Source organism: Streptomyces sp. NPDC006624, assembly GCF_040611555.1.
In the GTDB taxonomy this organism is placed as follows: Bacteria; Actinomycetota; Actinomycetes; order Streptomycetales; family Streptomycetaceae; genus Streptomyces.
On record NZ_JBEXOM010000006.1, the window covers coordinates 325,917 to 379,911 of the forward strand.

59 protein-coding genes and 1 tRNA gene (2 of these 60 only partly in view) are annotated in these 53,995 nt (G+C 72.0%); 34 read left to right on the top strand and 26 right to left on the bottom strand.

All coding sequences use genetic code 11. The annotated features are described in order from the left end of the window. Nucleotides 1–39: the start of an XRE family transcriptional regulator gene (locus ABZY20_RS14445; RefSeq protein ID WP_356441462.1), read on the bottom strand. Its footprint begins 720 nt before the window's first position; only the first 39 of its 759 coding nucleotides appear in the window; the start codon lies at nt 37–39; the stop codon falls past the left edge of the window. 650 nt (nt 40–689) lie between these two features. Between ABZY20_RS14445 and ABZY20_RS14450 the strand changes: the two genes are divergently transcribed. The 14 genes from ABZY20_RS14450 to ABZY20_RS14515 all read left to right on the top strand — a co-directional run bounded on the left by ABZY20_RS14450 (nt 690) and on the right by ABZY20_RS14515 (nt 12,622). Beyond that, nucleotides 690–872, top strand: a complete 183-nt coding sequence (locus tag ABZY20_RS14450) for a hypothetical protein (protein WP_356441464.1) — start codon at nt 690–692, stop codon at nt 870–872. Nucleotides 873–965: 93 nt separating this feature from the next. After that, nucleotides 966–1,235 carry a DUF6284 family protein gene (locus ABZY20_RS14455; RefSeq protein WP_356441466.1) on the top strand — a complete coding sequence of 90 codons (270 nt, stop codon included), beginning with the start codon at nt 966–968 and terminating at the stop codon, nt 1,233–1,235. Further along, nucleotides 1,232–1,546 (top strand): hypothetical protein, encoded by a 315-nt coding sequence (locus ABZY20_RS14460; protein ID WP_356441468.1) that lies wholly within the window; start codon nt 1,232–1,234, stop codon nt 1,544–1,546. The genes ABZY20_RS14455 and ABZY20_RS14460 overlap by 4 nt, the downstream gene beginning before the upstream one ends. Continuing rightward, nucleotides 1,543–2,073, top strand: coding sequence for a hypothetical protein (locus tag ABZY20_RS14465; RefSeq protein ID WP_356441469.1), 531 nt, complete (start codon nt 1,543–1,545; stop codon nt 2,071–2,073). The genes ABZY20_RS14460 and ABZY20_RS14465 overlap by 4 nt, the downstream gene beginning before the upstream one ends. Next, the gene (locus tag ABZY20_RS14470) at nt 2,070–3,077 is read left to right on the top strand and encodes a DUF2637 domain-containing protein (protein ID WP_356441471.1); all 1,008 of its coding nucleotides are present in this window, start codon (nt 2,070–2,072) and stop codon (nt 3,075–3,077) included. The genes ABZY20_RS14465 and ABZY20_RS14470 overlap by 4 nt, the downstream gene beginning before the upstream one ends. Continuing rightward, nucleotides 3,077–3,415, top strand: a complete 339-nt coding sequence (locus ABZY20_RS14475) for an RRQRL motif-containing zinc-binding protein (protein ID WP_356441472.1) — start codon at nt 3,077–3,079, stop codon at nt 3,413–3,415. The genes ABZY20_RS14470 and ABZY20_RS14475 overlap by 1 nt, the downstream gene beginning before the upstream one ends. Before the next feature lie 78 nt (nt 3,416–3,493). After that, nucleotides 3,494–5,104 carry a hypothetical protein gene (locus ABZY20_RS14480; protein WP_356441474.1) on the top strand — a complete coding sequence of 537 codons (1,611 nt, stop codon included), beginning with the start codon at nt 3,494–3,496 and terminating at the stop codon, nt 5,102–5,104. A gap of 2 nt (nt 5,105–5,106) precedes the next feature. Continuing rightward, nucleotides 5,107–7,227, top strand: coding sequence for a hypothetical protein (locus ABZY20_RS14485; RefSeq protein WP_356441476.1), 2,121 nt, complete (start codon nt 5,107–5,109; stop codon nt 7,225–7,227). A gap of 221 nt (nt 7,228–7,448) precedes the next feature. Next, entirely contained in the window at nt 7,449–7,757 is a 309-nt protein-coding gene (locus tag ABZY20_RS14490) for a hypothetical protein (protein WP_356441478.1), read from the top strand. Nucleotides 7,758–7,774: 17 nt separating this feature from the next. Then, complete coding sequence (locus tag ABZY20_RS14495) at nt 7,775–8,053, top strand: hypothetical protein (RefSeq protein ID WP_356441480.1); 279 nt, start codon at nt 7,775–7,777, stop codon at nt 8,051–8,053. A 90-nt stretch (nt 8,054–8,143) separates the two neighbouring features. After that, nucleotides 8,144–9,004, top strand: a complete 861-nt coding sequence (locus ABZY20_RS14500) for a DNA primase (protein ID WP_356441482.1) — start codon at nt 8,144–8,146, stop codon at nt 9,002–9,004. 2 nt (nt 9,005–9,006) lie between these two features. After that, a complete protein-coding gene (locus ABZY20_RS14505) occupies nt 9,007–10,482 on the top strand; it encodes an ATP-binding protein (protein ID WP_356441728.1) in 1,476 nt (491 codons plus the stop codon). Nucleotides 10,483–10,952: 470 nt separating this feature from the next. Continuing rightward, nucleotides 10,953–11,156, top strand: a complete 204-nt coding sequence (locus ABZY20_RS14510) for a helix-turn-helix domain-containing protein (protein ID WP_248510453.1) — start codon at nt 10,953–10,955, stop codon at nt 11,154–11,156. Nucleotides 11,157–11,224: 68 nt separating this feature from the next. Then, nucleotides 11,225–12,622, top strand: a complete 1,398-nt coding sequence (locus ABZY20_RS14515; RefSeq protein WP_356441484.1) for a site-specific integrase — start codon at nt 11,225–11,227, stop codon at nt 12,620–12,622. 46 nt (nt 12,623–12,668) lie between these two features. Here the strand turns inward: ABZY20_RS14515 and ABZY20_RS14520 are convergent. Together ABZY20_RS14520 and ABZY20_RS14525 are read right to left on the bottom strand one after the other, a co-directional pair. Further along, a tRNA-Thr gene (locus tag ABZY20_RS14520) sits at nt 12,669–12,742 on the bottom strand. A gap of 95 nt (nt 12,743–12,837) precedes the next feature. Next, complete coding sequence (locus tag ABZY20_RS14525) at nt 12,838–13,254, bottom strand: DUF3224 domain-containing protein (RefSeq protein WP_356441486.1); 417 nt, start codon at nt 13,252–13,254, stop codon at nt 12,838–12,840. Between the two features lie 118 nt (nt 13,255–13,372). Here ABZY20_RS14525 and ABZY20_RS14530 point away from each other — a divergent pair, with 118 nt between their 5' ends. The 4 genes from ABZY20_RS14530 (at nt 13,373) to ABZY20_RS14545 (ending at nt 17,144) form a co-directional block, all read left to right on the top strand. After that, the gene (locus ABZY20_RS14530; protein WP_356441488.1) at nt 13,373–14,341 is read left to right on the top strand and encodes a WYL domain-containing protein; all 969 of its coding nucleotides are present in this window, start codon (nt 13,373–13,375) and stop codon (nt 14,339–14,341) included. 184 nt (nt 14,342–14,525) lie between these two features. Beyond that, the gene (ugpC, locus tag ABZY20_RS14535; RefSeq protein WP_356441490.1) at nt 14,526–15,614 is read left to right on the top strand and encodes a sn-glycerol-3-phosphate ABC transporter ATP-binding protein UgpC; all 1,089 of its coding nucleotides are present in this window, start codon (nt 14,526–14,528) and stop codon (nt 15,612–15,614) included. A 227-nt stretch (nt 15,615–15,841) separates the two neighbouring features. Continuing rightward, nucleotides 15,842–16,297, top strand: coding sequence for a hypothetical protein (locus ABZY20_RS14540; protein WP_356441492.1), 456 nt, complete (start codon nt 15,842–15,844; stop codon nt 16,295–16,297). Between the two features lie 115 nt (nt 16,298–16,412). Then, complete coding sequence (locus ABZY20_RS14545; RefSeq protein ID WP_356441494.1) at nt 16,413–17,144, top strand: nucleotidyltransferase family protein; 732 nt, start codon at nt 16,413–16,415, stop codon at nt 17,142–17,144. Between the two features lie 157 nt (nt 17,145–17,301). Here ABZY20_RS14545 and ABZY20_RS14550 read toward each other — a convergent pair whose 3' ends face one another. From ABZY20_RS14550 to ABZY20_RS14575, 6 genes are all read right to left on the bottom strand, one after another. Then, entirely contained in the window at nt 17,302–19,026 is a 1,725-nt protein-coding gene (locus ABZY20_RS14550; RefSeq protein WP_356441495.1) for a DoxX family protein, read from the bottom strand. Nucleotides 19,027–19,155: 129 nt separating this feature from the next. Next, complete coding sequence (rlmB, locus tag ABZY20_RS14555) at nt 19,156–20,091, bottom strand: 23S rRNA (guanosine(2251)-2'-O)-methyltransferase RlmB (RefSeq protein WP_356441497.1); 936 nt, start codon at nt 20,089–20,091, stop codon at nt 19,156–19,158. Nucleotides 20,092–20,185: 94 nt separating this feature from the next. Continuing rightward, complete coding sequence (gene cysS / locus ABZY20_RS14560) at nt 20,186–21,586, bottom strand: cysteine--tRNA ligase (protein WP_356441499.1); 1,401 nt, start codon at nt 21,584–21,586, stop codon at nt 20,186–20,188. 86 nt (nt 21,587–21,672) lie between these two features. Next, nucleotides 21,673–22,179: a 2-C-methyl-D-erythritol 2,4-cyclodiphosphate synthase gene (gene ispF / locus ABZY20_RS14565; RefSeq protein WP_356441501.1), complete on the bottom strand. Its 507-nt coding sequence runs from the start codon at nt 22,177–22,179 to the stop codon at nt 21,673–21,675. Continuing rightward, complete coding sequence (ispD, locus tag ABZY20_RS14570; protein ID WP_356441502.1) at nt 22,169–22,933, bottom strand: 2-C-methyl-D-erythritol 4-phosphate cytidylyltransferase; 765 nt, start codon at nt 22,931–22,933, stop codon at nt 22,169–22,171. Before ispD ends, ispF begins: the two co-directional genes overlap by 11 nt. Before the next feature lie 286 nt (nt 22,934–23,219). Then, nucleotides 23,220–23,702: a CarD family transcriptional regulator gene (locus ABZY20_RS14575; protein ID WP_003953493.1), complete on the bottom strand. Its 483-nt coding sequence runs from the start codon at nt 23,700–23,702 to the stop codon at nt 23,220–23,222. A 600-nt stretch (nt 23,703–24,302) separates the two neighbouring features. Between ABZY20_RS14575 and ABZY20_RS14580 the strand changes: the two genes are divergently transcribed. Further along, on the top strand, nt 24,303–24,980 hold the full coding sequence (locus tag ABZY20_RS14580) for a DUF461 domain-containing protein (RefSeq protein ID WP_356441504.1): 678 nt from the start codon (nt 24,303–24,305) through the stop codon (nt 24,978–24,980). 89 nt (nt 24,981–25,069) lie between these two features. Here the strand turns inward: ABZY20_RS14580 and ABZY20_RS14585 are convergent, their stop codons facing one another. Together ABZY20_RS14585 and ABZY20_RS14590 are read right to left on the bottom strand one after the other, a co-directional pair. Continuing rightward, complete coding sequence (locus tag ABZY20_RS14585; protein ID WP_030243122.1) at nt 25,070–25,750, bottom strand: response regulator transcription factor; 681 nt, start codon at nt 25,748–25,750, stop codon at nt 25,070–25,072. Continuing rightward, the gene (locus tag ABZY20_RS14590; protein WP_356441506.1) at nt 25,747–27,039 is read right to left on the bottom strand and encodes an ATP-binding protein; all 1,293 of its coding nucleotides are present in this window, start codon (nt 27,037–27,039) and stop codon (nt 25,747–25,749) included. Before ABZY20_RS14590 ends, ABZY20_RS14585 begins: the two co-directional genes overlap by 4 nt. A gap of 243 nt (nt 27,040–27,282) precedes the next feature. Between ABZY20_RS14590 and phoU the strand changes: the two genes are divergently transcribed. From phoU to ABZY20_RS14605, 3 genes are all read left to right on the top strand, one after another. Beyond that, a complete protein-coding gene (phoU, locus tag ABZY20_RS14595; RefSeq protein WP_356441508.1) occupies nt 27,283–27,984 on the top strand; it encodes a phosphate signaling complex protein PhoU in 702 nt (233 codons plus the stop codon). A gap of 93 nt (nt 27,985–28,077) precedes the next feature. Beyond that, on the top strand, nt 28,078–28,233 hold the full coding sequence (locus tag ABZY20_RS14600) for a hypothetical protein (RefSeq protein WP_356441510.1): 156 nt from the start codon (nt 28,078–28,080) through the stop codon (nt 28,231–28,233). A 152-nt stretch (nt 28,234–28,385) separates the two neighbouring features. Continuing rightward, nucleotides 28,386–28,637, top strand: a complete 252-nt coding sequence (locus tag ABZY20_RS14605; protein ID WP_356441512.1) for an SCO4226 family nickel-binding protein — start codon at nt 28,386–28,388, stop codon at nt 28,635–28,637. Nucleotides 28,638–28,650: 13 nt separating this feature from the next. Here the strand turns inward: ABZY20_RS14605 and ABZY20_RS14610 are convergent, their stop codons facing one another. From ABZY20_RS14610 to ABZY20_RS14635, 6 genes are all read right to left on the bottom strand, one after another. Then, nucleotides 28,651–30,333 (bottom strand): SulP family inorganic anion transporter, encoded by a 1,683-nt coding sequence (locus tag ABZY20_RS14610; protein ID WP_356441514.1) that lies wholly within the window; start codon nt 30,331–30,333, stop codon nt 28,651–28,653. A gap of 16 nt (nt 30,334–30,349) precedes the next feature. Continuing rightward, nucleotides 30,350–31,027, bottom strand: coding sequence for a GAP family protein (locus tag ABZY20_RS14615; RefSeq protein WP_356441516.1), 678 nt, complete (start codon nt 31,025–31,027; stop codon nt 30,350–30,352). Nucleotides 31,028–31,037: 10 nt separating this feature from the next. Then, entirely contained in the window at nt 31,038–32,471 is a 1,434-nt protein-coding gene (locus ABZY20_RS14620) for a DUF1254 domain-containing protein (RefSeq protein WP_356441517.1), read from the bottom strand. Nucleotides 32,472–32,493: 22 nt separating this feature from the next. After that, complete coding sequence (locus ABZY20_RS14625) at nt 32,494–33,399, bottom strand: HAD family hydrolase (RefSeq protein WP_356441519.1); 906 nt, start codon at nt 33,397–33,399, stop codon at nt 32,494–32,496. Nucleotides 33,400–33,461: 62 nt separating this feature from the next. Then, nucleotides 33,462–35,054 carry a DUF1254 domain-containing protein gene (locus ABZY20_RS14630; protein ID WP_356441520.1) on the bottom strand — a complete coding sequence of 531 codons (1,593 nt, stop codon included), beginning with the start codon at nt 35,052–35,054 and terminating at the stop codon, nt 33,462–33,464. Nucleotides 35,055–35,183: 129 nt separating this feature from the next. Then, nucleotides 35,184–36,476 (bottom strand): MFS transporter, encoded by a 1,293-nt coding sequence (locus ABZY20_RS14635; RefSeq protein WP_356441522.1) that lies wholly within the window; start codon nt 36,474–36,476, stop codon nt 35,184–35,186. A 146-nt stretch (nt 36,477–36,622) separates the two neighbouring features. Here ABZY20_RS14635 and ABZY20_RS14640 point away from each other — a divergent pair, with 146 nt between their 5' ends. Then, on the top strand, nt 36,623–37,384 hold the full coding sequence (locus ABZY20_RS14640; protein ID WP_356441524.1) for a phosphoglyceromutase: 762 nt from the start codon (nt 36,623–36,625) through the stop codon (nt 37,382–37,384). 304 nt (nt 37,385–37,688) lie between these two features. Beyond that, nucleotides 37,689–37,943 carry a hypothetical protein gene (locus tag ABZY20_RS14645; protein WP_356441526.1) on the top strand — a complete coding sequence of 85 codons (255 nt, stop codon included), beginning with the start codon at nt 37,689–37,691 and terminating at the stop codon, nt 37,941–37,943. Nucleotides 37,944–38,004: 61 nt separating this feature from the next. Here the strand turns inward: ABZY20_RS14645 and ABZY20_RS14650 are convergent, their stop codons facing one another. Next, nucleotides 38,005–38,166: a hypothetical protein gene (locus ABZY20_RS14650; protein WP_356441527.1), complete on the bottom strand. Its 162-nt coding sequence runs from the start codon at nt 38,164–38,166 to the stop codon at nt 38,005–38,007. Between the two features lie 1,029 nt (nt 38,167–39,195). Between ABZY20_RS14650 and ABZY20_RS14655 the strand changes: the two genes are divergently transcribed. Continuing rightward, complete coding sequence (locus tag ABZY20_RS14655) at nt 39,196–39,882, top strand: YeeE/YedE thiosulfate transporter family protein (protein ID WP_356441528.1); 687 nt, start codon at nt 39,196–39,198, stop codon at nt 39,880–39,882. Continuing rightward, complete coding sequence (locus tag ABZY20_RS14660) at nt 39,882–40,298, top strand: YeeE/YedE thiosulfate transporter family protein (RefSeq protein ID WP_356441529.1); 417 nt, start codon at nt 39,882–39,884, stop codon at nt 40,296–40,298. Before ABZY20_RS14655 ends, ABZY20_RS14660 begins: the two co-directional genes overlap by 1 nt. On the opposite strand, the gene ABZY20_RS14665 is transcribed toward ABZY20_RS14660, so the two are convergent. Together ABZY20_RS14665 and ABZY20_RS14670 are read right to left on the bottom strand one after the other, a co-directional pair. Next, a complete protein-coding gene (locus ABZY20_RS14665; protein WP_356441531.1) occupies nt 40,299–40,721 on the bottom strand; it encodes an amphi-Trp domain-containing protein in 423 nt (140 codons plus the stop codon). Between the two features lie 139 nt (nt 40,722–40,860). Beyond that, nucleotides 40,861–41,187, bottom strand: coding sequence for a carboxymuconolactone decarboxylase family protein (locus ABZY20_RS14670; protein ID WP_356441533.1), 327 nt, complete (start codon nt 41,185–41,187; stop codon nt 40,861–40,863). Nucleotides 41,188–41,555: 368 nt separating this feature from the next. Here ABZY20_RS14670 and ABZY20_RS14675 point away from each other — a divergent pair, with 368 nt between their 5' ends. Together ABZY20_RS14675 and ABZY20_RS14680 are read left to right on the top strand one after the other, a co-directional pair. Continuing rightward, nucleotides 41,556–42,098: a DinB family protein gene (locus ABZY20_RS14675; RefSeq protein WP_356441730.1), complete on the top strand. Its 543-nt coding sequence runs from the start codon at nt 41,556–41,558 to the stop codon at nt 42,096–42,098. 72 nt (nt 42,099–42,170) lie between these two features. Next, nucleotides 42,171–42,584: a nuclear transport factor 2 family protein gene (locus ABZY20_RS14680; RefSeq protein ID WP_356441534.1), complete on the top strand. Its 414-nt coding sequence runs from the start codon at nt 42,171–42,173 to the stop codon at nt 42,582–42,584. 245 nt (nt 42,585–42,829) lie between these two features. On the opposite strand, the gene ABZY20_RS14685 is transcribed toward ABZY20_RS14680, so the two are convergent. Then, nucleotides 42,830–43,309: a DUF2000 domain-containing protein gene (locus ABZY20_RS14685; protein WP_356441536.1), complete on the bottom strand. Its 480-nt coding sequence runs from the start codon at nt 43,307–43,309 to the stop codon at nt 42,830–42,832. Between the two features lie 49 nt (nt 43,310–43,358). On the opposite strand from ABZY20_RS14685, the gene ABZY20_RS14690 reads away from it, so the two are divergent. After that, on the top strand, nt 43,359–44,153 hold the full coding sequence (locus ABZY20_RS14690; RefSeq protein WP_356441538.1) for an AraC family transcriptional regulator: 795 nt from the start codon (nt 43,359–43,361) through the stop codon (nt 44,151–44,153). Between the two features lie 41 nt (nt 44,154–44,194). On the opposite strand, the gene ABZY20_RS14695 is transcribed toward ABZY20_RS14690, so the two are convergent. Both ABZY20_RS14695 and mshA read right to left on the bottom strand, forming a co-directional pair. Continuing rightward, complete coding sequence (locus tag ABZY20_RS14695; RefSeq protein ID WP_356441540.1) at nt 44,195–44,704, bottom strand: YbjN domain-containing protein; 510 nt, start codon at nt 44,702–44,704, stop codon at nt 44,195–44,197. Continuing rightward, complete coding sequence (mshA, locus tag ABZY20_RS14700; RefSeq protein WP_356441542.1) at nt 44,697–46,034, bottom strand: D-inositol-3-phosphate glycosyltransferase; 1,338 nt, start codon at nt 46,032–46,034, stop codon at nt 44,697–44,699. Before mshA ends, ABZY20_RS14695 begins: the two co-directional genes overlap by 8 nt. A 301-nt stretch (nt 46,035–46,335) precedes the next feature. On the opposite strand from mshA, the gene ABZY20_RS14705 reads away from it, so the two are divergent. The 3 genes from ABZY20_RS14705 (at nt 46,336) to ABZY20_RS14715 (ending at nt 50,364) form a co-directional block, all read left to right on the top strand. Beyond that, on the top strand, nt 46,336–47,154 hold the full coding sequence (locus ABZY20_RS14705; protein ID WP_356441544.1) for a class I SAM-dependent methyltransferase: 819 nt from the start codon (nt 46,336–46,338) through the stop codon (nt 47,152–47,154). A gap of 466 nt (nt 47,155–47,620) precedes the next feature. Further along, the gene (locus ABZY20_RS14710; protein ID WP_356441545.1) at nt 47,621–48,697 is read left to right on the top strand and encodes a C40 family peptidase; all 1,077 of its coding nucleotides are present in this window, start codon (nt 47,621–47,623) and stop codon (nt 48,695–48,697) included. Nucleotides 48,698–49,008: 311 nt separating this feature from the next. Beyond that, on the top strand, nt 49,009–50,364 hold the full coding sequence (locus ABZY20_RS14715; protein ID WP_356441546.1) for a SpoIIE family protein phosphatase: 1,356 nt from the start codon (nt 49,009–49,011) through the stop codon (nt 50,362–50,364). 68 nt (nt 50,365–50,432) lie between these two features. Here ABZY20_RS14715 and ABZY20_RS14720 read toward each other — a convergent pair whose 3' ends face one another. The 3 genes from ABZY20_RS14720 to ABZY20_RS14730 all read right to left on the bottom strand — a co-directional run bounded on the left by ABZY20_RS14720 (nt 50,433) and on the right by ABZY20_RS14730 (nt 52,184). Next, the gene (locus tag ABZY20_RS14720) at nt 50,433–50,768 is read right to left on the bottom strand and encodes a DUF2516 family protein (protein WP_356441731.1); all 336 of its coding nucleotides are present in this window, start codon (nt 50,766–50,768) and stop codon (nt 50,433–50,435) included. A gap of 106 nt (nt 50,769–50,874) precedes the next feature. Then, nucleotides 50,875–51,561, bottom strand: a complete 687-nt coding sequence (locus ABZY20_RS14725) for a hypothetical protein (protein ID WP_356441547.1) — start codon at nt 51,559–51,561, stop codon at nt 50,875–50,877. An 89-nt stretch (nt 51,562–51,650) separates the two neighbouring features. Beyond that, complete coding sequence (locus tag ABZY20_RS14730; protein WP_356441548.1) at nt 51,651–52,184, bottom strand: helix-turn-helix transcriptional regulator; 534 nt, start codon at nt 52,182–52,184, stop codon at nt 51,651–51,653. A 191-nt stretch (nt 52,185–52,375) separates the two neighbouring features. On the opposite strand from ABZY20_RS14730, the gene ABZY20_RS14735 reads away from it, so the two are divergent. Together ABZY20_RS14735 and ABZY20_RS14740 are read left to right on the top strand one after the other, a co-directional pair. Then, nucleotides 52,376–53,029, top strand: coding sequence for a TetR/AcrR family transcriptional regulator (locus tag ABZY20_RS14735; RefSeq protein WP_356441549.1), 654 nt, complete (start codon nt 52,376–52,378; stop codon nt 53,027–53,029). 164 nt (nt 53,030–53,193) lie between these two features. After that, a protein-coding gene (locus ABZY20_RS14740) for an alpha/beta hydrolase (RefSeq protein WP_356441551.1) crosses the window boundary here: on the top strand, nt 53,194–53,995 show its 5' portion. It continues 143 nt past the right edge of the window; only the first 802 of its 945 coding nucleotides appear in the window; it begins with the start codon at nt 53,194–53,196; the stop codon falls past the right edge of the window.

Sequence of the window (53,995 nt, forward strand, 5' to 3'; positions counted from 1 at the left end):
ACGGGCCAGAAGGGCGGACCGTAAACGCTCGTTCGACATCTGCACTCCCGTAGGGACTTCTAGGGACTTCTTGACCGTAACTAGATGACCGCCAGATGTCTATGCGCGGGGTGCCCAACTCCCTTGACCTGCAGCAATGCTGAATGCGCGCCAAGAAGTTCCGGCGCGGAACCAGAGGGTGCCTTCGACGTACTTGACGGACCCTCATGCAGTACCTGTAAAACAGGTACTGCAACGACCGAGCGCACCACCTCGGTCGGAAGGCGGCTTCATGCCGCATGCGCAAAAGGCGGGGACGCTGCAATCCCGCTGAAGGCCAGGCAGAACAGGGCTTCGGCCCGTACTGGCGAGGTGGCCCGGTGACCGCGAGCAACGGCCGGAGAGTGGGGACAAGGTCCCCCTTGCAGTGCAAATTCCCTGTTCAGCGACCTGAAGGAGCGGCAGTGAGTCGACGAAAGCGATGGGCGCGGCCGTGATCGACCGGCACGGCGGCGCCGTCTCGTCCCTGGCCCGTGGACACCTCCGGGTGCAGCGGGCGACCGGTCACCTTCCACCGAATCGCGGCGGCTAGCGCCGCGCCGGTTGCTCGCCCCGCCCGCCCGGGGGTTCTGCGGAGCCATCCCGTACGGGCGGGGTTGAGAGGAGCCGGAGCCCCGGTGTCCGCATCGAACGACCGAGGGGGAACGTCCATGTCTGACCGCATGAAGAACCAGGCCGCCAAGAACCGCGATGCGGCGAAGGTGCTGCGTCACCACGGCAAGGACGCCGCCGCGAAGCGGCTGGAGGACCGGGCCGACGAACTGGAGTCCGGCCGCGTCACCGACTGCACCGACGCCGTCGGCGGCCTCATCGCGTGGGCTCTTCGCCGCTGACCTCAGACCTGTCTCATCCATCAACGGCGCGCCCCCGGAGTTGCAGCCCCGGGGGCGCTGTCGGGCCGTACCTGTGAGAGGACACACGACCCAATGAGCCACATCGTCACTGTTCAGGACGCTGTTACCGCGTTCGCCGACTGGATCGAGCCGACGGACGCTGAGCTGGACGCGATCGAGCTGGAGATGCCGGCGATCCTCGCGGACGTCGAGCTGGTCGACGCGGAGATTGCCGCGCTGGAGCACAGCCCGACCGAGCTGGACGCCCGCCGTGTTCGCCGGGCTCGCCGTCGGGTGCTGGCGGCGCGCGTCGCGCTGCTCAACCGGACGGCCCCGACGAGCATGGAGGGGGACGCGGCATGACCGGCGACCTCACCTTCGACAGCCTCGCGGTGCCCCTGCAGGCGCTGCGGCTGCTCGCCGTCGACTTCCCCCACCTGCCCGCCCCCGACATCGACCTGACCCGCATCTACCCCGACCGGTTGACCCTGTGCTTCCACAACGGGTTGCACGTGTTCGAGGCGTGGCGGGAAGCGCTGGGAGTGTCGCCGGACGTGGTGACGCACACGGTGCAGGGCGGGACCCGCCTGTTGAAGGCGTCCACCGTCTACGCCGGCGCCGAAGTACACCTGCGCGGCTTCACCGACGTGGCAACTGACGGGGGTGCAGAGTGATCCGCATCGTCACCGCCGGCCGTCTGTGCCAGCTGGAGCAGGACGCCGAACAGGCCCGGTCCCGTGCCCGGGAAGTTCAGGCGCAGGCGGACGCCGCCTTGGAACGCCACGTGCGGGAGCTGCACGCCGTCACCGGCCGCGCGGAGCGTGCGGAGGCGGCCACGGCCGAGGTGGGCGCGATCCTGGCCCGCGCGTTGGAAGAGCTGTCCGCCGCGCAGCAGGAGCTGTTGCTGAAGGACATCGAGATCCGCCGGCTGCGGACCGAGCTGGAGGGCGAGTCGCTGGAGGGGCGGTCATTGACGGTGCTGCTGCACTACGGCGAGCCCCACACCGTCTACGCCTCCCGCGAGGATGCCTATGCCGACACCGCCACCCACGGTGCCGCCCCGGACGGGTGGGTGCCCTCCGGTGAACGTCCCGCTGCCGAGTGCGAGTGGCGATGCGAGGCGTTCATCTACAACCCGGCCTCCAACGGCTTCCGTCGCGTTCACATGCCCGTTCCGAAGCTGATCGAGGGGGCGGCGTGAACAGTGTTCAGACGCGTTCAGCAGAGCGCGCCCTGTCGGGCGGTACCTGGCTGATCGTCTGTGGGGCGATGCTCTACTCGATCCTCACCGTGACGCCGCTGATGGCCAAGCACACGGCCGAGAAGTGGGACTGGACGGCGCCGATCCTGCCGCTCGTCGTGGACGCAGCGGTCGTGATCGTGGTGAAGCTCGATGACGTGCTGGCCCGCCTGGGTGGGCACGGCGGACGCTGGCCGATCGTCCTTCGGTGGATGACCGGTCTCATGACCCTTGCTCTCAACACCGCCGACTCCGCGCTGAAGAAAGACCTGGTCGGCGTGGCTGTCCACTCTGTGGCGCCGCTGCTGCTGATCGTCACCGCGGAGACCAGCCTGGCCTACCGCCGTGCCATCGCCGCCGCAGTGGCAGCCCTGGAGGAGCAGCAGCGGGCCGAGCTGGAGCGGCGCGAGCAGGTGGTGCGGGAGCGGGAGGAAGCCGCCCGTCGGCAGGCCCGCGAGGAGCGCGAGCACGCGGCGGCGCTGGCCCGTGAACAGCGTGAACACGAGGCCGCGTTGGCACGTGAGCAGGCGGAGCGGGAAGAGCGGCGCTGGCGCGAGGAGCGTGAGGCCCGGGAGAGGGCTGAGGCTGTCGAGCGGGCCGAGCGTGAGCGCCGTGAACGCGAGCGTGAACAGCGTGAACAGGAGCGGCTGCGGCTTGAACAGCAGGCCCGGCAGCGGGCCGAAGCCGAGCAGCGCGAGCGCGCCGAGAAGGCGGAGCGTGAACGCCGTGAACGCGAGGAGCGTGTGGCCCGTGAACGCGCCGCGCTGCTGGAGCGCGGTCCGGCAGAGGGCAAGCTGCCGGAGGGCGAAGCGCGCCGGACGGTGGCAGCCGCGTTCGAGGCGGGCCTGTCGGTGCGCCAGGCCGCGGAGCTGTGCGGCTGGTCGATCGGCTGGGTCTCCCACCGCTATGCCGAGCACCGCGACCCCAGCACGCACGGCGCTGAGTTGGCCATCGCGAGCAACTGATGGCCACCATCCCCACCTACAGGTGGCGGCTTGCCCCGGACGGGTTGGCCACGCGCCGTCAACTGCGTGCTCTCGGGTTGCGGCCCGGTGGTCAGGATGTGGCCGCGCAGGTCGAGCGTCCGCGGCGCCGCCGCGGGCCGCTGGTCGCCTACCTCTACCGCATCGACGCCGCCAAGCCGGTCCGGCCGATGACGCCCGAGAAATGGGCAGCCCTGGCCAAGGCCAACGCCGCCCGGCGGATCTGCCCGAAGTGCCGGCGGGATGCCGGATACGTCGTCCCGCCCTCGCTCGGCATGTGCACCCCGTGTGCCTACCCCGACGAACAGCGCGCCGCATAAGGCCCTGTTGGCAGGCCCGGCCATACGCCTCCTACAGCCCTGGCCGGGCCCTACTCCCCGAAAAGGAGTGCTCACAGCATGACGGAACTCAGCACTGAGCCGGTAGCCGTCGAGGCTCCCGCACCCGCACCACCCCCGCCCGCACCTGCGCCACCGACCGAGCAGGCTCCGGCCCCGGCCGATGCCGAGGTGGAGCACACCCCGGGCGGTTGGCCGGTCGTCCCGCTCGCCCTGTCCGGGGCGAACAGCACCGTGGGCATGGTCGCCACCGCGGCCCTGGCCGGCGGCCCGGTCGCCGCGATGGTGGCCGCGACCGGCGCCGTCGTCCTCGGCACGGTCGCTGCCACCCGCAGCCGCACCACCAACCCCCGCAAGGAGGCCCACCGGGCCGCCGCCCGTGCCGCTGGCCGGTCCGCCGCCCGTAGTGCGGGTCTGCGCCGCAGCAGTGCGGGAGCTCCCGGCGTCCGCGCCAGGGGGCGTTCGTCTGCCGCTCGCGGCACTCGCCCCGGTGGCCAGTCGGACAGTGCGCCCGGTCAACAGCGTCGCGGGTCCGGCTCGTCTGCCCGCCACGGCAGCACCGCCACGGCGGGCAAGACTGGCAGCAAGGCCGGTCAGGGTGCGTCCAAGGGCGTGTCCGGCGCCGTTGGGAGGGCTGCGGGGCGGGTTGGGCAGGTCAAGGCTCTGCGGTCGGCGCAGCAGGCTGCGGCCGGGTCTCGGGCCGGGCAGCGGGCGCAGACCACCGCCGCCCGCCGCGCGGTCGCGGACGCTCGACGCAACGCCAAGACCCGCACCCCCGGCGGCGCCGGGATCACCTCCCGGGCACGGCGCCGGGGCGGTCTGGCAGGCCGGATGCTCAGCAGCACCGCCCGCAAGGCCCGTGCCGCACGGGACGCGGCGGTCGCCAAGAGCCGTGCCCGGCGGGACGCGCAAGCGGCGGGCACGGTCGCGGCCAAGCGTGCCGCAATCCGCAAGGCCCCGGCCCGTCGCGCGGCCAGGCAGGCGTTGCGCCGGTCCGCGGCCCGCTTCCACGGCCGTCGCCTGCTCGCCGCGCTGCTCGCCCTCCCCGCCGGGCTGCTGGGGCTGATCACCAGCCCGATCGGCCGCAAGCTCGGCATCCCCGCCCTCGTCCACCCGGGGCGGCGCCTGTATCGGCGGCTGGCCGGTGTCGCTGCCGAGCAGCGGGCCGCGCGGGATGAGGCGATCCGCCAGGAGCAGGCCGAGCAGGAAGCCGCCGCCGATGCCGAGGCCGCGCAGGACGGCACAGACGGCATCGCGGACAGCGTCGAGCGCCCGAAGTCCACCGTTCCCACCAGCACGAACACCCCGTTGATTGAGGGAGAGCACGTGTCCGGTTTCCGGTTCGAAGAGGTCGCCGCCGAGATGGAGCAGGCCGCCAACTCCTACGAGCCCGACGGCTGCATGGAGATCCTGGCGATGGTCGAGAGCCTGCCCGCCGCCCTGACCAGCGTGGCGAACGTGATGAAGACCCTCGCCGAGCGCTCCGACAGCGAGTTCCCGCTGGAGAAGCAGGTCGCCGACAACTTCAACGACATCTTCGGCGCCCTGATGAGCGCCGTCGCCGTGGCCGAGGACATGGGCCCGGTCTTCCGCCAGGTCCACGCCCAGGACATCGCCCGGCACGAGGACCCCCGCAACGGCCACGAGGCCGAGAAGGGCTGGAACGTCTGATCATGTCCACCACCGCCACAAAGCAACAGCAGCCGAGTGGCCCGGTGCTGGACTGGGCGGCCGGTCACGGACCCGTGACCGGCGCCCTGTCCGCCACCACCGGAGCCTTCGCCGTCGCCACCACCGGCGCCGCCACCTCCATGCCCCCGGGCTGGGCCCTGGCCGTCGGCGCAGCCGGCGCCCTCGGCCACACCGTCGTCGGCCTGCGCGTCCGCAACGCCGGCCGCACGCTCGCCACCCGCGCCGCCTCCTGGCTCGTCGGGGCCGGATGGACCACATGGGCCATGACCCACGGCCCTCTCACCTGGGCCGCCCTCGGCTCCCTCGCCACCATGGGAGTCGGCATCGGCGCCGCCGCCCGCTCCACCGCCCTCTTCGAGGAAGCCCGCCAGGAAGAGGCCCTCGCCGCCGAGCAACGGCAGATCGCTGCCGAGCTGTCCGCGGATCGCCGGGCCATCGCCGCGGAATGGGTGGACCGTATCCAGCGGGTCTGCTCGATCACCGTGCGCGTGGTCGGAGTCGAGCAGTGGGCCACCGGTGCCGGGTACTCCATCGACGCTGAACTCCCGCCCGGCGGCGCCACCTGGAACAAGATTGCCGCCGAGTCACCGCGCTTGTCCGCGGACGCGAAGCTGCCGCACGGCTGCACCGCCACCGCCTCCCCCGGCATCCACCAGGGCCGCGTCATCATCGACGTGACCACCGTCAACGTCCTGGAGCAGGAACGCACCTACCCCAGCGACTACGGCCCGCTGTCCATCCACACGGGCATCCCGTGGGGGTATCGGACCAACGCCGAGCAGGTCCTCACCTACCTGCGAGAGCAGTGCGCCCTGATCGTCGGCCCGACCGGATCGGGCAAGACCAACATGGTCCACTCGATCCTCGCCGGGTTCGCCCGCGCCGACGACATCCTGACCTGGGTCATCGACCTCAACGCCGGATCCGCGGGCCTGCCCTGGGTACTCCCGGCGCTCAACGGCGAGATCAGCGCCCCGGACGGCAAGGCGGTCCGGCCCGGTATCGACTGGCTCGCCGGCACCTACGACGAGGCCATGACCATGCTCGATGTGGCCGTGCGCGTGGCCAAGCACCGCAAGATGGGCTACCAGGACGTACTCGCCCGCGCGAACACGGACCTGCTGCCCATCAGCACCAAGATCCCGCAGATCATGCTGGTCATCGACGAGGGCGCCGAGATCCTGTCCAGCCCGGACCGGCAGGTGCGCAAGCTCGGAGAGAAGATCCTGGAAGTGATCCGGATCGCCCGCGCCATGGGCATCCGCACCGTCCTCACCGCTCTCGGAGCGACCGGCAGCGTGCTGAGCAACCTCATGATCCGACGGGAGGCCAAGGTCAGGGTCGCCCTGACCGGTGGTGAGACCGAGGGCATGGACCTGTCCAAGATGTTCCCCGGCTCCCGCGGCCTGCGCGTCGACCAGGCACCCCACAAGGGCGCCGGGTTCATGGGCACCCCGGAGTCCCCGGCCGCACTGTTCAAGGCCTGGCGCATCCTGCCCAACCAGATCCGGGAGATCATCGCCGCCACCTCCGACCGGCACCCCGCCCTCGACGTCGTGTCCGCCAAAGCGGCCGGTCCCGACTACGCCCGCCGCTGGGACAGCAACCGCACCGCCTGGATGCGCGACCAAGCCTCCAGCAACGACACCACCACCACCGCCACGGCCGGAGCAGGGGCAGGACTGAGGCTGTCCGCTCTGAACAGCTCGGAGCAGGCGCAGGTCTCGCCGGAAGACGAGATGCTGCGCCGCTTCCGCGAGCAGATCGACGCCCAGTTCGGCACCGCACCCGAGCCGCAGCCCCCCGCGGGAGGCGACCGGCCGCCGGCCGCAACCGGGCTGAACCTGTCCGCGCTGCGGGGCGAGCAGGACAACCCCGCGCAACAGGCCGCGCTGGCGCTGCTGCTCGCCGCCGGCCGTGAGGGCACCGGAGCCTCCGCGATCGCCCGCGCGCTCGCCGACGAGCACGGCACGTCCCGTCAGACGGTCGTGGGCTGGCTGCGGGACTGGATGAAGGACGGCACCGCCGTCCGCGTCGGAGAGGGCACCAAAGCCCGCTACGTCCACCGCCGCCACGCCCCCGAACAGCCCTCAGAGAGCTGATCACTTGTCGCTTGTCGCGCCCCGAAAACACAGCCGCTGTCACAGGGCTGAGGAGACCGGAAACGGCTTGTGACCTGCAAGGCGACAAGCGACAAGACAAGACAAGCGACAAGCCACACGACAAGGAAGACGACAAGCAACGCGACAAGCACACCCACCCACCCGAGCGGGCCCGCACCACCTGATGGTGCGGGCCCGCGGCTCACCCAAGGAGCCCCGAAATGGACCACCGCACACCGCCGGGCCACATCGCCCCGCACATACCCGCCGACGACTGGCAGCGCGCACAGGCCACCGGACAGCCCGTCGTCATCGTCGTCCACGACACCCCGCCGCACGGCATCCCGTGGCGCCGCTTACTGATCCCCTTCGCCATCGCCGGGGCCACCGTCGCCGGCGGCTGGGGACTCGTCGCCGCCCTGTGCCTCCTGCTCGACGCCGCAGCCCACACCGCAACCGTCATCGCAGGAGCCGCCGGACCCATCGGCATCGGCGGCATCACCCTCCGACTCGCCCGCGGCAAGCACTGACAAGGAGAACTCAACCCATGCGACTGCGTATCCAGCGCACCGCGTTGCCCCGCAACGCGGTGATCCTGACCGACACGCCCCGCCCCGACTGCCGCGACTGCGACAGCGTAGGCGGCATCGAGCACCACTACGGCGACCACGACACCGGCGAGTACGCGGGGACCGATTGGGAGCCCTGCACCTGCTGGCACGAGGACCGCCGCTGGCTCCTGTTCCCCCTCCCGCGCCTGCCCCGCCGGCGCCGTCGCGACGCCGACCCGTGGGGCCCCGGTCACGGCGACGAACCGCCCTTCTAGCTACGCCAAGGGCGGCCCCCGCATCTCGCCAAAGAACCGGGGCCGCCCTTGTCCACCTGCCATCCAACTGACCTGTGGAGGTCTCCCAGCATGACCCAACCGACCGACGTTTGGGGAGAGCACCTGCGTACCGCTCTCTTCTTGGCAGTCTCCGGCGTGCCGGTGCTGCCGTTGCGCAAGGGCAAGGTGCCTTTCGGGAACTGTGACGCGTGCGCGGGCGGCGCGTGCGGCGGCCGGCCGAACATGAAGAGCGCGGGCGCCTGCACCTGCCCGGCGCCCTGCCACGCATGGGCCGCCGCCACCACCGACCCAGCGGTGATCACCTCCCCGGCCTGGATGGCCGCATGGCGGCGGGCCGTCGCCGTTGCCTACCACCCCAGCGGCGCCGGCCTGACCGTGGTCGACCTCGACGACGCGGCGGCCGTCGCATGGGCCCGCACCGCCCTGCCTCCCACCCGAACCGTGGAGACGACCCGCGGTGAGCACTGGGTCTACCAGGGCGTCATGTCATCGCACAACGCGGTGCGTCCGGGCGTCGACATCAAGTCGACCATGGCCTACGCCCGCTACCTCGGCCCCGGCACCGGAGCCGTGACCCCTCTGCCGGACGCCGTCCGGGCGCTTGCCGTGAAGGAGCCGTCCCCCATCCGGCCGGCGCCGCACGGCCTCACCGTCCCCGCAGCGGCCGGGAAGGCAGAGTGCCCGCATCGCACGCCCACCTTCCTGGAGCGCGGCATCGCCATGGCGGAGCAGCGCATCACCGAGGCTCGCAGCGCGGTCCACGCCACCGTCTACCGGACGTTCCTGGCCGTGCTGTCCACGCACGGCCGGTGCGGTTGCCTCACCGACGCGCACGTGGCGGGGCTGTTCGCCGCCGCTCAGGCCAAGGGCGAGACGCTGCGGCACTGCACGGACGCGTGGTCCAACGCCCGCACCAGGTTGGGACTGTGACCATGTCCGACGACGACAAGACCCCGGCCCGCGAGGTCATCACCGACTACGCACAGGCCCACTTCCGGTACTTCCGCACCGCCGACGGCACCGTCTACGCGCAGCGCAACGGCCACCCCGTGGCCCGCCCGATCCGCTCGCAGGGCACGACGGGAAGCCACCGCCAGGAACTCATGGTCGGTCTCTACCGCGACGGACTGGGCGTGTTCAACGGCACCGCGCTCAAGGAGGCTTTGGACTTGATCGAAGCCCTGGCGCTGACCGAGGACGTGCAGCCCGTCCACATCCGCGTGGCGCCCGGGTTCGACGGGGCGACGTGGCTGGACCTGGGCCGCACCGACGGGAAGTCGGTCCGTATCCACCCCACCGGCTGGGACATTGCCATCCCCGACCCGCGCGAGGTGTGCTGGCGCCGCACCCAGCTCACGGGCGAGTTGCCCCTGCCGGTCAAGGACACCGATGGCAAGGGCATCGACGCCCTGCTGCGGCTGTGCAACTTCGCCGGCGCGGAGACCGAGTGCCTGGCCATCGCCTGGCTGATCGGCTGTCTCGGGCCGTCCGTGCCCGTGCCAGCACCGTTCCTGACCGGGCCGCAGGGCGCGGGCAAGTCCACGGGCGGGCGGATGCTCGTGCGGATCATCGAGGGCATGAGCGGCGACCTGCGCCGCGCCCCGAAGGACGAGGAGAACCTGATCGCGGCCGTGGCCGCCGGATGGGTCACCGCCCTGGACAACCTCTCCCACATGACCCCGGACCTGTCGGACGCGATGTGCTGCATCGTCACCGGCGCCGAGAACGTCAAACGCGCCCTGTACACCGACGGGGACGTGGTCCGCGCCCGATACCGCCGCCCCATGCTCCTGACCGGCATCGACGTCGGCGTCATCCGCCCCGACCTCGCCGAACGCCTCCTCCCCCTGCGCCTGGAACGCCCCCGCGTCCGGCGCACAGAGGCGGAGCTGTGGGCGGAGTACGCCGAAGCCCTGCCCGTTATCCTCGGATCCTTGCTCGACCTCACGGTCAAGGTCCGCGCGGCTGAGGCGGAGACCCCGACCGATCTGCGGATGGCGGACTTCGCGCACCTATGCGCGCAGCTCGACGCCGCGACCGGCCTGGGAGCCCTCGCCGCCTACCGGCGCAGCCTCGACGACCTCAACGACGACGTCATCGAGGGCGACTTGCTCGCGCAGACCGTCCTCAAGCACGCCGAGACCATCGAGCCGGGCGGCGAGCAGCGGATGACCTCCACGGAGTGGCTGCACTGCCTCAGCCGCCTCTACAGCGGCGACGACATGCGCCCGCTGCCCAAGGGCTGGCCGACCACGGGCAAGGTCCTCTCCGACCGGCTCAAGCGCCTCCAGCCCACCCTCGCCGCCCGCGGAGTCCTGATCGAATCGGGCCGCACCAGCGAGGGCCGCTACCTCGAAATGACCCACCTGCAGACACCACAGCCCCACCAGGAGAAGCGGATGTTCTGACCCGCGCCCCCGCGGTCGCCCGACAAGCAAGAAGAGCACCACCGGCCACCGCCGTGCGTGCTCTTCTTGCTGTTCGGCGGCGACAGCCGCCCTGCAAGGGACGCGCCGCGCGAGCGGCTCCCTCTTCACGCTTGAACCGGCACCGGCACCACAACAGACACCACCCCTCTCTCTTGTCCCAAGGGAAGGAACCCTGCGTCATCTGCGTCATGCAGACCGAGAAACGGCCCCTGACCTGCGGCTAGCGGCATGACGCAGACGGCCGTGTCTGCGTCATCCTGCGTCATCTGCGTCACCCGATGACGCAGCCCATGACGCCCCGGTGACGCACCCCCACACCACTGCGTCACACAAAGCCGCAGGTCAGCAGCCCGGATGACGCTGATGACGCAATGACGCAGAAATCCGCACCTCGGACAGACACGAGACCCAAGAGCGCCCAAGACCCTCCCGCCTAGGAGGCACTCCGGATGACCACGGCGACCGCCGCCCCCGTCGACCGACTCCTGTACAAGCCCGAGGAAGCTGCCGAAGCGCTCGCCATCGGCCGATCCACCGTCTACGAGCTGATGGCCGAAGGCGCCCTGAAGTACATCAAGTTGGGCCGCACACGTCGGATCCGGCGAACGGACCTCGAAGCGTACGTAGCGAGCCTCGCGCCACTGCCCAACTGACCGGCCCAGAGCACGCTCTGAGGCGCCCCGAGCACTCCGCTCGGGGCGCCTCCCGCATGGAGGAGCACATGAGCCCCCGCAAGCCCAACATGGAATCGACCATCTACTTCGGTGCGGACGGCTGGTGGCACGGACGCGTCACGATGGGCGTGAAGAACGACGGCAGCCCCGACCGCCGGCACCGCCGCGCCAAGACCAAGGCGGAAGTACGCCGCAAGGTCCGCGAGCTGGAACGGCTGCGCGACCAGGGACGCGCGACCACCGCGGGGCGAAAGCCCACCGTCGCGCAGTGGATGGCGACCTACCTCACCGACATCGCGAGCCTGAAGCTCAAGCCGCGCTCGCTCGATGACTACTGGTCGAAGACCCGCAACGACATCATCCCCGGCGTCGGCCAGCACCGCATCGACAAGCTGCAGCCCGAGCACCTGGAGCGGATGTACCGCGCCATGCTCGACGCCGGCCACGCTCCCTCGCACGTCGTGAAGGTGCACCGCATCCTGTCCCGGGCCCTGAAGATTGCCCACCGGCGCCGCATCATCGGCGAGAACGTGGCCACGCTCGTGGACCCGCCCAGCGTCGACGAGATCGAGGCCAACCCCTTCACCAAGGAAGAGGCCAAGGCCTTCCTGGAGGCCGCGTCGAAGCGGCCCACGTTCATGCGGTGGATCGTCGGTGTCGGCATGGGGTTCCGGCAGGGCGAGACGCTCGGACTGCGCTGGTCGTACGTCGACCTGGAGGCGGAGCTGTTCCGCCCCGAGTGGCAGTTGCAGCGCCTCACGTGGCGGCACGGCTGCGCCGACCCGCACGCCTGCGGGGCGCGCCTGCACCGCTTCGAGCCTTGCCCCGCCGGATGCGCCCGGCACAAGAGCTACAAGCGCGGCTGCCCGAGGCCGTGCCCCAAGGCATGCACCAGGCACGCGAGCGCCTGCCCGCAGCGAAAGGAAGGCGGGCTCGTCTTCACCCGCCCGAAGACCAAGAAGAGCCGGAACGCCGTCCCGATCCCTCCCGTGTTCATCCCGTTCCTGCACGAGCACAAGGCCGGGCAAGAGGAGCTGCGGGCCGCCGCCGGCGAACTGTGGCAGGAGCACGACGTCGTGTTCTCCCGGCCGGACGGACGCCCGCTCGACCCGCGCGCCGACTACGAGGAGTTCAAGGAGCTGCTGAAGGAGGCCGGGATCGATGACCGCCGCCTCTACGACGGAAGCCGCCACACCGCCGGCACCATCCTCAACGAGCTGGGCGTGGACATGCCCACGATCATGGAAATCCTCCGACACACCCAGATCAGCCAGACCCGACGGTACGTGAAGGGCCGATCCCACCTGTCCAAGGACGCCATGCGACGCATGGGCGAGTTCTTCGTGCCCGCGCCCACCACCGCGAATCCGGGCCCCACTGAGACCAGAACTGAGACCGCCGACACCCGCGCGGCCCGCGCCCGGCGCCGCCGCCGCATCCGCTGACGACGAAACCCCAGGTCAGAGGAGACCTGACCTGGGGTTTCAGCAGAGCCCCCTGTCGGATTCGAACCGACGACCTACGCATTACAAGTGCGTTGCTCTGGCCAGCTGAGCTAAGGAGGCGCGCGTACTACGACGCCGTACGCGAGGCGGCACCACTGTACACAGAGCCCGTCATGGCGAGCCACGAAGTTCCGTCCGGGCCGGGGGCGCCCCGGTCACCCCAGTTCGTAGGTGAAGCGGTACGTCACGGCCGGTTCGCCGTGCCGTGCGGTGAAGGCGCCCTGCCCCTTCAGTCCGGTCAGCTCACCGCTGCCCGACCCCGGCACCACCTCGAAGGAGCAGTGCACGGTGCCGTCCTCGTCGAAGCGTCCCCGTTCCTCCACGGCGAAGCTCCCCTCGCGTCCGTCGAGGCGGCCGGTGAGGAGCTCCATGCCGCTGAAGGAGCCGGTCTTGGCGGTGACGTAGACGATGGAGTACTCGCAGGTCGTGCCGGCCGCCTCGATGCCGCCGCTGAAGGTGTTGCGGACGCCGGCGTGGGCGAGGCGCGGGACCGCCTCCTCGTCGGGGCCGATGACGCGTTCCTGCCAGTCGGCGAAGGTGAAGTGGCCGGTGGTGGTGCGGGTGCCGGGCATGGGTGGTCCTCCCTGTCAGCCGGGGCCGGGCGGGTGCCGGCCGGTGTCGGTGACCAGCCTGGACGCCGTACCTGACACCTGCTGTCAGGTAAGCGGGGCGCGCGGCCACAATGGCCCCATGCGCGCCGACCGGCTCCTGTCCCTGCTCCTGCTGCTGCAGAACCGCGGCCGGATGACCGCGTCCGAGCTCGCCGCCGAGCTGGAGGTGTCGGTGCGGACGGTCTACCGGGACGTCGAGGCGCTGGGCGCGGCGGGCGTCCCGGTGTGCGCGGACCGGGGGCCGGAGGGCGGGTACCGGCTGGTGGACGGGTACCGGACGCGGCTGACCGGTCTGACCGACGCCGAGGCCGGGTCGCTGTTCCTCGCCGGGATGCCCGGGCCCGCGCGGGACCTCGGGCTGGGGGCGGTCCTGGCGAGCGCCCAGCTGAAGGTGCAGGCGGCCCTGCCCGCGGAGCTCGCCGGGCAGGCGCGGCGGGTGCAGGAGCGGTTCCACCTGGACGCGCCGGCCTGGTTCCGGGAGGCCGACCCGGTGCCGTGCCTGGAGGCGGTGGCGGCGGCCGTGTGGGAGCGCCGGGTGCTGCGCGTGCACTACCGGCGCTGGCGCGGCGAGGTGCACCGGGAGGTACGGCCGCTGGGGCTCGTGCTGAAGGGCGGCATCTGGTACCTGGTCGCGCTGGCGGAGGAGGCCGTGCGCACCTACCGGGTGTCGCGCCTGCTGGCCGTCGAGGAGACCGGGGAGCTGTTCGACCGTCCGGCCGGGTTCGGTCTGGCCGCGTACTGGGAGGAGTCGTCCCGGCGCCTGGAGGCCGCTCTGCGGCAGGACGTCGCCCGGGTACGGCTCTCGCCGCGGGGGCGGAAGCTGCTGCCGATGCAGTTCGGGGCGGCGGGCGTACGGGCCCTGGAGAGCGCCGGCGCACCGGACGGGGACGGCTGGGCCGAGGTGGAGCTGGCCGTGGAGAGCGAGGCCGTGGCGGTCGGTGACCTGCTGCGGCTGGGCGCTGAGGCGGAGGTGCTCGGACCGCCGGGGCTGCGGCGGGCCGTCGCCCGGGCGGTGGCGGCGCTGGCGGTCCGGTACGGGGAGGCGTGAGCGCGGCTGCGAAAATTTCCATGAAGTTCACAGCCCCGGAACTACTGACAGACGTGTGAACGCCAGGTAGCGTCCCATGCCAGTTCACAGGCGTGGACTGCCCCACAACGGAAAACCGTCGTGGCACCGCCTTCCTACTCGGATCGTCCGGCACGTTCCTGCCGGTAGAAGGGGTTCACTCACCATGGCCACTGTGCAGTTCGACAAGGCGACCCGGATCTACCCGGGTTCCACCAAGCCCGCCGTCGACGCGCTCGACATCGACATCGAGGACGGCGAGTTCCTCGTCCTGGTCGGCCCGTCCGGTTGCGGCAAGTCCACCTCGCTCCGCATGCTCGCGGGGCTCGAGGACGTCAACGGCGGCGCCATCCGCATCGGCGACCGCGACGTCACCCACCTGCCGCCGAAGGACCGGGACATCGCCATGGTGTTCCAGAACTACGCGCTCTACCCGCACATGACCGTCGCCGACAACATGGGCTTCGCGCTCAAGATCGCCGGCGTCAACAAGGCGGAGATCCGGCAGAAGGTCGAGGAGGCCGCGAAGATCCTCGACCTCACCGAGTACCTCGACCGCAAGCCGAAGGCCCTCTCCGGCGGTCAGCGCCAGCGTGTCGCGATGGGCCGCGCCATCGTGCGTGAGCCGCAGGTCTTCCTCATGGACGAGCCGCTGTCCAACCTGGACGCCAAGCTCCGTGTGTCGACCCGTACGCAGATCGCCTCGCTCCAGCGCCGCCTGGGCATCACCACCGTCTACGTCACCCACGACCAGGTCGAGGCCCTGACGATGGGCGACCGCGTGGCGGTCCTCAAGGACGGTCTGCTCCAGCAGGTCGACACCCCGCGCAACATGTACGACAAGCCCGCCAACCTCTTCGTGGCCGGCTTCATCGGCTCCCCGGCGATGAACCTCGTCGAGGTCCCGATCACCGACGGCGGCGTGAAGTTCGGCAACAGCGTGGTGCCGGTGCAGCGCGACGCGCTCGCCGCCGCCACCGACAAGACGGTCACCGTCGGTGTCCGCCCCGAGCACTTCGACGTGGCCGGCGCGGACTCGGACCTGGGTGTCGCGGTCACCGTGAACGTCGTGGAGGAGCTCGGCTCCGACGCCTTCGTCTACGGCACCGCCGACCTCGGCGGCGAGTCGAAGGACCTCGTGGTCCGCGTCGGCGGCCGTGACGTCCCGGAGAAGGGCAGCACGCTGCACGTCGTCCCGCGGGCCGGCGAGACCCACGTGTTCTCCCCCTCCACGGGCGCGCGCCTGTCCGACTGACCTCGGGCACCGCAGGCACACGCACCACTCCGGGTGATTCACCCGGGATGACGACGAAGGACCCCGCAGCGCGCTGCGGGGTCCTTCGCGTTGTCGACAAATACCCCGGCAGACCGGACGTTTCGAGCGTTGTGCGTCAACCCGGTACCCAGAAACTGCCCCTCTCCCATCCCCCGAACCGGTGACTAAATGTCTACAAACCATTACCGGGCGCTACCCTCACACGCGTGAAGCACTCCACTACCCCACAGACGCGACGCGGCCGGGGCCCCGCCCGCCGGATCGGCCGCTCCCTCGCTTTCGTCCTGCCCGTCGTCCTGGTGCTCTCCGGGACCCTCGCGGTCACCCGAGTCAACTGGTCGGGGAACTCCACCGACCCGGTGCTCACCGCGGCGGACACCGCCCTGTCCCCCGGCACCCCGCGAGCCGTCAAGCGCGCACCGCAGGACGTCCTGCGCGACAAGCTGCTGACCGAGCTGCAGGAGGAGAACCCGGGCGTCGCCCTCACCCACCTCCAGCAGGCCGTCAACGGCCGCCCGTCGCTGGCGAAGCACTGCGCGTCCATCGCCCGTGCCCTCGGCGAGGCCGCCGTCCGGATCTACGGCCCGACCCGCGCCCAGTCCTACGCCCGTCCGGTCTGCGACACGGCCTTCGCCACAGGTGTCGCCGCGGCGCACCGCTGAGCGCGCCGCCCCGGCACCCGGTGCCGGGTGAGAAGGACGGGCAGCAGTCAACAGCCGAGGCGGGCACCGTCGTCCGCCGTCGCCCCGGGCGGGACGCCACGTACAGTTCGGTCTCATGAGCGATCCGAGCGCCGCGTCCCGCCCCGTTCAAGCCGTGGTACTGGCCGGTGGCCAGGGCTCCCGGCTGCGCCCGTACACCGACGACCGGCCCAAGCCGATGGTCGAGATCCCCGGGACGGGGACGCCGATCATCGGCCATCAGCTGTCCTGGCTCGCCGAGGAGGGCGTGACCGACGTCGTGGTCTCCTGCGGCCACCTCGCCGAGGTCCTGCAGAAGTGGCTCGAGACGGCCGATCTGCCCGTCTCCGTCACCACCGTCGTGGAGCCCGAACCGCTCGGGCGCGGCGGCGGTCTCAAGTACGCGGCGGCGCACCTGCCCCACCCCGACCGGCCCTGGTACGCCACCAACGGGGACATCTGGACCCGGTTCTCGCTGCGGGACATGGCGGACTTCCACACCGAGCGGGACGCCGTCGCGACGCTGGCGCTGGCCCGGCCCCGGCTGCCGTGGGGGGCCGTGGAGACCGACGGGTTCGGCCGCATCACCGACTTCATCGAGGCACCCCCGTCGACGTTCGAGGTCAACGCGGGCGTGTACGTGTTCTCGCCCGAGTTCACGGAGCTGCTGCCGGAGCGCGGCGACCACGAGCGTACGACGTTCCCCCGCCTCGCCCGTGAACACCGGCTGGCCGGGTTCACCATCCCGCAGGGGTCCTACTGGCGGGCCATCGACACGGCCAAGGACCTGACCGAGGCGGCCAGGGAACTGGCGGCGCTGGGACGCTGAGGCCGGCCGAGGCAGCCGCATCGCACAGCGGCATCACCCGCCGAGAGCCCTCCACAGATCTCCACCGGGCCGGCCGAAGGCCCTCATGCACGGAACGCGAAGGGGCCCCGCACCTCGAAGGTGGCGGGGCCCCGGTGCCGCTGGGGTCGCGGGCCGGCTAGCCCAGGAGGCCGCCCACCAGGCCCGAGCGGCCCGAGGAGCCGCCCTCGCCGGAGCCGCCCTCGTTCGAGCCGCCGCCCGTGGAGCCCGCGCCGCCCGTCGCCGCACCGCCGGACGTGGGGCCGGTGGTCGTGCTGGGGGCCTGGTCGCCCGGGGTGGACTGCTGGGGCGGGGCCTGGCCGGCACTGCCCTGGGTCTGGCTCGGGGAGCCGCCGGTGACCGTGCCGGCGTCGCGGGTGGCGCCCGGGCTGGTCGTGGTGCCGGCGCTGGGGCTGGCCGAGCCGGCCGTGGCGCCCTGCGTGGGCGAGGTGGAGGCCGACGGGGTCCGCTTGCGCAGCCGCTCGGTGGGCTCCTCGGGAAGCGGGGAACCGGGTAGTTCGTTGCGCGGGGCCTCGCCGGGGCCGGGGACGACGACCCGGTCGGCGTCGCGGACGGCGCCGCCGAGCAGCGAGCCGACGAGCAGGGTCAGGCCGACGGTGACGGCGGTCACCAGGGCGCCCCGGCGCAGCACGTAGCGGCGCAGGTCCCAGATGTCGGCGCGCGGGCCGAGGCGGCGCCAGGCGCTGCCGGCCAGGCGGCCGTCGACGGAGTAGACGGGGGCGCCGGCGATGATCAGCGGGGACCAGGCGGCGAGGTAGATGATGTCGGGGGTCTCGTAGGCGGGGACGCTCTTCCAGCTGACGGTGACCAGCAGCGCCGCGGAGAGCAGGGCACCGAAGGCGGCGGCGACGCGCTGCCAGCAGCCCAGCATCGTCAGGACGCCGACGACGACCTGCGCGAAGGCGATGACCAGACCGGCGCCGACCGGGTGCTCCAGGGCGAACTGGCGCAGCGGCTCGGCCACTTCCCACGGGTGCAGGGTGTTGAGCCACTTGACCATGGAGCCGCGCTTGCCGCCGTCGAAGTAGACGGGGTCGCACAGCTTGCCCATGCCGGCGTACACGGAGATGAAGCCGAGGAAGACGCGCAGCGGGAGCAGGACCACGCCGAGGTTCATCCGGCGGCCCGGGTAGTAGGCGTGCCGGGCGGGGTCGTCGCCGTGCCGCCGGGAGGCGCGGCCGGTGTGCTCCGCCTCGGCGTCGAGCTCCTCGAACTCCCCGTCCCCGTAGCCGGCTTCGTAGCCCGGTTCGTCGTAGGCGCTGCCGACGGTGCGCATCTGCGGCAGCAGCCGGGTGCCGTCGGCCGGGTCGTGGGTGCGCTGGGGGCCGACGACGGGCGTCTCCATGGTCTGCGCGAGGGCGTCCTCGTAGCCGTCGCCCGGGTAGCCACCGCCCGCGTATGCCGTGCCGTAGCCCGCGCCGTCGTGGCCGGTGCCGACGCGGGAGATGACCCGGGTGGCTCCGGTGTCGGAGGGCGGCTCCTCGGCGTGGCGGATGCTCTCGTGCCGGACGGCCTGCAGCAGCCGGTGGGCGCCGGTGTCGTCGGGCGCGGATCTGCCGCTCCAGACGACGGGCCGGCGGCGGGCGGTGGCCTCCTCCGCCGCGCCCCCGGCGGTGACGACGGGGATGCGGGCGGTGTCCTGGGTGGCGGTCAGGTGCCGTGCGACCCGTGGGGACTGGGCACGACGCGTCGAGACGCCCAACTGCACGCGGAAACTCGCGTGGTTGACGATCACCTGCGCCGGGTCGCTCGGCACCTTCACCATGCTCAGCGCGGGAGCGTCGTCGAGTCCCGACGAGCGGTCCCCCGTGGGTGTGCGGGGTGTTCTGGTGTCCACACTCATCTAACCGAGTGACGTCGGGTTAGGACACTGCTTTGACCCGCCGGATCTGTCCGGACCCCGTCAAGCTTGTCCTCGTCGCCGCGATGACCCCGGAATTACCCCGTACGGGTGAGGCGGCCGGACACCTGTTCAGGCGCGCCGGCGGGCGGCCTCCCACAGCACGATCCCCGCCGCCACACCGGCGTTGAGCGACTCCGCGCCGCCCGGCATCGGGATCCGCACCCGCACGTCACAGGTCTCCCCGACCAGCCGGGACAGGCCCTTGCCCTCGCTGCCGACGACGATGGCGACGGGACCCTCCAGCGCCTCCAGCTCGCTCAGCTCGGCCTCGCCGTCCGCCGCGAGGCCGACGACCACGATCCCGGCCTTCTTGTACGCCTCCAGCGCACGCGTCAGGTTGGTGGCGCGGGCGACGGGCGTCCGGGCGGCCGTACCGGCGGACGTCTTCCAGGCACCGGCCGTCATCCCGGCGGCACGCCGCTCGGGTACGACGACGCCGTGCCCGCCGAAGGCGGCGACGGACCGGACGACCGCGCCGAGGTTGCGCGGGTCGGTCACCCCGTCGAGCGCGACGATCAGCGCGTCCTCGCCCGCGTCGGCGGCGGCGCCGGCCAGGTCCTCGGGGTGGGCGTACTCGTAGGGCGGGACCTGGAGCACCAGGCCCTGGTGGTTCAGCCCGTTCGTCATCCGGTCGAGCTCGGGGCGCGGCGCCTCCATGAGGTGGATGCCGCCGCGCTCGGACGCGAGCTGCAGGGCCTCGCGGACCCGCTCGTCGCTGTCGATGAACTGCTGGACGTACAGCGTGGAGGCCGGTACGCCCTCGCGCAGCGCCTCGACGACGGGGTTGCGCCCGACGACGAGCTCGGAGGTGCTCCGGCCGCGCGGGCCCTTGGTGCGGCTCTGCGCGCGGCGCGCCTTCGCCTGGACGGCACGCTGCTTGACGTGGCCCTTGCGCATTTCGGCGGGCGGGGTGGGGCCCTTGCCTTCGAGCCCGCGGCGCCGCTTGCCGCCACTGCCGACCTGCGCGCCCTTCTTGCCGGACATGCGACGGTTGTTCGCGGCCATGACCTACCTGTCTGTGTGAGCGTTCGTACGTACGTCTATGCAGTGTGCCGCCCGGGGGCCCGGGCGGCACAATCGATCACCGGCCGGCGACGGCTCAGCGGGGGCCGAGACTCCAGCGCGGACCCTGCGGGCTGTCCTCGATGACCAGGCCGGACTGGCTCAGCTGGTCGCGGATGGCGTCCGCGGTCGGCCAGTCCTTGCGGGCCCGGGCGGCCTCGCGCTGGTCGAGGACCATCCGCACCAGCGAGTCGACCACGCCGTGCAGGTCCTGCCCGCGGTCGCCCTCCCCGGCCCACTGCGCGTCGAGCGGGTCGAGTCCGAGGACGCCGAGCATCGCGCGGATCTCGGCGAGCCGGACCACGGCGGCTTCCTTGTCGGCGGCGGCGAGCGCGCTGTTGCCCTGCCGGACGGTGGTGTGCACCACGGCCAGCGCCTGCGGCACGCCCAGGTCGTCGTCCATGGCCTCGGCGAAGGCGAGCGGCACCTCGGGCGCCGGCTCGACCGGGCCCCCGGCCAGCTCGACCACGCGCTGCACGAAGCCCTCGATCCGCGCGAACGCCGACTCGGCCTCGCGCAGCGCCTCCTCGCTGTACTCGATCATCGAGCGGTAGTGCGGGGTGCCCAGGTAGTAGCGCAGCACGAGGGGCCGCCAGCGCTTGACCATCTCGGCGACCAGCACCGAGTTGCCCAGCGACTTGGACATCTTCTCGCCGCTCATGGTGACCCAGGCGTTGTGCACCCAGTACCGCGCGAACTCGTCGCCGTAGGCCTTGGCCTGGGCGATCTCGTTCTCGTGGTGCGGGAAGACCAGGTCGAGGCCGCCGCCGTGGATGTCGAAGGCGGGGCCCAGGTACTTGTGCGCCATCGCCGAGCACTCCAGGTGCCAGCCCGGGCGGCCGCGGCCCCAGGGCGTCTCCCAGCTGGGCTCGCCCGGCTTCGCCGCCTTCCACAGGGCGAAGTCCCGCGGGTCGCGCTTGCCGGTCTCGCCGGCGCCGGAGGGCTGCTGGAGGTTGTCCAGCTCCTGGTTGGACAGCTGCAGGTAGTCCGGGAAGGAGCGCACGTCGAAGTAGACGTTGCCGTCGGCCTCGTAGGCGTGGCCGCGCTCGATGAGGCCGCGCATCATCTCGACCATCTCGGTGATGTGGCCGGTGGCGCGCGGCTCGTAGGTGGGCGGCAGGCAGCCGAGGGCGCGGTAGCCGTCGTTGAAGGCGCGCTCGTTCTCGTAGCCGATGGCCCACCAGGGGCGGTTCTGGTCCGCCGACTTGGCGATGATCTTGTCGTCGATGTCCGTGACGTTCCGGACGAACGTGACGTCGTAGCCGCGGTACTCGAACCAGCGGCGCATGATGTCGAAGTTCAGCCCGGACCGGATGTGCCCGATGTGCGGTGCGGCCTGCACGGTGGCGCCGCACAGGTAGATCGAGACGCAACCCGGGACGAGCGGGGAGAAGTCACGGATCTGCCGGGCGCTGGTGTCGTACAGGCGAATAGTCACGACACCAGGGTAGTAGGCCCGCGGGTGTGCCTCAGGACCTTCCGTACCCGGGGCGCGCATTCGTGACCTTCACCGCGAGCGCGCGCTCAGCCGGCCCGGACCACCAGCGCCGTCGCCACCGCCATCAGGCCCTCGTCCCGCCCGGGGAACCCCAGGCCGTCCGTCGTCGCCCCCGACACGGAGACCGGCGCTCCGGCCGCCTCCGACAGCAGCTTCTGCGCCTCGTCCCTGCGCTTGCCGATCTTCGGCCGCGGGCCCACCACCTGGACGGCGATGTTGCCGATGCGGAAGCCCGCCTCGCGCACGATGCGGGCCGCCTCGGTCAGCAGGGTCACGCCCGACGCGCCCGACCACTCGGGGCGGCCGGTGCCGAAGTGCATGCCGAGGTCGCCCAGGCCCGCGGCGGAGAACAGCGCGTTGCACGCCGCGTGCGCGACGACGTCCGCGTCGGAGTGGCCCGCGAGCCCGGGTCCCTCGCCCTCCCACTTGAGGCCGGCGCACCACAGTTCGCGGCCCTCCTCGAAGGCGTGGATGTCGGTGCCGATGCCGACCTGGGGCAGCGGCACGTCCTGCGGGGTCCCCTCAGAAGCCATCGTTGAGCCTCCTGCGGGCCAGGACCGCCTCGGCGAGGACCAGGTCGAGGGGGCGGGTGACCTTGAACGCCTCCTCGTGGCCGGGAACGGCCACGACCGTGAGGCCGAGCCGCTCGACCATGCCGGCGTCGTCGGTGACCTCGCCGGTCACCGTCTCGTGGGCCCGCTCCAGCGTCGCCCGGTCGAAGCCCTGCGGCGTCTGCACCGCCCGCAGCAGCGCCCGCTCCGGCGTGGCGACGACGGGCTCGGGCTCACCGGGCACCTCGGCGGGCTCGACCTGCTTGACGGTGTCGGCGAGCGGCAGCGCCGGGACCACGGCCGGGGCGCCGTCGCGCACGGCCTCGATCACGGCGTCGACCGTGTCGACCGGCACCAGCGGCCGGGCCGCGTCGTGGACCAGCACGATGTCGTAGCCGGCGGGCAGCGCGTCCAGCCCGAGCCTGACGGACTGGCGGCGGGTCTCGCCGCCCGGCACGACGAGGAAGTCCGTCCGCTCGGGCAGCACGTGCGCGTCGAGGAGCGACCTGACCTCGGCGGCGCCGTCGGGCGGGGCCACCACGACGACCAGGGAGACGGCGCGGGAGGCGGCCATCGCGTGGACCGCGTGGATCAGCATGGGGGTGCCGCCCAGCGCGCGGAGCGCCTTGGGGGCGCCCGGGCCGAGCCGTACACCGCGGCCGGCGGCCGGGATCACGGCCGCCGTACGGGTGGCGGGGGGGGTGGCCGTCGGCGAGGGACGCGAATCGTCAGACATCGGTTCCTGTCAGGTTTGTGTGCTGGCCTGGCGTGGGTATGGCCTGGAGGAGTGCCGGGCGCGACGCGCTCGACCGGACCCTTCCGTGACGCTGGTCGAGCCGGCTGCCCGGGCCCGGCACACCACACACCGGGGCGTGAGTGATAACACATTCCGGGGCAGCGGCGCATCAGCGACCGGGTGCGGACATGCCGCAGCGCCCGGCGACAGAAAATACGTCATCGGGCACCGCGGCATTTCGTTGTGCAGGCGCTGGGAAAGCAAGCGCTGAGCGACGCGCTCCGCCTCAGGAGGCGAGAACCTCGTCGAGCAGGGCCTCGGCCTTGTCCTCGTTGGTGTTCTCCGCGAGGGCGAGTTCGCTCACCAGAATCTGGCGGGCCTTGGCGAGCATGCGCTTCTCGCCGGCGGAGAGTCCACGCTCGCGCTCACGACGCCACAGGTCACGCACGACTTCCGCGACCTTGATGACATCGCCCGAGGCGAGCTTCTCCAGGTTTGCCTTGTAACGACGGGACCAGTTCGTGGGCTCCTCGGCGTACGGTGCGCGCAGCACCTCGAAGACCCGGTCCAGCCCGTCCTGACCGACCACATCACGCACGCCGACGAACTCCGCATTGTCCGCTGGCACACGCACCGTCAGGTCACCCTGGGCGACCTTCAGCACCAAGTAGGTCTTGTCCACGCCTTTGATCTGGCGAGTTTCGATGGCCTCGATCAGCGCGGCCCCGTGATGGGGATAGACCACGGTGTCGCCAACCTTGAACGTCATGTGACAGGTACCCCTTCCGTGGCTATCCAGAGTAACACGGAAACTGGCGGTTCTGAATGGCGTTTTCGCAGGTCAGGGCATATCTCGGGGCTTGACAACTCCGACACGGACGTGCTTCGGACAGGGAGTGGAAGAAGGTATTCGCAGGTGGGAGCGGCTGTCCGGGCCGAGTGAAACGCGTACGCTACACGCATCCGGAGCCTCCCCCGGACGACCGAACGTCCCCATATGTCCGCTTCCATGTGATCGACTCCCGCTACTCCGTTCGACGGCCCGGGCGGGGTTCCGGTCGAATCCGGAATTGATCACCGGGTGCCCGGGGCGGCCGCCGGTGATCAATTCCGGGCCGACGCGCGCATTCCCTCGGGGAAAATCCGTCCCGGCCGTCGGGCGCTCTTATGTGAATGCCGGACCGGCCCTCCGCAATGTGACGCCCGAGTCATCCGTGACCCGTGAGCCGGCTGTGACACATGTGGGATCGGAGGTGCCGGGGGGTCGGGTGCGGCAGCGCGGGAACGGCTCGGTAACCTAAGGCCCGCTGACAGACACTTAGGGCGGCTTTATCGGCCGCTCCGCTCAAGTCAAGGAGTTGCCGCCGCCGTGAGCAGCAGCCTTCGACGCGGCGCCCTCGCCGCCGCCGCCATCGCGTTCTCGATCGCCTCGCTCGCCGCCTGTGGAGCCGGCAACAACGCCCAGAGCCTGCAGATCCAGCCCGACCACGCCGCGACGAGCGTCGGCGACATCATGATCCAGAACGCGATCGTGATCACGCAGCCCGACCTCGAGTCGACCGGTCCGGCCGCGATCTCCGCCACCTTGTTCAACTCCGGCGACACCGCGCAGACGCTGGAGTCCGTCACCCTGCCCGGCACCGGCAAGGAGGCCGAGCTCAAGCCCGCCAAGGGCGGCAGCCTGAGCATCCCGGCCGGCGGCTCGCTGATCCTGGGCGGCAAGGACAACGCCGCGGCCGTGCTGCCCAGCAGCCGCGAGTCCGTGCAGGACGGCAACGCCCAGAAGGTCACCTTCACCTTCAGCAAGACGGGTGACGTGAGCCTGCGTGCCCTGGTCGTGCCCGCCGAGAGCTACTTCAGCGAGTGGGGCCCGAGCGAGGTCCCGGCCGGCCCCGCCGGCTCGGCCTCCCCGTCCGGTTCCCCCGCCGAGGGCGCCTCGGGCTCGCCGGCCGGTACGGAGAGCCCCGCCGCGAGCGGGACGCCGGGCGGCTCCGAGTCGCCGGCCACGCCGACCGACGCGGCCTCCGCGAGCGCCTCGGCCTCGTAGGCCACGCGGACCACAGGACGTCACGAAAGGGGCGGGCCCTCTCTCCGGAGAGAGGGCCCGCCCCTTTCGTCGTCTCGTGCGGTGCCGGTCTACGGCTCGAACTTGTAGCCCAGGCCGCGGACCGTCACCAGGTAGCGCGGGGCGCCCGGGTCCGGCTCGATCTTGGCGCGCAGGCGCTTGACGTGGACGTCGAGGGTCTTGGTGTCACCGACGTAGTCGGCGCCCCAGACGCGGTCGATGAGCTGCATGCGCGTGAGCACGCGGCCGGCGTTGCGCAGCAGCATCTCCAGCAGGTCGAACTCCTTCAGCGGCAGGTCGATCTTGGTGCCGCCGACGGTGACCACGTGCCGGTCGACGTCCATGCGGACCGGACCGGCTTCCAGGGCGGCCGGGGTCACCTCCTCCGGCTCGCCCCGGCGGCGCAGCACGGCCCGGATCCGGGCGACCAGCTCGCGCGAGGAGAACGGCTTGGTGACGTAGTCGTCGGCTCCTATCTCCAGCCCGACGACCTTGTCGATCTCGCTGTCCTTGGCGGTCACCATGATGACCGGGACGTTGGAGCGGCCGCGCAGCTGGCGGCAGACCTCCGTGCCCGGCAGGCCGGGCAGCATCAGGTCGAGGAGGACGAGGTCGGCGCCGTTGCGCTCGAACTCGTCGAGTCCGTCGGGCCCGGTGGTCGCGACGGCGACCTCGAAGCCCTCCTTGCGGAGCATGTACGACAGGGCGTCGGAGAAGGACTCCTCGTCCTCGACGACGAGCACACGGGTCACGGAAGGACCTCCGGGGCGGGAAGCGTTTCGTACGCGGTTGATTCGGGGGATTGGGGGGTGGACCGCCCGGCCTCCACGTCGAGGCCCGCGCCTGCGGCGCGTTCCACTCGGGCGGACTGCTGAGGTGCGCGGTCGCGGGCCGCTCCGGCCTCCGGGAGCCGCAGGGTGAAGGTGGAGCCCTGGCCTTCGGCGCTCCACACCGTGACCTCACCGCCGTGCGAGGCGGCCACGTGCTTCACGATCGCCAGGCCGAGGCCCGTGCCGCCCGTGGCACGGGAGCGGGCGGGGTCGACGCGGTAGAAGCGCTCGAAGATGCGCTCCTTGTCCTTGTCGGAGATGCCGATGCCCTGGTCGGTGACGGCGATCTCGATGTGTTCGCCGCCGGGGGCGTTCACCCTGCGGGCCGCTATGCCGACGCGGGTGCGGGCGGGCGAGTAGTTGACCGCGTTCTCGACGAGGTTGCCGAGCGCGGCGGCGAGCTGGCCGCGGTGCCCCCACACGCGCAGATCTGCGGTGCCCCCGGCGGCGATGGTGATCTGCTTGGTGCCGGCCTGGTGGCGGCAGCGGTCCATGGCCTCGGCGACCAGCTCGTCGACCCGGACCGGCTCCGCGTCCTCCAGCGGGTCGTCGTTCTGCACCCGCGACAGGTCGATGAGCTCCTGGACCAGGCTGGTCAGGCGGGTGGCCTCGATCTGCATGCGCCCGGCGAACCGCTGCACGGCCTCGGGGTCGTCGGAGGCGTCCATGACGGCCTCGGACAGCAGCGAGAGGGCACCGACCGGCGTCTTCAGCTCGTGGCTCACGTTGGCCACGAAGTCGCGCCGGACCGCCTCGATGCGGCGGGCCTCGGTCAGGTCCTCCACGAGCAGCAGCACCAGCCGGGAGCCGAGCGGCGCGACCCGCGCGGAGACGGCCAGGGCCTCTCCGCGTCCGGTGCCGCGCCGGGGCAGGTCCAGCTCCACCTGCCGTATCTCCCCGTCGCGGCGGGTGTCCCGGGCCATCTGCAGCATCGGCTCCACGGCGAGCTTGCCGCCGCGGACCAGGCCGAGGGCGTACGCCGCGGAGCTGGCCTTGACCACGCCGTCCGCCTCGTCCAGGACGACGGCGGAGGACCTGAGGACCGACAGGACGGTGTCCACGCCCGGCGGGAGCACCGGGTCCGTGTGCAGGGAGGTACGTGTGGGGCGCTTCTGCTCGCGCTCACTCCAGCGGAACGCCAGCATCGCGATGACGCCGGTGAGCACCCCGGCGATCGCTGCCGCTGCGGCGACCGCCGCGTTCACGTCCATGCACCCAGGTTAGGCATGGCTCGGGCACCCTCCACAGCCGTCGGGGTGCGAGCTCGAACACTCGTCGCCCAGAGTTCACCTTGGAGCCAGTATTGGTTCATTTGGGATGCCGGAAACGGACGCGTAGGAGCCGGAACGTGGGAGCGTGGGGTTCGGATCGTCGGTCGTACGACGGTCGTACCGCCGGTCGTACGGTGGGCCCCGGCCCTTGAACCCCGACACGACGCACGAGAGGGAACGTTGATGCGCGACGCGTACCACGAGGAACTGGACTCGATAAGCGACAGTCTGGTGGAGATGGCCCGGCTGGTCGGGTCGGCGATCGGGCGCGCCACGACGGCCATGCTCGACTCGGACCTGAAGCTGGCCGAGAACGTCATCGAGGCCGACAAGAAGGTCGACGAGCTCCAGCACGAGCTGGAGGCCCGGGCCATCGCGCTGCTGGCGCGGCAGCAGCCGGTGGCGACGGACCTGCGCATCGTCGTCACGTCGCTGCGGATGTCGGCCGACCTGGAGCGCTCGGGCGACCTGGCCCAGCACGTGGCGAAGCTCGCGCGGCTGCGCTACCCGGACCGGGCGGTCCCGAGCGACCTGCACGCGACGATCCTGGAAATGGGCCAGCTCGCGCAGCGGCTGATGGCCAAGGCCGCCGAGGTGATCATCACCAAGGACGTCGACCTGGCGCTGCAGCTGGAGCAGGACGACGACGCGATGGACCTGCTGCACCGCACGCTGTTCCAGCACCTGATGGACGACCGCTGGAAGCACGGCATCGAGACCGCGGTGGACGTCACGCTGCTCGGCCGCTACTACGAGCGGTTCGCCGACCACGCGGTGTCGGTCGCCAAGCGTGTGGTCTACCTGGTGACCGGTGAGCACGCGGACGAGATCCAGACCGACGTGCAGCCGGAGATCCAGGCGGTGCCGGGGGCGGAGAGCGCCTGACGGCCGTGGGGCTCGGGCGCCTCCGTGCGCCGTTGATGCGCCCGGCACCCCGGGCGTCCAATGGGCACAGGCACCAGCCTCGAGGAGGGACCCATGGCCGAATCCCCCAGCACCATGCCCGACCCCACGCAGCACAGCGAGACCGAGCAGCCCGCCGAGATCAGGAGCCTGCCCCTGATCGCCGCCTGCGGCTGCGGCTCGGGCTGCGGCTGCGGGTGCCAGTCGGGCAGCCCCTGCCAGTGCGGCTGACGCCGGCACCCGTCACGGCATGCCGCAGGGCTCCGGTGGTTCGCCGCCGGAGCCCTGCGGCGTCCGGGCCACGCGGTCGCCGGTCCGGCCGTACGGGCGGACCATGGGAGGTGGACCGTACAAGGCACGGCAGGGGAAGAAGGCGCGGGGTCATGGCCAAGTTCATGGACGTCCACCACAGCATGAAGGGCATCACGGAGGAGCAGCTGCGCGAGGCCCACGACGCGGACCTCGCCATCGAGGGCGACGAGCAGGTCCACTTCGAGAAGGCCTGGGCGGATCCGGAGTCCGGTCTCGTCTACTGCCTGTCGGAGGCTCCCTCGGCGGAGGCGGTGCAGCGCATCCACGAGCGGGCCGGGCACAAGGCGGACGAGATCCATCCGGTGCCGTTGGTCGTGCAGTGACACCGGGCGCCGGTCAGGTGCCGGTCCTGGCCGCCTCGACCGCCGCCCGCACCGTCGGGTAGACGCGTCTGAGCTGGTCCTCGGCGTCGGCGGCACCGAGCACGTCGCGCACCTGTCCCACGTCACGGGCGAGCAGGAGGCGGACGCCCCGGGAGCCGAGGTCGCGGGCCAGCGCGTCGAGCATGCGCACGGCGCCGACGTCGACGAAGGAGACCGTCTCGGCGTCGAGCACGACCGCCGTCGTGCCCTCGCGGACGGCGGCCTCGCGGAACAGGGAGCGGATCCGTTCGGCGTTGGCGAAGTAGATGCCGCCCTCGACGCGCAGCACCACCACGCCCGGGATCCTGCGGCCCTCCGGGTGCCGCTCCAGTGAGGCGAAGTGCCCGTCGCCGGGCAGCTGCCCCAGTTCGCTGACGACCGGGCGCGAGGAGCGGTAGAGCAGCAGGAGCAGTGAGGCGCCGATGCCGATGAACAGCCCCGGCAGCGTGCCGAAGGCCAGCACCCCGAGCAGCGCGGCGACCGCGGCGAGGAAGTCGGGCCGCGCGGCGACGCCGTAGGCCCGGCCGAGCCTGCGGGTGAAGACGCGGTGCAGGGCGACCAGCGCCGGGACGTCGACCAGCTCGACGATCGCCGCGATCACCACCGCCGCGAGCACCGCCTCGGGCAGCTTCTCGAACAGGCCGGTGAGGAAGAGGAGCGTGACCAGGGTCAGGACGGCGACGAAGATCCCGGAGAGCTGGGTGCGCGCCCCCGCGGACCGGTTGACGGCGGTCTTGGAGAGGCTGCCGTTGACGACCATGCCGCTGGACAGGCCGGCGCCCAGCCCGGCGGCCCCGAGCCCGATCAGCTCGCGGTCGGCGTCGATCTCGTAGTGGTCGCGGGCGGCGTAGGTCTTGGCCGCCCCGAGTCCCTCGGCGAAGGCGACGAGCAGCACGCCGACGCTCCCGGCGGCGAGCGCGCCGAGGTCGTCGAGCGAGACGTCGGGGAAGCCGTACGGGGGCAGGCCGGTGTCGATGCGGCCGACGACCGCGACACCGTGGTCCTCCAGGTCGAACGCCGCTGCCGCCGCGATCCCCAGCGCCACCGCGATCAGCGAGCCGGGCAGCGCGGGGGCGAGCCGCTTGAGGCCGAGGATCAGCACCAGGCTGCCGGCGCCGACCAGGACGGTCGTGCCGCTGGTGCCGCCCAGGTCGGCGACCAGGTGCCAGATCTTCTCGAAGAAGTCCCCCGACCCGCCCTCCACCCCGAACAGCTTCGGCAGCTGCCCCGCGATGATCGTCAGGGCCAGGCCGACGATGAAGCCCTTCAGGACGGGCTCCGAAATGAAATCGGCGAGGAACCCGAGGCGCAGCAGCCCGGCGAGCAGCGCCCCGGCTCCCACCATGAGGGCCAGGGCCGCGGTCAGCGCGCCGAAGCGCGCGTCCGAACCGCCCGCGACGTCCCCGACCGTCGCCGCCGACAGGGCCGCCGTCGCCGCCATGGGTCCGACGACCAGGTGCCGGGAACTGCCGAAGACGGCGTAGAGGACGAGGGCCGCGGGGGCCGCGTAGAGGCCGACGACGGGCGAGACACCGGCGATGGTCGCGTAGGCGAGCGCCTCGGGCACGAGGATCGCCCACACGGTCGCCCCCGCCAGCGCGTCGCGCCCCAGCCACTGCCGCCGGTACCCCCGCAGCGAGGGGAACAGCCGGCCCATGTCCGCCCGTCCGCCCTCAGGAGGAGAGGTCGCTGACGGCGTCGCCGATCAGCTTCGCGGCGAGGATCAGGCAGAGCACGGCCATGATCGCCGAGTTGTTCTTCTCCATCCAGGACTTGAGGCCGTCGAGGATGTGCTTCGAGCGCTCCTTGAGGGCGAAGTAGAGCACGAGCGGTGTGCCGGGCCCGAGCGCCCCGATGGCCACGAACACCGCGAGCGCCACGGCCTGATCGCCGCCGGAGGTGCCGGTGCGGGCGATCGTCTCCGCCGCGGCGATCACGAGCAGCAGGTTCTTCGGGTTGACGGCCGACAGCGCCATGCCGAGCGCGCCCGCCTTGACCGGGGTGAACGAGTCGACCGTCCGCATCCACTTCGGCAGCTTCACCTCCTCGTCGCCGCGCGGCCGGTGGCGCCACTCCGAGACCGCCACCCACAGCAGCAGCACGCCCAGCGCCAGGTCGAGCGCGCTGACCCAGACGGCCGGCTGCCCCTGGTCGTCCGGGTCCGCGCCGCCGGAGACCAGCAGCACGATCGTGCCGACCAGGGACAGGCCCAGCACCCAGCCCAGCAGCAGCGCGGGCCCGTTGGTGCGCGCCCGGGGGGTGGCGAGCATCAGCACCACGCCGATGATCGGGAACGGGCTCAGCGCCACACCGACCCCGTAGGACAGAATCTGACCGATCGCCTCGCCCACGGCCCCCGCCTCACACCGGTTCGATCTCGCCCGGCCGCCAGCTCTGGTCGAACCAGCCCTCGAGCGGACCGTAGAGCCGCAGGACGGTGAACCATCCCTTGCCGGGGACCGTCCGGACCCAGTTGCCCTCCCTGCCCTGCGGCGCGGTCGGGCCGAAGTGGATGACCGTGTCGCCGCTGTCCTCCGTCCGCACGGCGTCGGAGAGGCTGTTCACGCTCGGGTAGGGGTCGTCGGTCCGCAGCAGCGACCGGGTCTGGGGGTCGTAGGCGGTGACGGACCAGAAGTTCTTCGCCGGGATGTCGCTCGGCAGGGTGAGCGTGTAGGCGCGGCCGCCGTCGAGCAGGGCGCCGGTGGAGTCCTCCGCCGTGTACGCGTACTGCGATCCCGCCCCCACGGCCGCCGCCGCCATCGCCGGTGAGGTGCCCGCCGCGAAGTAGTGGTAGATCGCCCGGGCGTCCAGCAGCCGGGCCCCGTCCGGGGAGAGGAACTCGTGGTTGTGCGACGGCCAGGGGTTCTTCCAGGAGCCGCCGGGATAGACGTAGAAGGCCGGGTCGCGCGGCTTGAAGCACAGCGTCCGGACGAGGCCCGAGGCGATCCTGGCGGCGGTGTCGAGGATCGAGCGCATGCGGTCGTCCGGCCGGAACGGCCTGCCGGGCACGATGCCGATCGCGGCGAGCTGGCCGGCCCGTTCCGGGTCGAGCGCCTCGGGCGGCTCCTCCTGGACGATGGTGTCGATCTCCTCGAAGAACGAGAAGTCGTTCGCGTGGATGGTGTTGAAGTCCGACTCGGCGAAGTTGACGAAGCGCTGCTCGGGCGGGTCCGCGGCGGCCGTGAGGGGATAGATCCTCGACTGGAGCAGCCCCTCCATGCCGTTCAGCGCCCGCAGCAGCACCCAGGAGGAGAAGGTCGGCGGCCGCACCACGAAGTAGCCGTCGGGGACGTCGCCGTCGTGGCCGGGGGGCAGGAAGAGGTACTTGCCGCCCCGGCCCTTGTCGGGTCCGGCGATGCCCATGTCGGCCACATGGCGCTGCCACAGGTCGTTGACGAAGCACAGCGAGTTCCCCGGCGCCTCGATCACGGTGGGCCCGTCCTGGGCGAGGGCCAGGCAGGTCATCCCGTACGTGGTCTCGGTGTTGGCCGTGAGCACCAGCGGCGCCGAGGTGCACCGCGGGGACAGGCAGCCGATCGTGCGGGAGTCGACGCCGATGGAGCGCAGACCGCGCCGCATCGCCACCATCGCGGCGCCGGGCACGCAGTTCAGGAACACCTCGATCCCGCGCAGCAGATCGAGCGCGTCGTAGCTGCGGGTGATCGTCTCGGGCAGGGGCATGCCGTCGAAGAAGTCCAGCGTGCCGAAGAGCGTCTCCAGCCGGTCCGGGCTGCAGATGGACGTGAAGGTGTCGGCCGATGTGCCCGGGCTGGGGGCGCTGCTGACCTGTGCCACCGTGTCTCCTCCTTGAACGGGCTTATGCGGGATGTCCTGTGAGGACGGTCTTCCAGTCGTCGCGCACGCTGACCGTGGTCCAGCCGGACCGCTCGGCCGCCGCGCGTGCCCGCCCGGCGCAGTCGGCGTAGGCGTACTCCCGGACGTCGTCGTCGTGCACGACGAGCAGGGCGAAGCGCGCGGATTCGAGCAGCTCGACGTCCACGTCGTCGTTGCCGGCCGCGAAGCCCGGCAGCCGGCCGGTGCGGGCGAGGACGTACTCCGGTTTGCCGGGCCCGAGCGCCAGGGGCCCGTGCAGGGTCGCCCGGCGGACCAGCTCGCCGTTCCGGTAGGCGAACTCCGGGGCCGAGCCGATCACGTTCTCCCGCGGCAGGCCCCAGACGTCCTCGCAGATCACGCGCATGAAGTCGCGCCCGCCGCCGGAGCAGACGAACAGCCGCCAGCCGTGCGCCCGGAGGTAGTCGAACAGCTCCAGCATCGGCTGGTAGACGAGACCGGAGTACGGCACGCCGAAGCGCTCGTGCCGCCAGGACGCCAGGTACCGGGCGGCCTCGGCCTCGAACTGAGCGAGGGTGGTGCCCTCCCAGGCCGCGCCGATGGCCTCCACCATCGACGCGACGGCGTCGGCGTCCTGTTCGTTCAGCGCGCGGAAGTACGACGCGTCCCGGTCGGCGATCGCCCGGTAGGCCCGCTCGCGGGACAGCGACGGGTCCGCCGCCAGCCGCTCGGCGAGTTTCCCGAGGACGAACGGCATCTGCACCGGCTGGGGCTTCTCGACCCACAGGGTGCCGTCGTTGTCGAACACGGCGATCCGGTCCGCCGGCGCGACGAAGCCGGGCGAGCCCTCCGCCGCCGCGGACGTCACGAACTCGACGATCGCCCGTTTCGCGGCGCCGTCCCTCCAGCTCCCCAGCGGGGTCGTGCCCATGGCCACCTCACCGTCCGGACCGTCGTGCCGTCGCCGTGCCGTCGCCGTGCCGTGGGGCCGGGTCAGTCCACCGACTCGATCTCGCCCGGCCGCCAGGTCTTGTCGAAGAACGGCTGCAGCGGGCTGTAGAACCGCAGCACCACGAACCATCCGCGGTCCGGCAGGGTCTGGATCCAGTTGCCCTCCGGTACGCCGTCGGGCCGGTCGGGACCGAAGTGCACCGTGGTCGTGCCGTCCGCGTCGGCGGCCGCGGCCGGGGTGGGGTAGCTCTGGCTGCCGGCCCGCGGGAACCGCTGGGGGGTGTCGATCATCGACCGGGTCTGGTTGTCGTAGACGGTGACCGACCAGAACCGGGCGGCGGGGATGTCCGGCGGGAGCACCAGGCGGTAGCGCCTGCCGCCGTCGAGGGGCCGGCCCTCCTGGTCCCCGAACGAGAAGAGGTACTGCGAGCCCACCCCGGTCAGGCGCGTGGTGAACGTCGGGCTGATGCCCACGCCCACGTACCACCACCAGGACCGCAGGTTGAGCTTGCGGGCACCGCTGCTGGGCCGGGGCTCCACGCCGCTGTCGGTGATGTCGGCGGGCGGGGTCATGAAGTCGTAGCCTGCCGCGAGGAGGCCGTTGACCCACTGGGAGGACGGGCCGTAGTAGTGCGCCCCCTCCTTGAGTCGTGGACGGCAGGCGAGGGTACGGGCCGTGGCGTTCCCGACCGCGGCCGCCTCGGCGAGGATCTTCCGCATCCGGGCGTCCGGCTCGAAGGGCTGCCCCTTGACGATCCCGACCGCGGCCAGCGGCCCGGCGATCTCGGGGTCGAGCGCGTCGGCCGACTGGTCCTGCACCAGTTCGTTCGCGAAGTCGAAGTACGTCTCGTCCGCCGGAGGGACCGTGTTCACGGGGAGCCCGGAGCCTTCGACGAAGCGCGGCGGGTCGGCCCTGCGGAGCGCGGCGGTCCAGGTCTCCGCGGTCCACGGCAGCGGCGGGGCCGTGCCGCCGGTGACGATCTCCGCGACACTCGTCCCGTACAGGCCCGGGACGTAGCGGTGGATGCGCAGCCGCTCCTTGACGCGCTCGACCGCGGGCGTCGGGTCGCCGTCCTCCAGGAACGCCCGCCCGCCCAGGATGAGCCGCGTGGTGCGGACCCGGTATGTGAAGTACCCGCCCTCGGGCAGCGGGCCGTCGTACCCGGGCGGTACGAAGAGGTAGGAGCCGCCGGTCCCGCGGTCGGGTCCGGGCATGCCGGGGTCGGTGACATAGCGGAACCAGATGTCGTTGACGAAGCTGAGGGCAAGGGGCGGCATCTCCACCACCAGGGGTCCCTCGGTCAGGTCGAGGAACGTCACGAAGTAGACGGTGTCCGCGTTCCCGGTCAGCAGCACCGTCTTGGGGTCCATGAACTCGGAGAAGAGCAGGACGTCGTGGTCGTTGATCCCCGCCTCCAGGAAGCCCTTGCGGGCGGCCCACGCGTTGACCCCGGAGTACGCGTCGAGGAACCCGCGGACGGCGTGCAGGTGGTCCAGGTGGTCGTAGAGGCGGTCGGCGGTCTCGTCGGTGGGGACGCCCAGCGGGAATTCGAGGGTGCCCAGGTGCGTCTCGATCCGCTCGGGCGTCGAGAGCGACTCCAGGACCTGAGGTGAGATCCGCGCGGCTTGCTGCAAGGAATCGCTCCGTTTCGTGCGGAAAAGATCGTTTTACCGACCATGCTCCCGGCCTGATCCGTCACCGCAACCGAAGCTGCGCCGACCGGACTCCGCACTCGCCCGAAGGGGCTCATCGGGGGGTGCGCGTCACCCCGCCCCGACCTCGGGCTGCGGCCGCACCCCCACGTCGGGCCCGGCCGGTGCCGGCTTCTCCTGCGGCAGCCGCCGCATCAGCACCCCGTACCCCACCCCGGCGACCGTCCCGAGGACCGCGCAGGCGCCCCACAGCCACTCCGCCCCGAACCGGTCGATGACGAACCCGGACAGCAGCGGGGCGACGAGCGCGGCGACGGACCAGGACATCGTGTACATGCCCTGGTAGCGGCCGCGCCCGTGCGCCGGGGACAGCCGTACGACGAGACTCGTCTGCGTCGGCGCGTTGACGATCTCGGCGAGCGTCCACACGCACACCGTCAGGGCGATGACCCAGACGGAGCCGGCGAAGGCGGTCAGCCCGAAGCCGTACCCCGCGAGGACGGACGACAGGACGAGCAGCCGGCGCGGATCCCGGTGCTCGATGAAACGGGTGACCGGGATCTGCAGGACGACGATCAGGACGCCGTTCACCGCGATCGCGAGGCCGTACTCGGCCGGGCTGAACCCGGCAGCGCCCATCGCCACCGGCAGCCCCACCGACCCCTGCTGGAAGATCAGCGCGACGAGGAAGGACAGCCCGACGACGCCCATGAAGCGCCCGTCGCGCAGCACGGTGCCGAGGCTGACCGGGCCGCCGGGCGAGGAGCCCGCCGTGCCCCCTCCCTCCCCTGTCCCCGCCGTCTGCTCCGGCCGGGACTCCGGCAGCCGCAGGAAGACCAGGACCGCGCAGACCATCGTCATGCCCGCCTCGATCAGGAACCCGGCGCGGTAGCTCACCTCCGCGATGAACCCGGCGGCCATGGAGGAGACGGCGAAGCCGAGGTTGATCGCCCAGTAGTTGAGGGAGAAGGCGCGCACGCGGTCCTCGGGCCGGACGATGTCGGCCATCATCGCCTGCACGGCGGGCCGCGAGGCGTTGCTCGCCATGCCGACGAGGAAGGCCACCCCGGCGATCGCGACCGGGTCGCGCACGAAGGCCAGCAGCGCGACGGACACGGCGGTCGAGGCCTGCGCGATCAGCAGCGTCGGCCGCCGGCCGAGCCGGTCGGTCAGCACGCCGCCGCCGATCGAGGAGATCACCCCGCCGAGCCCGTGCAGGGCGGCGACGACACCGGCGTACGTCGCGGAGTAGCCGCGGTCCAGGGTCAGGTACAGCGCCATGAAGGTCGCGACGAAGGCGCCGAGCCGGTTGACGAGCGTGCTCGTCCACAGCCACCAGAACTCCCGGGGAAGCCCCGAGACCGTCTCCCGCACGGCTCGTCGGGCACGTATGGCGTAGGGCATGGACTCCCCCGTGTAAGTGGCGCTTGAGGTAGCCGCAAGTTACCGACGCGGGGCTGTCAGGGACCACTCAATTAACAGATCCAGTCAAACGTCCGCCTGTCGGGCAGCCACGCGAACGGGCGAAAGCGTGGATTACGCTCTGAGGCATGGCCGACGCACCGTACAAGCTGATCCTCCTCCGCCACGGCGAGAGCGAGTGGAACGCGAAGAACCTGTTCACCGGCTGGGTGGACGTCAACCTCAACGAGAAGGGCGAGAAGGAGGCGGTCCGCGGCGGTGAGCTGCTCAAGGACGCCGGCCTGCTGCCCGACGTGGTCCACACGTCCCTCCAGAAGCGCGCGATCCGCACGGCCCAGCTGGCCCTGGAGGCCGCGGACCGCCACTGGATCCCTGTCCACCGCTCGTGGCGCCTGAACGAGCGCCACTACGGCGCGCTGCAGGGCAAGGACAAGGCGCAGACGCTCGCCGAGTTCGGCGAGGAGCAGTTCATGCTGTGGCGCCGCTCCTACGACACCCCGCCGCCCCCGCTGGACATCGACGCCGAGTACTCCCAGTTCTCCGACCCGCGCTACGCGACCCTCCCGCCGGAGCTGCGCCCCCGCACGGAGTGCCTGAAGGACGTCGTCGTCCGCATGCTCCCGTACTGGTTCGACGGCATCGTCCCCGACCTCCTGACGGGCCGCACGGTCCTGGTCGCCGCCCACGGCAACAGCCTGCGCGCCCTGGTCAAGCACCTGGACGGCATCTCGGACGAGGCCATCGCGGGCCTCAACATCCCGACGGGCATCCCGCTGTCGTACGAACTGGACGCCGAGTTCAAGCCGTTGAATCCCGGGGGGACGTATCTGGACCCCGAGGCGGCTGCGGCTGCGATTGAGGCGGTCAAGAACCAGGGGAAGAAGAAGTAAGCAGCGCTGAAGAAGCCCCCTGCCTGCGGCTCGCCGTCGGCAGGGGGCTTTTCGGTGTGCCTGGGCCGTCTGTCGAACGTCGGAGGCGATGGGGCCGTGTCTTTTCGGGCTCCGGCTCCCGCCTCCCCTCCGCCCCGGCGTCGGCGCTCCGATGAGCACCGCGCCTTAGACGGGTCGTCCCAGAGCAGCGCGGCGCAGAAGGGCGGAGGACGTGCCTGCCATTCTCGCGAACCCGGCTGCTCTCGGACGACGCAGGAAATGCTGCCGGGCGTCGGACGGATGATCGACAATGGGAGCGGGTCCAGTGAAACGAACAGGACCTGAAATCACGGTGACGGCTGATTCGGACGGCCGGGAGCTGCAAATCGACAGAAAGTGCCAGCAGAACGTCATCCCGTGGGACGGTTATGGCTCCCGTCCCGTCCGTGCGGCCACGGCCACGGGTGCCCTCTTCTTCGGCATCGACGTGGTGGGGCCCGGAAACGGCGAGTACCACTCCACCATCGACGTGACCGTTGGAACGTCATCGGTCACCGGATCGGTTGATCACAGTCCTTGAGCCGGGCCGGTCGGTTCACGTCCGGCATCCAGCGAGCGAAGCGTCGCCGCGTGCGCTGGCCTCACGCCGGGGACTTCATCCAGGCGATGATCCGGGCCCACCAGCGTTCGTCCGGGGCCGGCCCGGTGCGGGGCGCCGGTTCTGCCGGGTGCAGCCGCTCGCGCTGCGCCGTGTCGCACGTGCACCGCTGGTGCCGTGGCACGTCGACGAGCACCTCCTCCACGTGATTCCCGCAGCCCTCATAGGTCGCCTTCCGGCATGACTGGCACACAACACGTCGGCACATGATTCCCCTCCACCGGCTCCCGCATGAACGCCCCAGTAATATCAACAGTTTCGTCACAGTCAAATTCACGGATTCACCACAATCACGGCCCGTACGCGCACTGTTTCCACGGGACGCCGCCGCCCTTCTGCGGAACACCCGAACGCGAGGGCGTGAGGTCGTAAATGTCGCGTGGTCCACGTCACTTGGCGTTGTCAAGGGGTGACGAAGGAAATCGCTCCGAGGTTGCTCGGGACGCCGAAAGAGTGGTTGCATCACGCCCGGTCGAGAAAGGGAGGCACCACACCACCCCGCACATGACAGGCCGTCACCGCTCCTTTTGACATCGTCGACCCGGGCGCGGCGAGGGCACGAGACCGAGAACGGCAACCGCCCTCACGGAACAGGCGGTGGGCGCCGGTCAGAAGGGAGCAACGTGGGTTGCTCGCATGCCGCAGGATGTCCCCTCTTCCCGTTGCTCAGGGCGAGCTTGCAAGGTTGGCGCGACTACTACTGCGACAGCGAGGATCAGTGGCTCGGCTGTGCGCGCTACCAGATGTCGCTCACGGGTGATCGGGTGCCGATCAGTCTGCTGCCCAACGGGGCCTACGCACGCCACCTCGAGAACGCGGCCGTCGGCGTGGACCGGTCCGGTGCCGCCGGCCAGGAACAGAGACCCCGTCAGGAGCCGCCCGTGCAGGACACGTCCTGGGCGCCGGGGGGTGCCTCGTGGTCTCAGCCTGCACCCGCACAGCCCGTACAGCCCGCACAGCCCGCGCAGTGGTCGCAGCCCGTGCCCATGGGATGGCAGGCCGCGGCTGACTTCGGGCCCTCGTCCCCGATGGTGCCGGCGGGCTCGCATCACCGACCGTCGCAGGCCCCACAGACCTCCGGGCCGCCACACGCACCGACCCGACACACAGGGAGAAATCCCAGGTCGAAGCGCGGCTGGTGGGCTCGGTTCACCGAATGGATGGGAGGCCCCGCATGAGTGGCTACTGGCCCTGGTGGGCCGGCGCTGTCGGGCTGGCTCTGATCACCGTCAACTACACCCTCACCACGGAACGGTCCTTCGGGGTGTCGTCCGCGTGGGATCGGGTGCTGCACTGGCGCAGGGAGCGCCGCCTCGAGCGGATGGACGAGGAGTTCGCCGACGAACGCGCGCTCGCTGACGCCCTCGCCGCAGCCACGGCGGAGCACTTCGGCACCGGTTCCACCACCACGACGACCACGACGACCGCGCCGCACGGTCCGCACGGTCCGCACGCTCCGCACGGTCCTTCGGAGACGCTCGACACGCACGTCGAACCGGCGGTGAGCGAGGACACCCCGGCGGCGGGCCCCGGTCCCGCCCCGCTGGTCACTCAGGCCGCCCTGCTGCTGTCGATCTTCTTCGGCGGGCTGATCGCCGCGGTCACCTCCGGGCGGTTCCACCTCAGCCTCGACATGGGCCCGGGCTTCAAGAACGTGGTCACGGCGGATCCGACCGTCATGGTCGTCGTGCTGTTCGTCGGTGGCGTGCTCGTCGGCTTCGGCACCCGGCTGGCCGGTGGGTGCAGCTCCGGCCACGGACTCAACGGCTGCGGACGGCTGCGCCCCGTCAGCCTGGTGGCGACCGCCGTGTTCTTCGGTACCGCCGTCGCGGTGTCGTTCCTGCTGTGGAAGGTGATCTGATGCGTACGCGGGGCGCGATTCTGCTGGCCAACGTCATCACCGGACTGGCCCTCGGCTACACCGTCTCCAACATCGGCTTCGGCGACTACACCGAGCTGAACCGCATGTTCACGTTCCAGGACCTGCGCATGCTCCTGTCCTTCGCGGGCGCCGTCGGGATCATCGTGTGCGCCTTCGTCCTGCTGCGGGTCCGCCGCACCCCGGGGCGCATCCACGCCGGAGTGATCCCCGGCGCCGTGCTGTTCGGTACGGGCTGGGCGATCTCCGGGGGGTGCCCGGCGATTCCGATCGTTCAGGTCGCCGGTGGTTACCTGCCCGCCCTGGTCACCATCGTCGGCGTCATCGTCGGCATCCGGTTGAGCCGCTGGGCCAACGCCCGCTACTTCCACCTCGACCGCGGTTCCTGCGGCTTGTAGTCAGGCCGTCTTCTTGGCCGGGCGCTTCGTGCTCGTGCCCTTGGACGTGCCGGTGCCCTTGGGCGCGCTCGTGCCCTTCGACGTACCGGTGCCCTTGGTCGTGCTCGTGCCGCCGCGGTCCGGAGCGGTGGGCGCGGGCTTGCGCCGTGAGGGCTGGTCCGTGCCGGAATCCTGGCGGGGTGGCGCCGACTCCGACGGGGCGGTGGACCACGTGAACTCGATCTCCAGCTCGATCTCCCCGCCGCCGACCTCGACCTCCACCTCGTAGCGGAGGTTGTCGGGGAAGCGCAGGCTCAGTGTGCCGGGGCGCAGGTCCAGTTCGGCCTCGCCGCCCTGTCGCAGTGCGTCCGCGAGTGCCGTGAGCCGGTCGGCGGCCTCATGACGGGACAGTGAGCGCTTCTGCTCGAACTTGAGGTCCTTCACGGGGTCCTCCGGTGGGCACTCGGGATGAGATGAAGGCCGGTTGTGGGGCTCCTCGTCGGGCGTGCAAGCCCGTGGAGCCCCACAGCGGCGCGGACACGCCGTCGGACACGCCGCCGGTCGCGCCGTCGGTCACGCGGACCTAGGCCCGCTTCTGGTCCTCCGCGTCGGCGACCGCGATCGTGATGCCCAGGGCCTTGGCGATGTTGCCCGCCGCCGTCATGACACGGGCCGTGCCCACGACGGGCGCGATGGCGACCAGGACGTCTTGCACCTGCTCCGCGGTCACCCCGGACTGGATGGCGGGGTCGATGTGGGCGATGTAGGAGATCGGCGGGGCGTCCGAGGCGGCGAGGGCCGCGATGCGCGTGAGCATGAACGTCTCGGGAGCCAGTCCGCACCGCTCGACAGAGTCGACCGTCATCGCGGCGAGCGTGTCCAGGACCGGGGTTTCTGAGGCTGTGGCCATAACAGGTCGTCTCCTGTTTTGGTGGTGTGGGGTTCCGGAAGGGGACCGGCGGGAGGCCCGGGGCACGGGTCCCTGTGGGACGTGCGGGGCCCCCGCCGCTCGACTCGACCGTAAAGCCGTTTCCCGCCGGTCGCGCGTCGAGAGGGTCGTCCGAGGCAGGCCGCCCGCCCGGACCCGCCGAGGTCCGACAGAGGCAGGCCGCCCGCCCCGGACCCGCCGAGGCCCGATATTCGATGGCGGGTACGCCCCGCAGGGTCCACCATGCCCGCATGGACTCGGGTGAGCACACGGGCGAACGATCGACGAGCGGTACGTCCCCGGAGGCGGAGACCACGACCCGGTGGACGGCGGCGACCGTCTACCCCGACATGTGGGTCGACCCGGGCGACGACCCGCGGGAGACCGACTCCGTGCCGGGTGACGAGCGCGAGATCCTCCTCGACTACCTGCGCAACTACCGCCTCACGATGGAGATGAAGTGCGCCGGGCTGGACGCCGGGCAGATGGCCCGGCGGTCCGTCCCGCCGTCCACGATGTCCCTGCTCGGGCTGCTGCGGCACGTGGCCGAGGACGAACGCCACTTCCGCCGGGTCATGGCCGGCGAGGACACGCCGTGGCTGTACCGCACGCCCGAGGACCGTGACGGCGCCTTCACCGGGGCCCTGCCAGACGAGGCGGTCGTGGAGGACGCCTGGCGCCAGTGGCGGACCGAGGCCGAGCTGACCGACCGCTACCTTGCCGGGGCCACCGACCTCGGTGCGTACAACGCCGGCTTCTCCGACCTCGGCCCCGAACCCGGTGGCCGGCTCCAGCTGCGCGACATCCTGCTCGCCCACATCGTCGAGTACGCCCGCCACTGCGGCCACGCCGACCTGCTCCGCGAGCGGATCGACGGCCGAGTGGGGCAGTGAGCGCCGCACTCGGCCCGGCCCTTTACCTCCGGCGTCATCGACCCTCCTCCCCCGGCCCGGCAGGCTGATCCCATGACGACCACCGCGGAAGCCACCCGAGCCACCGTCCGGAAGTTCCTCGAACTGCGCCTGGCCGGCGACACCGAGGGACTCACCGCCCTGTTCGCCGACAAGGTGGACTGGATGCTCGCCGAGAACCCCGTCGTGCCCTGGATCCGGCCCCGGTCCACCGCGGCCGAGTGCGCGGCGCAGGCCGAGGACCTGGCGCGGTACACCGTCGCGGAGGACGCCCGCGCCTCCGTCGACGCCTTCCTCGTCGACGGCACCGACGCCGTGCTGACGGGGCATCTGTCCGGGACCGTCCGGGCGACCGGGAAGTCCTTCTCCGGGCCCTTCGCGCTGCGGCTCACCGTCGAGGACGGGCGGATCACCCGGCACCATCTCTACGAGAACAGCGTCTCGATCGCGGAGGCCTGCACTCCCTGACGGGGCGGCCCGCGCTCCTTGACGCGGCAGCCCCAACTCCCTGACGCCGCAGCCCCAACTCCCTGACGCGGCGGCCTGCACTCCTCGGCAGACCTGTACGACGACCCAGGCCGGTTCGGCGAGTTCCGTGACCCGGTCCGGCCGGTGCTCGCGGCTCCCGCCGAGGCTCCCACCACGGCCTTCACCGAAGCTCTCACCACTTGGTCGCCGGCGACGGCGACGGCGACGGCGACGGTGCGGACGGCTCAGGGGTGCATCCGCGCCCCCTTCACCACCTTGTCCACCGCGTTCTTCGGGCCGTACACGCAGAGGCCCACGAGGTCCAGATCCGTCGTCGGCACCGCCCTGACCGCCGCGCGGTTGTCGCGGTCGTTGCCCGTGGCGAAGAGGTCCGAGGTGAACAGGGCGCGGGGCAGGGAGCGCGACAAGGCGCGGCTGTGGGCGCCGGCCAGGGTCTCCTTCGTGGCCTCGAAGACCAGCACGGGCTGGCGGAACATCGGCAGGTAGGGCACACCGTCGGCGTCCTCGTACGGTGCGCCGATCACCTCGGGGACCTGGGTGCCGAGGCCGCTGACCAGGAACGACGTCACGTTGAGACGCTGCCAGGGCTCCAGGTCCTCGCGCAGCAGCACGGCGATCTTCGTGTCGAAGCGGATCGGGGCGGGTGCGGGTGCGGGTGCGGATACGGCTGAGGAATCGGGTGCGGTGACCGGTGGGGTGTTCATGATCCGAGCGTGCCCGGCGGGCATCGGCGGGGTCTTGTACGTTTGTTGCATGGCCTCCGACTCCTCCCGGACCGTGTCCGCCTGGCGTCCCGCCGTCCCGGGCGTCGTCGAGGTCTTCCACGCGCGCTTCACCGAGTACGCCTATCCGATGCACGTCCACGAGGCCTGGACGCTGCTGATCGTCGACACCGGCGCCGTCCGCTACGACCTCGACCGGCACGAGCACGGCACCCCGCACGACACGGTGTCGCTGCTGCCGCCGCACGTGCCGCACAACGGCTCCCCCGTCACGCCGGAGGGGTTCCGCAAGCGGGTGCTGTATCTGGACCGGACGTATCTCGGGGACGAACTCATCGGGGCCGCCGTCGACCGGCCCGATCTGCGCGATCCGCTGCTGCGGCGGCGCGTGGGGCAGTTGCACGGCGCGCTGCTGCGGCCCGGCGAGGAGCTGGAGGCCGAGAGCAGGCTGATGTTCGTCGGGGAGCGGCTGCGCGGGCATCTGCGGGGTGACGACCCTCCCCCGCGGCCCGCCGACCCCGTGCTCGCCCGGCGGCTGCGCGAGTTGCTCGACGAGCGGGTCGTGGCGGGCGTCGCCCTGGGCGAGGCGGCCGCGCTGCTGCACGCCCATCCCGCCCATCTCGTACGGGTGTTCAGCGCGGCGTACGGCATCGCCCCGCACCGGTATCTGACGTCCCTGCGCGTGGGGCGGGCCCGCAAGCTGCTGCTGGAGGGACGCTCACCGGGGGAGGTGGCGGCGGCGACCGGCTTCTACGACCAGTCGCATCTCACGCGGCACTTCCGCAGGCTGGTGGGGGTACCGCCGGGGCGTTACCGCGCGGGGTGAGCCGGCTCCGCGCAAGCCGGCCGGCGGGCCGGCGGGCCGGGTCAGCGCTCCGGGCGCTGGGTGAGGTGCGCGAACGCCTCCAGGTTGCCGGTCGGCTCGCCCCGCGAGACGCGCCATGCGTACTCCTTGCGGATCGCCGAGGCGAAGCCCAGCTCCAGCAGGGTGTTGAAGCCGCCGTCGGAGGCCTCCAGGACCTGGCCGAGCAGGCGGTCGAGTTCCTCGGGGGTGACGGCGGCCAGGGAGAGGCGGCCGGTGACGTACACGTCGCCGTGCTGGTCGACGGCGTAACTCACGCCGTAGAGCTTGAGGTTGCGTTCGAGGAGCCAGCGGTGGACGCCCTGCTCGTTCTCGTCGGGGTGGCGGATGACGAAGGCGTTCAGGGACAGGGAGTGGCGGCCGACGCGCAGGGAGAGCGTCGTCTTCAGCTTGCGCGTGCCGGGGAGCTGGGCGACGTAGGTGCCGGGCTGTGGGCTCTCCCACTCCAGGTCGGCGTCCTTCAGGACGGTCTCGATGACCCGTGCCGCGCGCTGTTCCCGATCGGTTTCACCCATGCGGCGAGCGTACGCGACGGCGGTGTGCCTGCAGCGCGGCCGTGTAGACGTCCGCCGTGGCGGCCGCCGCGGTGTCCCAGCCGAAGGACTGGGCGTGGCGGGCGGCCCGGTCGCCGAGCCGGGGGGTCAGGCCGGGGTCGTCGGCGAAGTCGCGCAGCACGCGCGCGTAGTCGGCCGGATCGTGACCGCGGACGAGGAAGCCGGTGTGGCCGTCGCGCACGGCGACCGGCAGCCCGCCGACCGCGGCGGCGAGCACCGGGGTGCCGGCCGCCTGGGCCTCTATGGCGACCAGGCCGAAGGACTCGCTGTAGGACGGCATGACGAGGACGGAGGCGGCGCGGAACCAGTCGGCGAGCTGCTCCTGGCCGACGGGCGGGCGGAACCTTACGACGTCCGCGATGCCGAGGCGGGCGGCGAGCTTCTGCAGGCCCTCGGGCTTGGCGAGGCCGCTGCCGCTGGGGCCGCCGACGACGGGCACGAGGATGCGCGAGCGCAGTTCCGGGCGCTGGTCGAGGAGGACGGCCACCGCCCGCAGCAGCACGTCGGGGGCCTTGAGGGGCTGGATGCGGCCCGCGAAGAGCGGGATGAGGGCGTCCTGGGGCAGGCCGAGGCGGGCCCGGGCGGCGGCGCGGCCGTCGGCGGGCGAGAAGCGGCCGAGGTTCACGCCGGGGTGGACCACGGCGACCTTGTCGGTGTCGGCCGCGTAGTGCTGGACGAGTTCGTCGGCCTCTTCGGTGGTGTTGGCGATGAGGCGGTCGGCGGCGGCGACGATCTGCGTCTCGCCGATGACGCGGGCGGCCGGTTCGGGGGTGTCGCCGTGGGCCAGGTTGGCGTTCTTGACCTTGGCCATGGTGTGCATGGCGTGCACGAGGGGGACGCCCCAGCGCTGGGCGGCGAGCCAGCCGACGTGGCCGGAGAGCCAGTAGTGGGAGTGGACCAGGTCGTAGTGGCCGGGGCGGTGTCCGGCCCAGGCCTGCATCACGCCGTGCGTGAAGGCGCACAGCTGGGCGGGCAGGTCCTCCTTGTTGAGGCCCTCGTAGGGTCCGGCGTCGACGTGCCGGACGAGGACGCCGGGGGCCAGTTCCACGGCCGGCGGGAGGGCGGCGGCGGTCGCGCGCGTGAAGATCTCCACCTCGATGCCCAGGGCGGCGAGGCGCTGCGCGAGCTCCACGATGTAGACGTTCATGCCGCCGGCGTCGCCGGTGCCGGGCTGGTGGAGCGGGGAGGTGTGCACGGACAGCATGGCGACCCGGCGGGGCCTGCGGTGGAGCCGCAGACGCGCGGGCGTGGACGCGGCGCGCCGCCCGAGCCTGCCGATGTACTGGCTCACGTGGCGTTCCTCCTCGCTCCGGGCATGCCTTTCGCAGGGCGCTCGGTGCCCTCCGACCCGGTGCAACATCGGAGGAGTGCGCTCCATTTCCCGATTCGCGATTTTTACCGAATCATTGCCGCTCGTCGCTCAACCGTTCGAGCGGCGCGGGCGTGGGGGCGTCGATCAAGGGCGTTCGAGGGGGCGCGCGGGTGTGCGGGCGGATGCCGGCCGGACGGGTGGGCGGGCGGATGGGCGGGCGGATGCCGGCCGGACGGGTGGGCGGGCGAGGGGGTCCCGCGGGCCGCTTAACCTCGTACGTATGACACCCCGCGCCGCCGCCCTCCCCATCGGCACGGTGACGCGCGGGACGACCAACCCCAACCGGCTGCGCCGCATGGACCGGTGGATCGCGGCCACGCACGGCGCCCACCTGCGCCGCGCCGCCGACCCGGTGGCGGTCGACCTCGGGTACGGCGCCGCCCCCTGGACGGCCGTGGAACTGCTGCACCGGCTGCGCACGGTCGCGCCCCGCACGCGGGTCGTCGGCGTCGAGATCGAACCGGCCCGGGTGGCGGCGGCACTGCCGTACGAGCGGGAGGGGCTGGTCTTCCGGCACGGGGGCTTCGAGATCCCGGTCCCGCAGCGCCCCCTGCTCATCCGCGCCGCGAACGTGCTGCGGCAGTACGAGGAGGGCGAGGTCGCGGCCGTGTGGCGGCGGCTGTGCGCGCGGCTCGCGCCGGCCGACCCGGCGGCCGGTTCGCCCGGCGGGCTGCTGGTGGAGGGGACCTGCGACGAGATCGGACGGCGGCACGTGTGGGTCGCGCTCGGCCCGGAGGGACCGCGCACGGTCACCTTCGCGACCCGTCTCGGCTCCCTGGAGCGCCCTTCCGACCTGGCGGAACGCCTGCCGAAGGCGCTCATCCACCGCAATGTCCCGGGCGAGCCGGTGCACGCCTTCCTGCGCGACTTCGACCGCGCCTGGGCCGCCGCCGCGCCCTACGCCTCCTACGGCGCCCGGCAGCGCTGGATCCGGACGGTGCGGGACCTGTCGGCGCACTGGCCGGTGACGGACGGGCCGGTGCGGTGGCGGCAGGGCGAAGTGACGCTGCGGTGGGAGGCGTTGGCCCCCAAGGGCTGAACGCCGGGGCGGACGGCACTCCTCCGGAACCGTTCCCGCCCGGCTGGAGGCGCCGCCCGGCCCGAACCCGTTCCCGCCCGGCCGGAGGTCCCGCCCGGCCGCAACCCGATCCCGCCCGGCCCGAGGCCCCGCCCGGCCCGAACCCGATCCCGCCCGGCCCGAACCCGATCCCGCCCGGCCCGAGATCCCGCCCGGCCGCAACCCGATCCCGCCCGGCCCGAGGTCCCGCCCGGCCCGAACCGGTCCCGCCCGGCCGGGAACGATCCCCGCCCGGCCGGGAACGATCTCCGCGTGGCCGGGAACGATCTCCGCGTGGCGTTCGTCACACACGCGGGGAGATCGTCACGCCGGTGCATACCGGCGAGGGGGCGGCGGGAAGCACTACCCCTGTCGTTTTGCCTGCCGGCGTGGCAGCATCCCTGACGGACCGGATGTTACTGACGGTTAACCAGTTGGGGGCTGAGGTATGGGTACGGGCAAGCGTGGCCTGATCGCGACGGCCGTGGCCGTGGTCTGCGCGGTCACCGTGCTGGCGGCACCGGGCACGGCGTTCGCGAGCCCCGAGCCCTCCCCCACCCCGGGCGCGAGCGCGCCGCCCGCGCCCGGCAGGGACCTCGAAGCCGTCCGCGAGCAGCTCGACGAGCTCTACCGCGCCGCGGCCCGCGCCACCGACGAGTACAACGCCGCCGAGGAGAAGGCGGACCGGCAGTCCGCCGAGATCGTCGAGCTGGCCAAGAAGATCGTCGCGGGCAAGGAGCGGCTGAAGAAGCTCAAGGACCGCGCGGGCGCCGCGGCCGCCGCCCAGTACCGCGGCGGCGGACTGCCGCCCGAGGCCCGTCTCGTGCTGAGCGACGACCCGCAGGAGTTCCTCGACGGCACGGGCCTGGTCCGCCAGGGCCACCACGCGACGAAGGGCCTGCTCGGCGAACTGACCCGCGCCCAGGAGGACTTGGAACAGTACGCCGAGGACGCCTCCGCGCAGTGGAAGAAACTGGAGGCGGGCCGCAAGGCCAAGGCCGCCGCCCAGAAGAAGATCGAGAAGCAGATCGCGCAGGCCGAGAAGCTCGAGTCCGAGTTGCGCGAGGAGGAGCAGGAGCGCCTGGCCGAGCTGGAGCAGGAGGCCGCGCGCAAGGCCCAGGCCGCCTGGCTCGGCTCGGGCGTCCTCGACGAGCTCGACGCCAAGGCCTCCGAGCAGGGCAGGAAGGCCGTGAAGTACGCCACGGCGCAGATCGGCAAGCCGTACCAGTGGGGCGCCGAGGGCCCGAAGACCTACGACTGCTCCGGACTGACCTCACAGGCCTGGACATCGGCGGGCCGCGGCATCCCGCGCACCTCGCAGGAGCAGTGGAAGCGGCTGCGGCGCGTCGACGTCCGCGAGATGCGGCCCGGCGACCTCGTCATCTACTTCGAGGACGCCAGCCATGTCGGGATGTACATCGGCGACGGGGCGATCGTGCACGCCCCGCGGCCCGGGCGGACGGTGACCATCGCGGGCGCGGGGTCCATGCCCATCCTCGGCGTGGTGCGGCCCGACGCCGGCTGAACCACCCGCCGCACACCGGATATCGGACACCGGGCCCACGTCACCCGGGGCGGCCGCGGTGACCTGGGCCACGTGACCCACCGCACGCGCAACACCCGCCCCGCCAGCGCGCCGACGTGACGTTCGTCATCCCCGCGGCATCTCCGGGCTGTCCAACTGCGGTACATATCGCGGCATATGACACTGGCCGGTGGCACCGCGGCATGGCTCACACCATTCCACTGCGGCGCCGACACCCGCTATGGTCCCGCTCGGTGGGTCGAGGTCCCTCGCCCCACCGTGCCCTCGGGGGGAGGGAAGGAACCAGGACGATGCCCGTACCCATACCGCGGCAGAGAGCGATCCCGGCCGCGGAGAGTGGTCAGGCGCAGCCCGCGTCCCCGCGCGGCGGATCCGCCGAGGAGTCCGTCACGGACGCCCCGGCCCACGCTCGCACGCCGCACACCGCCGGCACCACCACCGACAAGACGGACAAGGCGGAGAACACCACCGTCCACACCAACCTGACGCTGCTGCTGATCGAGGACGATCCGGCCGGTTCGCCGATCGTGCCGGACATGCTCGACCAGGCGGGCAAGCCGATCCGCGTCCGCACGGCCCGCAACCTCACGGAGGCCGGGCGGCTGCTGACCGACGACGTCCACTGCATCCTGCTGGACCTCGCGCTGCCCGCGCCCGGCCGCAGCGACTCCGACGACGAGCTCGCCGTGCTCAAGCACGTGCTGGAGCTCGCGCCCCGGCACGCCGTCCTGGCGCTGACCGCCTCGGGCGACGCCGAGCGCGGCGCGGAGGCGGTGCGCGTCGGCGCCCAGGACTACCTCTTCCGCGACGAGCTGGACGGCAGGCTGCTGAGCCGCGCGATCCGCTACGCCGTGGAGCGCAAGCGCTCCGAGTCGGCCGAGCGCCGGCTCGCGGAGGGCCGGCTGCGCGCCCAGGAGAACCGCCGCCTGGAGCGCGGCCTGCTGCCGACGCCGCTGCTGGACGGCTCCCCGCTGCGGTTCGCCGCCCGCTACCGGCCGGGCCGCTCGCGCGCCCTGCTCGGCGGCGACTTCTACGACGTCGTCCGTACGCCGGACGGCACCGTGCACGCGATGATCGGCGACGTCTGCGGCCACGGCCCGGACGAGGCCGCCCTCGGCGTGGAGCTGCGCATCGCGTGGCGCGCGCTGACGCTGGCGGGCCTGTGCGGCGACCAGCTGCTGGGCACGCTGCAGCAGGTGCTGGAGCACGAGCGGGCCGACGACGAGATCTTCGCGACCCTGTGCACGGTGGACATCGCGCCGGACGGGCGCCGCGCCGGCCTGTGCCTGGCCGGCCACCCGTCGCCGCTGCTGGCCCGCCCGGGCATACCGGCCCGTCTGCTGCCGTACGACAACAACGGCCCGGCGCTCGGGCTGCTGCCCGGGGCGCGCTGGCCGCGGATGCAGGTGGAGCTGGGCGCCGAGTGGAGCCTGATGCTCTACACCGACGGCCTGATCGAGGGCCGCGTCGGCGAGGGCCGGGAGCGGCTGGGCCAGGAGGGCATGACGGAGATGGTCCGCCGCCAGCTCGCCGAGGGCCTGCGGGGCGAGCAACTGCTGCGGGCGGCGGTGAACGAGGTCCGCGACCTCAACGGCGGCGAGCTGACGGACGACGTGGCGGTCCTGCTGCTGGACCGGGTGCCGTAGCCCTCACCGGGAGCGTGGACCGGGCGCGGGCTACCGGCCGCATCGGGAGCGTGGGCCGGGCGCTCGGGCTACCGGCCGCCGTTCCACGGTCCGTACGGGCCGTCGCTGCTTGAGCCGCCGCGCCGGCTGCGGCCCCCGCCCGGCAGGGCCCGGATCGCCGGGCGCACGTCGACCATGTACACGATGGTCGCGATGAGGCCGATGATGGGCAGGAACGACAGGATGTTGAAGATCAGGCTCACCACGAAGGCGAGTCCGAGGATGATCAGCCAGAACGGCTTGGTCTTCTTGTCGGCCGCGCGGTAGGCGTCCTCACGGCGCGTGGCGGCGTCGATCAACGCGAAGCCGCTGAAAACGATCAGGGCCAGGTTCAGCAGCCACAACAAGTTCTGGAAGCCCTGCATCAGCACTACGTCCACCACCCGGCTCGGCTCGTCCCTACGCGGTCACCGTACCCGTACAACGGGCCGGGCACCCCCAGGGTGCCCGGCCCGGGCCGGTCTGTGCCGCTCACTTCGCGGGCGGCGTCGTCTTCTTGGCGGTGACGGGCTTGCGGACCGGTGCCTTCTTGGCCGCGGGCGCCTTCTTCGCCGCGGCGGCGGCCTTGGCCTCGGAGGCGATGACCTGGGCGGGCTTCGCCGGCTCGTCCTTGACCTCGACCGGCTCGCGCTTGGGCTCGACCGCGACGGCCAGCTCCTCCACGCCCTCGGCGATGTCCTCGATGCCCTCGGCGGCCTCGCCGCGCCAGGTGCGGACGGCCTGCTCGCCGTGCTCGGCGACCTTCTCGTAGGTCTCCCGGGCCTTGACGGCGTACTCGGCGGCCACGCCGACCCCGCGCAGCGCGAGGTCCTGGGCGGTCTCGCCGAACTTCTTCAGGTCCGCGTCGAGGGTGCTGCCGATCTTCTTGATGTCGGCGTCGAGGGAGCCGATGAACCCGGTGACCTTGCTCTGCAGGCTCTCCTGCGTCTCCTTGACGCGGGCGGAGGCCTCCTTGGCCCGGGCGGACGCCTTCTCCTGGACGGCCTTGGTGTCGGTGTTGCGTACGGCCTCGAACCGCGCCGGCGCCTCGGACCGGAGCTGCTCCACCAGGGCGGGCACCTTCTTGGCCTGCTGAAGGGCGAGGTCCGCGGTGCCCGCGGCGAAGTAGAGCGGGGTCGGGTCCTTGAGGGTCTTGCGCAGGTCGTCGGTGATGGCCATGGTGATGGTCCTCCCGGATTCTTGTTCGCTTGAGGGTTCGGCTGAGGGTTGTGTGGTCCGCAGCACGACGGCCGGTGCCCTGGTCCGGCTCAGCCGGCCGTCTGCTGCGGATCGGTGTCGCTGCCGCCGGCGCTCTCGCGGGGGCGGCGGGTGGCGGTCGTGCCGCCGTCGTTCCTGATCGGCGTGACGCCGGTGTCCGTGCCGCCCGCGACGCCGTCGACCGCGCGGGCGGGCCGTATCCCGCTGCCGGCGTCCGGGACGTCCTCGTCGGTCCCGAAGCCGTTCTCCTTGCGGAAGGACTCGTAGATCTGCAGCAGCACCATCTTCTGCCGCTCGTTCAGCGTCGGGTCCGCGAGGATCACCGCCCGCGTCTCCACCTCGTCGCGGTCCCGCTCGGCGTCGAGGATCCCGGCGCGGACGTACAGCGTCTCGGCGGAGATCCGCAGCGCCTTGGCGACCTGCTGCAGCACCTCCGCGCTCGGCTTGCGCAGCCCGCGCTCGATCTGGCTCAGATACGGATTGGACACCCCGGCGGCATCGGCGAGCTGCCGCAACGACAGCTGCGCGTTGCGCCGCTGCTCGCGCAGGTAGTCACCGAGATTGCCGACGTTGAGCGATGCCATGCCTCCACAGTGCAACATCGCGCTAACTATTGCAAGCACCTGCTTGCAAAAGTGCGCCAGGCCACGGGGAGCGGGTTGGGGGCGGGAGCCGGTTGTGACAGCCCCCCCGCCGGACACGTTGACTTGCGACAGGAACGCCCCCACCATGACCGGGTGGTCACATGACCGCCCGGTCACATGAAGGAGTGTCCATGCCCACTCCCACCTGGACCCGGCTGTCGCCCGCCCGCCGCGAGCGGGTCCTGGTCGCGGCGATGGACGAGTTCGGCACCCACGGCTACTCCACGGGCAGCCTGAACGTCATCGCCCGTGAGGCGGGGGTCGCCAAGGGCTCACTGTTCCAGTACTTCTCGGGCAAGCTGGACCTCTTCTCCTACGTGGCGGAGCAGACCTCACTGCGGGTCTACGCCCACATGCGGCCCTGGCTCGACGGCTACGACGGCACCGGCGGCTTCACCCCGCACCTCGTCGACGCGCTGGAGTCCTGGCTCGACTACTTCGCCGGGCATCCGCTCGAGCGGGGGATCGCCGCCGCCACCAACATGGAGATGGACCCGGCGGTCCGTGACGCGGTCAGGCGGCCCGTGAACGCCATGTACCTCGCCGGTCTCCGTCCGCTCCTGGACCGGGCCGTCGAGGCCGGGGACCTGCGCGAGGACGCCGACCTGGACGCGCTGCTCTCCCTCCTCCTGGTGCTCCTGCCGCACCTGGCCCTCGTCGCGCACGTGCCGACACCGAACAGCCCGGTGCGGCTCACCGGGGTCGGCCCCCAGGTCCGGCGCGAGAACCTCGAACGTCTCGTCGTCCCGCTGCTCGCCGACTTCCGGGCGCGGCACGACCGATGACGGAGCCCGCCCGCGGCATCGTCGGGCCGCACCCTGGACACCGCTCGGGCTCACGGGTGTGCCCGCGGCGGAACGGCCTCTGACCCCGGAGTCCGCAAACACCCGCACAGCACGGAGACGTACCACCGGACATCACTGCCTCATCCCGCAGAAAAGGTGATCTCGTGTTCCGTACACTCCTGCGTTCCTCGACCGCGCTGCTGCTGTGCGCGGCAGCCGCCTTCTCCTTCGCACCGACCGCCCATCCGGCGGAGGCGGCCGCCCCGGCCCGGGCGGCGGCGGACCCCTCGGCCCCGGGCTCGTTCCCCGTCGCCCACACCGACCTCACCGTCTCCGCCGCGGGCCGCTCGTTCAGCGCACGGGTCTGGTACCCCGGCACGACCGCCGGGGCGAACGCGCCGGTCGCCCCCGGCGCTCACCCCGGCCTGGCCTTCGGACACGGCTTCTTCCAGGCCATCACCCAGTACGAGAGCCTGCTGAAGCACTACGCCTCCTGGGGTGTCATCACCGTCGCGCCCAAGTCCCAGGGCGGTCTCTTCCCCAGCCACTCGGCGTTCGCCGACGATCTGAACGCGGCGCTCACCTGGCTCACCACCCAGAACGGCACCACCGGCTCACGGTTCGCGGGCGCGGTCAGCACCGGCCGGCTCGCCGTCTCGGGGCACTCCATGGGCGGCGGCGCGGCGCTGCTCGCCGCGAGCCGGAACGCGGCCGTCAAGTCCGTCTCCACCCTCGCGGCGGCCGAGACCAACCCCTCCGCCGTCAGCGCCTCCCGCCTGCTGGGCATCCCCGTGCAGTACGTCGGCGGCAGCGCCGACAGCATCGCCGGCGTCGCCGGCCACCAGCAGAAGATGTACGACGCCAAGCCGTCCGCCACCCAACTGCGCGTCATCACCGGCGGGTTCCACTGCGGCTTCGAGGACAGCTCCGGCTTCGGCTGCGACAGCGGAACCATCACCCGCGCCG

Coding starts and splice junctions, on each gene's coding strand:
- ABZY20_RS14450 (WP_356441464.1), top strand. CDS start 690: ATGTCTGACCGCATGAAGAACCAGGCCGCCAAGAACCGCGATGCGGCG.
- ABZY20_RS14455 (WP_356441466.1), top strand. CDS start 966: ATGAGCCACATCGTCACTGTTCAGGACGCTGTTACCGCGTTCGCCGAC.
- ABZY20_RS14460 (WP_356441468.1), top strand. CDS start 1,232: ATGACCGGCGACCTCACCTTCGACAGCCTCGCGGTGCCCCTGCAGGCG.
- ABZY20_RS14475 (WP_356441472.1), top strand. CDS start 3,077: ATGGCCACCATCCCCACCTACAGGTGGCGGCTTGCCCCGGACGGGTTG.
- ABZY20_RS14480 (WP_356441474.1), top strand. CDS start 3,494: ATGACGGAACTCAGCACTGAGCCGGTAGCCGTCGAGGCTCCCGCACCC.
- ABZY20_RS14485 (WP_356441476.1), top strand. CDS start 5,107: ATGTCCACCACCGCCACAAAGCAACAGCAGCCGAGTGGCCCGGTGCTG.
- ABZY20_RS14490 (WP_356441478.1), top strand. CDS start 7,449: ATGGACCACCGCACACCGCCGGGCCACATCGCCCCGCACATACCCGCC.
- ABZY20_RS14495 (WP_356441480.1), top strand. CDS start 7,775: ATGCGACTGCGTATCCAGCGCACCGCGTTGCCCCGCAACGCGGTGATC.
- ABZY20_RS14500 (WP_356441482.1), top strand. CDS start 8,144: ATGACCCAACCGACCGACGTTTGGGGAGAGCACCTGCGTACCGCTCTC.
- ABZY20_RS14505 (WP_356441728.1), top strand. CDS start 9,007: ATGTCCGACGACGACAAGACCCCGGCCCGCGAGGTCATCACCGACTAC.
- ABZY20_RS14510 (WP_248510453.1), top strand. CDS start 10,953: ATGACCACGGCGACCGCCGCCCCCGTCGACCGACTCCTGTACAAGCCC.
- ABZY20_RS14515 (WP_356441484.1), top strand. CDS start 11,225: ATGAGCCCCCGCAAGCCCAACATGGAATCGACCATCTACTTCGGTGCG.
- ABZY20_RS14525 (WP_356441486.1), bottom strand. CDS start 13,254: ATGCCCGGCACCCGCACCACCACCGGCCACTTCACCTTCGCCGACTGG.
- ABZY20_RS14530 (WP_356441488.1), top strand. CDS start 13,373: ATGCGCGCCGACCGGCTCCTGTCCCTGCTCCTGCTGCTGCAGAACCGC.
- ugpC (WP_356441490.1), top strand. CDS start 14,526: ATGGCCACTGTGCAGTTCGACAAGGCGACCCGGATCTACCCGGGTTCC.
- ABZY20_RS14545 (WP_356441494.1), top strand. CDS start 16,413: ATGAGCGATCCGAGCGCCGCGTCCCGCCCCGTTCAAGCCGTGGTACTG.
- ABZY20_RS14550 (WP_356441495.1), bottom strand. CDS start 19,026: ATGAGTGTGGACACCAGAACACCCCGCACACCCACGGGGGACCGCTCG.
- rlmB (WP_356441497.1), bottom strand. CDS start 20,091: ATGGCCGCGAACAACCGTCGCATGTCCGGCAAGAAGGGCGCGCAGGTC.
- ispF (WP_356441501.1), bottom strand. CDS start 22,179: ATGGCTTCTGAGGGGACCCCGCAGGACGTGCCGCTGCCCCAGGTCGGC.
- ispD (WP_356441502.1), bottom strand. CDS start 22,933: ATGTCTGACGATTCGCGTCCCTCGCCGACGGCCACCCCCCCCGCCACC.
- ABZY20_RS14575 (WP_003953493.1), bottom strand. CDS start 23,702: ATGACGTTCAAGGTTGGCGACACCGTGGTCTATCCCCATCACGGGGCC.
- ABZY20_RS14590 (WP_356441506.1), bottom strand. CDS start 27,039: ATGGACGTGAACGCGGCGGTCGCCGCAGCGGCAGCGATCGCCGGGGTG.
- phoU (WP_356441508.1), top strand. CDS start 27,283: ATGCGCGACGCGTACCACGAGGAACTGGACTCGATAAGCGACAGTCTG.
- ABZY20_RS14600 (WP_356441510.1), top strand. CDS start 28,078: ATGGCCGAATCCCCCAGCACCATGCCCGACCCCACGCAGCACAGCGAG.
- ABZY20_RS14605 (WP_356441512.1), top strand. CDS start 28,386: ATGGCCAAGTTCATGGACGTCCACCACAGCATGAAGGGCATCACGGAG.
- ABZY20_RS14610 (WP_356441514.1), bottom strand. CDS start 30,333: ATGGGCCGGCTGTTCCCCTCGCTGCGGGGGTACCGGCGGCAGTGGCTG.
- ABZY20_RS14625 (WP_356441519.1), bottom strand. CDS start 33,399: ATGGGCACGACCCCGCTGGGGAGCTGGAGGGACGGCGCCGCGAAACGG.
- ABZY20_RS14635 (WP_356441522.1), bottom strand. CDS start 36,476: ATGCCCTACGCCATACGTGCCCGACGAGCCGTGCGGGAGACGGTCTCG.
- ABZY20_RS14640 (WP_356441524.1), top strand. CDS start 36,623: ATGGCCGACGCACCGTACAAGCTGATCCTCCTCCGCCACGGCGAGAGC.
- ABZY20_RS14655 (WP_356441528.1), top strand. CDS start 39,196: ATGAGTGGCTACTGGCCCTGGTGGGCCGGCGCTGTCGGGCTGGCTCTG.
- ABZY20_RS14660 (WP_356441529.1), top strand. CDS start 39,882: ATGCGTACGCGGGGCGCGATTCTGCTGGCCAACGTCATCACCGGACTG.
- ABZY20_RS14670 (WP_356441533.1), bottom strand. CDS start 41,187: ATGGCCACAGCCTCAGAAACCCCGGTCCTGGACACGCTCGCCGCGATG.
- ABZY20_RS14675 (WP_356441730.1), top strand. CDS start 41,556: ATGTGGGTCGACCCGGGCGACGACCCGCGGGAGACCGACTCCGTGCCG.
- ABZY20_RS14680 (WP_356441534.1), top strand. CDS start 42,171: ATGACGACCACCGCGGAAGCCACCCGAGCCACCGTCCGGAAGTTCCTC.
- ABZY20_RS14685 (WP_356441536.1), bottom strand. CDS start 43,309: ATGAACACCCCACCGGTCACCGCACCCGATTCCTCAGCCGTATCCGCA.
- ABZY20_RS14690 (WP_356441538.1), top strand. CDS start 43,359: ATGGCCTCCGACTCCTCCCGGACCGTGTCCGCCTGGCGTCCCGCCGTC.
- ABZY20_RS14695 (WP_356441540.1), bottom strand. CDS start 44,704: ATGGGTGAAACCGATCGGGAACAGCGCGCGGCACGGGTCATCGAGACC.
- ABZY20_RS14705 (WP_356441544.1), top strand. CDS start 46,336: ATGACACCCCGCGCCGCCGCCCTCCCCATCGGCACGGTGACGCGCGGG.
- ABZY20_RS14710 (WP_356441545.1), top strand. CDS start 47,621: ATGGGTACGGGCAAGCGTGGCCTGATCGCGACGGCCGTGGCCGTGGTC.
- ABZY20_RS14715 (WP_356441546.1), top strand. CDS start 49,009: ATGCCCGTACCCATACCGCGGCAGAGAGCGATCCCGGCCGCGGAGAGT.
- ABZY20_RS14720 (WP_356441731.1), bottom strand. CDS start 50,768: ATGCAGGGCTTCCAGAACTTGTTGTGGCTGCTGAACCTGGCCCTGATC.
- ABZY20_RS14725 (WP_356441547.1), bottom strand. CDS start 51,561: ATGGCCATCACCGACGACCTGCGCAAGACCCTCAAGGACCCGACCCCG.
- ABZY20_RS14730 (WP_356441548.1), bottom strand. CDS start 52,184: ATGGCATCGCTCAACGTCGGCAATCTCGGTGACTACCTGCGCGAGCAG.
- ABZY20_RS14735 (WP_356441549.1), top strand. CDS start 52,376: ATGCCCACTCCCACCTGGACCCGGCTGTCGCCCGCCCGCCGCGAGCGG.